The organism is Aeromicrobium sp. REDSEA-S38_B2, from assembly GCF_001628525.1.
GTDB classification, from domain to species: domain Bacteria; phylum Actinomycetota; class Actinomycetes; order Propionibacteriales; family Nocardioidaceae; genus Aeromicrobium; species Aeromicrobium erythreum.
Genome location: NZ_LUNH01000089.1, coordinates 1 through 55,621 on the forward strand (window position 1 = coordinate 1; position 55,621 = coordinate 55,621).

General features: G+C 70.7%; 50 protein-coding genes, 1 tRNA gene and 4 pseudogenes (1 of these 55 cut by a window edge). 28 read left to right on the plus strand and 27 right to left on the minus strand.

Going from position 1 to position 55,621, the window contains the following annotated elements; all coding sequences use genetic code 11:
* Both A6Q81_RS14795 and A6Q81_RS14800 read right to left on the minus strand, forming a co-directional pair.
* Positions 1-228 (minus strand): annotated as a pseudogene (locus tag A6Q81_RS14795) (HNH endonuclease signature motif containing protein); the annotation flags it as partial.
* Between the two features lie 58 nt (positions 229-286).
* Positions 287-871, minus strand: a complete 585-nt coding sequence (locus A6Q81_RS14800) for a hypothetical protein (protein WP_286690932.1) — start codon at positions 869-871, stop codon at positions 287-289.
* A 152-nt stretch (positions 872-1,023) separates the two neighbouring features.
* Between A6Q81_RS14800 and A6Q81_RS14805 the strand changes: the two genes are divergently transcribed.
* From A6Q81_RS14805 to A6Q81_RS14825, 5 genes are read left to right on the plus strand one after another with little or no spacing between them, the layout of a single operon-like run.
* Positions 1,024-2,019: an ABC transporter substrate-binding protein gene (locus tag A6Q81_RS14805; protein WP_286690933.1), complete on the plus strand. Its 996-nt coding sequence runs from the start codon at positions 1,024-1,026 to the stop codon at positions 2,017-2,019.
* Complete coding sequence (locus tag A6Q81_RS14810; RefSeq protein ID WP_286690934.1) at positions 2,016-3,071, plus strand: FecCD family ABC transporter permease; 1,056 nt, start codon at positions 2,016-2,018, stop codon at positions 3,069-3,071. Before A6Q81_RS14805 ends, A6Q81_RS14810 begins: the two co-directional genes overlap by 4 nt.
* Positions 3,068-4,111: a FecCD family ABC transporter permease gene (locus A6Q81_RS14815; RefSeq protein WP_286690935.1), complete on the plus strand. Its 1,044-nt coding sequence runs from the start codon at positions 3,068-3,070 to the stop codon at positions 4,109-4,111. Before A6Q81_RS14810 ends, A6Q81_RS14815 begins: the two co-directional genes overlap by 4 nt.
* Positions 4,108-4,965 (plus strand): ABC transporter ATP-binding protein, encoded by an 858-nt coding sequence (locus A6Q81_RS14820; protein WP_286690936.1) that lies wholly within the window; start codon positions 4,108-4,110, stop codon positions 4,963-4,965. The genes A6Q81_RS14815 and A6Q81_RS14820 overlap by 4 nt, the downstream gene beginning before the upstream one ends.
* Before the next feature lie 52 nt (positions 4,966-5,017).
* Positions 5,018-5,686, plus strand: a complete 669-nt coding sequence (locus tag A6Q81_RS14825; protein WP_067860923.1) for a class I SAM-dependent methyltransferase — start codon at positions 5,018-5,020, stop codon at positions 5,684-5,686.
* On the opposite strand, the gene A6Q81_RS14830 is transcribed toward A6Q81_RS14825, so the two are convergent.
* From A6Q81_RS14830 to A6Q81_RS14840, 3 genes are all read right to left on the minus strand, one after another.
* Entirely contained in the window at positions 5,683-7,155 is a 1,473-nt protein-coding gene (locus tag A6Q81_RS14830; RefSeq protein WP_286690937.1) for an amino acid permease, read from the minus strand. The two genes, A6Q81_RS14825 and A6Q81_RS14830, sit on opposite strands and share 4 nt — an antisense overlap.
* A 71-nt stretch (positions 7,156-7,226) precedes the next feature.
* Complete coding sequence (locus A6Q81_RS14835; RefSeq protein ID WP_067860919.1) at positions 7,227-8,735, minus strand: SDR family oxidoreductase; 1,509 nt, start codon at positions 8,733-8,735, stop codon at positions 7,227-7,229.
* 53 nt (positions 8,736-8,788) lie between these two features.
* Positions 8,789-9,112 (minus strand): 4-fold beta flower protein, encoded by a 324-nt coding sequence (locus tag A6Q81_RS14840; protein WP_067860917.1) that lies wholly within the window; start codon positions 9,110-9,112, stop codon positions 8,789-8,791.
* Between the two features lie 121 nt (positions 9,113-9,233).
* On the opposite strand from A6Q81_RS14840, the gene A6Q81_RS14845 reads away from it, so the two are divergent.
* Positions 9,234-9,647 carry an OsmC family protein gene (locus A6Q81_RS14845; RefSeq protein WP_067860915.1) on the plus strand — a complete coding sequence of 138 codons (414 nt, stop codon included), beginning with the start codon at positions 9,234-9,236 and terminating at the stop codon, positions 9,645-9,647.
* A 12-nt stretch (positions 9,648-9,659) separates the two neighbouring features.
* Here the strand turns inward: A6Q81_RS14845 and A6Q81_RS14850 are convergent, their stop codons facing one another.
* Positions 9,660-10,508: a serine/threonine-protein kinase gene (locus tag A6Q81_RS14850; RefSeq protein ID WP_286690938.1), complete on the minus strand. Its 849-nt coding sequence runs from the start codon at positions 10,506-10,508 to the stop codon at positions 9,660-9,662.
* A gap of 21 nt (positions 10,509-10,529) precedes the next feature.
* On the opposite strand from A6Q81_RS14850, the gene A6Q81_RS14855 reads away from it, so the two are divergent.
* The 3 genes from A6Q81_RS14855 (at position 10,530) to A6Q81_RS14865 (ending at position 13,069) form a co-directional block, all read left to right on the plus strand.
* Positions 10,530-11,099, plus strand: a complete 570-nt coding sequence (locus A6Q81_RS14855) for an RNA polymerase sigma factor (RefSeq protein ID WP_286690939.1) — start codon at positions 10,530-10,532, stop codon at positions 11,097-11,099.
* Positions 11,100-11,135: 36 nt separating this feature from the next.
* The gene (locus tag A6Q81_RS14860; RefSeq protein WP_286690940.1) at positions 11,136-11,738 is read left to right on the plus strand and encodes a hypothetical protein; all 603 of its coding nucleotides are present in this window, start codon (positions 11,136-11,138) and stop codon (positions 11,736-11,738) included.
* A gap of 566 nt (positions 11,739-12,304) precedes the next feature.
* Entirely contained in the window at positions 12,305-13,069 is a 765-nt protein-coding gene (locus tag A6Q81_RS14865; protein WP_286690941.1) for an EAL domain-containing protein, read from the plus strand.
* 7 nt (positions 13,070-13,076) lie between these two features.
* Here the strand turns inward: A6Q81_RS14865 and A6Q81_RS14870 are convergent, their stop codons facing one another.
* Both A6Q81_RS14870 and A6Q81_RS14875 read right to left on the minus strand, forming a co-directional pair.
* A complete protein-coding gene (locus tag A6Q81_RS14870; protein WP_286690942.1) occupies positions 13,077-13,292 on the minus strand; it encodes a hypothetical protein in 216 nt (71 codons plus the stop codon).
* A gap of 38 nt (positions 13,293-13,330) precedes the next feature.
* Positions 13,331-14,185, minus strand: coding sequence for an SDR family oxidoreductase (locus tag A6Q81_RS14875; RefSeq protein WP_286690943.1), 855 nt, complete (start codon positions 14,183-14,185; stop codon positions 13,331-13,333).
* Between the two features lie 219 nt (positions 14,186-14,404).
* Between A6Q81_RS14875 and A6Q81_RS14880 the strand changes: the two genes are divergently transcribed.
* Together A6Q81_RS14880 and A6Q81_RS14885 are read left to right on the plus strand one after the other, a co-directional pair.
* A complete protein-coding gene (locus A6Q81_RS14880; RefSeq protein WP_286690944.1) occupies positions 14,405-15,187 on the plus strand; it encodes an enoyl-CoA hydratase-related protein in 783 nt (260 codons plus the stop codon).
* A complete protein-coding gene (locus tag A6Q81_RS14885) occupies positions 15,184-15,849 on the plus strand; it encodes a nitroreductase (RefSeq protein ID WP_286690945.1) in 666 nt (221 codons plus the stop codon). Before A6Q81_RS14880 ends, A6Q81_RS14885 begins: the two co-directional genes overlap by 4 nt.
* Before the next feature lie 4 nt (positions 15,850-15,853).
* On the opposite strand, the gene A6Q81_RS14890 is transcribed toward A6Q81_RS14885, so the two are convergent.
* A complete protein-coding gene (locus A6Q81_RS14890; protein ID WP_286690946.1) occupies positions 15,854-17,299 on the minus strand; it encodes a hypothetical protein in 1,446 nt (481 codons plus the stop codon).
* A gap of 149 nt (positions 17,300-17,448) precedes the next feature.
* On the opposite strand from A6Q81_RS14890, the gene A6Q81_RS14895 reads away from it, so the two are divergent.
* The 5 genes and pseudogenes from A6Q81_RS14895 to A6Q81_RS14915 all read left to right on the plus strand — a co-directional run.
* Entirely contained in the window at positions 17,449-19,020 is a 1,572-nt protein-coding gene (locus A6Q81_RS14895; protein WP_286690947.1) for a molybdopterin-dependent oxidoreductase, read from the plus strand.
* 32 nt (positions 19,021-19,052) lie between these two features.
* Positions 19,053-19,712, plus strand: coding sequence for a fasciclin domain-containing protein (locus A6Q81_RS14900; protein WP_067860897.1), 660 nt, complete (start codon positions 19,053-19,055; stop codon positions 19,710-19,712).
* A gap of 105 nt (positions 19,713-19,817) precedes the next feature.
* On the plus strand, positions 19,818-20,552 hold the full coding sequence (locus A6Q81_RS14905; protein WP_286690948.1) for a methyltransferase domain-containing protein: 735 nt from the start codon (positions 19,818-19,820) through the stop codon (positions 20,550-20,552).
* Between the two features lie 3 nt (positions 20,553-20,555).
* Positions 20,556-22,136, plus strand: a complete 1,581-nt coding sequence (locus tag A6Q81_RS14910; RefSeq protein ID WP_286690949.1) for an FAD-dependent oxidoreductase — start codon at positions 20,556-20,558, stop codon at positions 22,134-22,136.
* Between the two features lie 722 nt (positions 22,137-22,858).
* A pseudogene (locus tag A6Q81_RS14915) lies at positions 22,859-23,233 on the plus strand (cytochrome P450); the annotation flags it as partial.
* 71 nt (positions 23,234-23,304) lie between these two features.
* Here A6Q81_RS14915 and A6Q81_RS14920 read toward each other — a convergent pair.
* Complete coding sequence (locus A6Q81_RS14920) at positions 23,305-24,261, minus strand: phytoene/squalene synthase family protein (RefSeq protein ID WP_067860891.1); 957 nt, start codon at positions 24,259-24,261, stop codon at positions 23,305-23,307.
* Positions 24,262-24,323: 62 nt separating this feature from the next.
* On the opposite strand from A6Q81_RS14920, the gene A6Q81_RS14925 reads away from it, so the two are divergent.
* Positions 24,324-25,430 (plus strand): lycopene cyclase family protein, encoded by a 1,107-nt coding sequence (locus A6Q81_RS14925; RefSeq protein WP_286690950.1) that lies wholly within the window; start codon positions 24,324-24,326, stop codon positions 25,428-25,430.
* A 111-nt stretch (positions 25,431-25,541) separates the two neighbouring features.
* On the opposite strand, the gene crtI is transcribed toward A6Q81_RS14925, so the two are convergent.
* The 3 genes and pseudogenes from crtI to idi all read right to left on the minus strand — a co-directional run.
* On the minus strand, positions 25,542-27,026 hold the full coding sequence (gene crtI, locus A6Q81_RS14930; RefSeq protein WP_286690951.1) for a phytoene desaturase family protein: 1,485 nt from the start codon (positions 27,024-27,026) through the stop codon (positions 25,542-25,544).
* Positions 27,023-28,027 carry a polyprenyl synthetase family protein gene (locus A6Q81_RS14935; RefSeq protein WP_286690971.1) on the minus strand — a complete coding sequence of 335 codons (1,005 nt, stop codon included), beginning with the start codon at positions 28,025-28,027 and terminating at the stop codon, positions 27,023-27,025. The genes crtI and A6Q81_RS14935 overlap by 4 nt, the downstream gene beginning before the upstream one ends.
* A gap of 120 nt (positions 28,028-28,147) precedes the next feature.
* A pseudogene (gene idi / locus A6Q81_RS14940) lies at positions 28,148-28,678 on the minus strand (isopentenyl-diphosphate Delta-isomerase); the annotation flags it as partial.
* 99 nt (positions 28,679-28,777) lie between these two features.
* Here idi and A6Q81_RS14945 point away from each other — a divergent pair.
* The gene (locus A6Q81_RS14945; protein WP_286690952.1) at positions 28,778-29,410 is read left to right on the plus strand and encodes a histidine phosphatase family protein; all 633 of its coding nucleotides are present in this window, start codon (positions 28,778-28,780) and stop codon (positions 29,408-29,410) included.
* A gap of 3 nt (positions 29,411-29,413) precedes the next feature.
* Here A6Q81_RS14945 and A6Q81_RS14950 read toward each other — a convergent pair whose 3' ends face one another.
* On the minus strand, positions 29,414-29,869 hold the full coding sequence (locus A6Q81_RS14950; RefSeq protein WP_067860881.1) for a cell division protein CrgA: 456 nt from the start codon (positions 29,867-29,869) through the stop codon (positions 29,414-29,416).
* A 103-nt stretch (positions 29,870-29,972) separates the two neighbouring features.
* On the opposite strand from A6Q81_RS14950, the gene A6Q81_RS14955 reads away from it, so the two are divergent.
* Positions 29,973-30,716, plus strand: coding sequence for a DUF881 domain-containing protein (locus tag A6Q81_RS14955; RefSeq protein ID WP_067860879.1), 744 nt, complete (start codon positions 29,973-29,975; stop codon positions 30,714-30,716).
* Positions 30,717-30,746: 30 nt separating this feature from the next.
* Here A6Q81_RS14955 and pknB read toward each other — a convergent pair whose 3' ends face one another.
* Genes pknB through A6Q81_RS14985 form a run of 6 tightly spaced genes read right to left on the minus strand, consistent with a single transcriptional unit; the run spans position 30,747 to position 37,915 of the window.
* The gene (pknB, locus tag A6Q81_RS14960; protein ID WP_286690953.1) at positions 30,747-32,522 is read right to left on the minus strand and encodes a Stk1 family PASTA domain-containing Ser/Thr kinase; all 1,776 of its coding nucleotides are present in this window, start codon (positions 32,520-32,522) and stop codon (positions 30,747-30,749) included.
* Between the two features lie 28 nt (positions 32,523-32,550).
* The gene (locus A6Q81_RS14965; RefSeq protein WP_067860878.1) at positions 32,551-34,020 is read right to left on the minus strand and encodes a peptidoglycan D,D-transpeptidase FtsI family protein; all 1,470 of its coding nucleotides are present in this window, start codon (positions 34,018-34,020) and stop codon (positions 32,551-32,553) included.
* Positions 34,017-35,393 (minus strand): FtsW/RodA/SpoVE family cell cycle protein, encoded by a 1,377-nt coding sequence (locus A6Q81_RS14970; RefSeq protein ID WP_067860876.1) that lies wholly within the window; start codon positions 35,391-35,393, stop codon positions 34,017-34,019. Before A6Q81_RS14970 ends, A6Q81_RS14965 begins: the two co-directional genes overlap by 4 nt.
* Positions 35,390-36,703 carry a PP2C family protein-serine/threonine phosphatase gene (locus A6Q81_RS14975; protein WP_067860874.1) on the minus strand — a complete coding sequence of 438 codons (1,314 nt, stop codon included), beginning with the start codon at positions 36,701-36,703 and terminating at the stop codon, positions 35,390-35,392. The genes A6Q81_RS14970 and A6Q81_RS14975 overlap by 4 nt, the downstream gene beginning before the upstream one ends.
* Positions 36,704-36,707: 4 nt before the next feature.
* On the minus strand, positions 36,708-37,193 hold the full coding sequence (locus A6Q81_RS14980; RefSeq protein WP_286690954.1) for an FHA domain-containing protein FhaB/FipA: 486 nt from the start codon (positions 37,191-37,193) through the stop codon (positions 36,708-36,710).
* A complete protein-coding gene (locus tag A6Q81_RS14985; protein WP_067860870.1) occupies positions 37,190-37,915 on the minus strand; it encodes an FHA domain-containing protein in 726 nt (241 codons plus the stop codon). Before A6Q81_RS14985 ends, A6Q81_RS14980 begins: the two co-directional genes overlap by 4 nt.
* A gap of 283 nt (positions 37,916-38,198) precedes the next feature.
* Between A6Q81_RS14985 and A6Q81_RS14990 the strand changes: the two genes are divergently transcribed.
* Positions 38,199-38,284 (plus strand) — tRNA-Leu (locus A6Q81_RS14990).
* A gap of 211 nt (positions 38,285-38,495) precedes the next feature.
* Here A6Q81_RS14990 and bcmE read toward each other — a convergent pair.
* Positions 38,496-39,734 (minus strand): thiamine pyridinylase, encoded by a 1,239-nt coding sequence (gene bcmE, locus A6Q81_RS14995; protein WP_286690955.1) that lies wholly within the window; start codon positions 39,732-39,734, stop codon positions 38,496-38,498.
* 574 nt (positions 39,735-40,308) lie between these two features.
* Here bcmE and A6Q81_RS15000 point away from each other — a divergent pair.
* The 3 genes from A6Q81_RS15000 to A6Q81_RS15010 all read left to right on the plus strand — a co-directional run bounded on the left by A6Q81_RS15000 (position 40,309) and on the right by A6Q81_RS15010 (position 43,876).
* A complete protein-coding gene (locus A6Q81_RS15000) occupies positions 40,309-41,004 on the plus strand; it encodes a trypsin-like serine peptidase (protein ID WP_067860866.1) in 696 nt (231 codons plus the stop codon).
* A 138-nt stretch (positions 41,005-41,142) separates the two neighbouring features.
* Positions 41,143-42,447: a hypothetical protein gene (locus A6Q81_RS15005; RefSeq protein WP_067860864.1), complete on the plus strand. Its 1,305-nt coding sequence runs from the start codon at positions 41,143-41,145 to the stop codon at positions 42,445-42,447.
* Positions 42,448-42,460: 13 nt separating this feature from the next.
* Positions 42,461-43,876, plus strand: a complete 1,416-nt coding sequence (locus A6Q81_RS15010) for a hypothetical protein (RefSeq protein WP_144433835.1) — start codon at positions 42,461-42,463, stop codon at positions 43,874-43,876.
* A gap of 1,165 nt (positions 43,877-45,041) precedes the next feature.
* Here A6Q81_RS15010 and A6Q81_RS15015 read toward each other — a convergent pair.
* Positions 45,042-46,262, minus strand: a pseudogene (locus A6Q81_RS15015) (IS3 family transposase).
* Positions 46,263-46,774: 512 nt separating this feature from the next.
* On the opposite strand from A6Q81_RS15015, the gene A6Q81_RS15020 reads away from it, so the two are divergent.
* Genes A6Q81_RS15020 through A6Q81_RS17315 form a run of 3 tightly spaced genes read left to right on the plus strand, consistent with a single transcriptional unit; the run spans position 46,775 to position 50,938 of the window.
* Positions 46,775-49,165 (plus strand): SIR2 family NAD-dependent protein deacylase, encoded by a 2,391-nt coding sequence (locus A6Q81_RS15020; protein WP_286690956.1) that lies wholly within the window; start codon positions 46,775-46,777, stop codon positions 49,163-49,165.
* Positions 49,158-50,360: a glycosyltransferase gene (locus A6Q81_RS15025; RefSeq protein WP_144433834.1), complete on the plus strand. Its 1,203-nt coding sequence runs from the start codon at positions 49,158-49,160 to the stop codon at positions 50,358-50,360. Before A6Q81_RS15020 ends, A6Q81_RS15025 begins: the two co-directional genes overlap by 8 nt.
* Positions 50,357-50,938, plus strand: a complete 582-nt coding sequence (locus tag A6Q81_RS17315; RefSeq protein WP_083516520.1) for a histidine phosphatase family protein — start codon at positions 50,357-50,359, stop codon at positions 50,936-50,938. Before A6Q81_RS15025 ends, A6Q81_RS17315 begins: the two co-directional genes overlap by 4 nt.
* 257 nt (positions 50,939-51,195) lie before the next feature.
* Here the strand turns inward: A6Q81_RS17315 and A6Q81_RS15030 are convergent, their stop codons facing one another.
* The gene (locus A6Q81_RS15030; protein ID WP_286690957.1) at positions 51,196-51,951 is read right to left on the minus strand and encodes an alpha/beta fold hydrolase; all 756 of its coding nucleotides are present in this window, start codon (positions 51,949-51,951) and stop codon (positions 51,196-51,198) included.
* A gap of 16 nt (positions 51,952-51,967) precedes the next feature.
* Positions 51,968-52,945 carry an SDR family oxidoreductase gene (locus A6Q81_RS15035; protein ID WP_202967688.1) on the minus strand — a complete coding sequence of 326 codons (978 nt, stop codon included), beginning with the start codon at positions 52,943-52,945 and terminating at the stop codon, positions 51,968-51,970.
* Between the two features lie 112 nt (positions 52,946-53,057).
* On the opposite strand from A6Q81_RS15035, the gene A6Q81_RS15040 reads away from it, so the two are divergent.
* Together A6Q81_RS15040 and A6Q81_RS15045 are read left to right on the plus strand one after the other, a co-directional pair.
* Positions 53,058-53,978: an oxidoreductase gene (locus A6Q81_RS15040; protein ID WP_286690958.1), complete on the plus strand. Its 921-nt coding sequence runs from the start codon at positions 53,058-53,060 to the stop codon at positions 53,976-53,978.
* 41 nt (positions 53,979-54,019) lie between these two features.
* The gene (locus A6Q81_RS15045) at positions 54,020-54,775 is read left to right on the plus strand and encodes a TetR/AcrR family transcriptional regulator (RefSeq protein ID WP_067860850.1); all 756 of its coding nucleotides are present in this window, start codon (positions 54,020-54,022) and stop codon (positions 54,773-54,775) included.
* A gap of 12 nt (positions 54,776-54,787) precedes the next feature.
* Here the strand turns inward: A6Q81_RS15045 and A6Q81_RS15050 are convergent, their stop codons facing one another.
* From A6Q81_RS15050 to A6Q81_RS15060, 3 genes are all read right to left on the minus strand, one after another.
* Positions 54,788-54,958, minus strand: coding sequence for a hypothetical protein (locus A6Q81_RS15050; RefSeq protein WP_202967686.1), 171 nt, complete (start codon positions 54,956-54,958; stop codon positions 54,788-54,790).
* 155 nt (positions 54,959-55,113) lie between these two features.
* Positions 55,114-55,500, minus strand: coding sequence for a universal stress protein (locus A6Q81_RS15055; RefSeq protein WP_067860848.1), 387 nt, complete (start codon positions 55,498-55,500; stop codon positions 55,114-55,116).
* Positions 55,501-55,534: 34 nt separating this feature from the next.
* On the minus strand, positions 55,535-55,621 hold the end of the coding sequence (locus A6Q81_RS15060) for a DoxX family protein (protein WP_286690959.1). 351 nt of this gene lie beyond the right edge of the window; only the last 87 of its 438 coding nucleotides appear in the window; its start codon lies off the right edge, out of view; it ends in the stop codon at positions 55,535-55,537.

Consider the following 55,621-nt stretch of genomic DNA (forward strand, 5'->3'; position numbering starts at 1 on the left):
GCGGTTGGTCACCTGCCCCTCGGACAGGCCCATCGCCTGGCCGATCTCGAGCGCGATCGCCGACCGCTCGACGAGCCGCACCATCGGCGACTCGATGCCGGCGGTGCGCACCAGCTCGGCGTCGCGGAACCGCAGCATCGCGACCAGCTCGGCCGCCTCGGCCTGCGCGCGCTCACGGCCGAGGGAGGTGAGTCTCTCGAGCACGCCCGCGTTGCCGTTCCCGTCCATGTCTCCAACCTAGGGACACCCTCCGACACCCCCCTTCGGCCCGGATCCGCCCTGTGGATCAGCCGTAGAGCGGGGGCCGGGACCCGCGAGACGCCCGGACGGTCGTGAGCCCCTCAGCGTCGAGCAGGCGGGTGATCGCCTCCTCCGACGCACCGACGCCGGCGAAGTGCGCGTCGACGTCGAAGGCGACGCACCACGTGCGGTCGGCGGGCCACGCGAACGCGGGCGGGAAGGCCCGACCGTGCGGCTCGACAGCGTCCGCCTCCCACCGAGCCCAGTCGCCGACCGTGCCCCGGGCGAGCACGTACTGGCGCAGCCCGACGAGGTCGAACCGTGGCGTCGCCGGCAGCGCGGGCCGGTAGGGGTACCCGCCCCAGAGCAGGAAGCGGAGGTCGTCCGACGACGAGCCGAGCACGTCGACGATGCCCGTGACGAGCTCGACGTCGCTCGGTGCCCCGTCGAGCACCTCGTCGGCCAGCTCGGCCTCGGGCTGCCGGTCGTACGCGGGGTCGGGCAGCTGGAGCACGCGGGCGTAGGCCTCGAACCCCGTCGGGCCCAACCACAGGGTCGCGTCGGTGTCGGCGGTCCCGGCAGGCACGAGCCAGGCAGCCTCGCGCACCTCTTCGATGAGCTCCAGTGTCACGTCGCTCCTCCTTCGCTCGTCGCACCACGGGTCAGTCGGGAAGGGTAGGCGACCGGTCGGGGAACGAAGCACGCGTGACCCCGGTCACCGCCCCTTGCGTAGTTGAGGCTCACCTAAGTTAGTGTGTCCTACGGCCTACGAGAGGACGTCCCATGACCCTGCGCCCCCGCTTCACCCTGCTGGCCGCCGCGGCAGCACTCCTGCTGGCCGGCTGTGGCCTCGGCACCGAGAGCGGAGAGGCGTCGGGCGAGAACGCCTGGACGTACACCTCCGGCGACGGCAAGACGTACACGGCCGAGGAGGTGCCGACGCGGATCATCGCGCAGGGCGAGTCCGCCGCGGCGCTCATCGCGCACGGCATCCGGCCCGTCGGCATCTTCCTCAGCCAGCCCCTGGAGGACACCAAGTCGCTGCAGGGCCTCGACCTCGACGGCATCGAGATCATCGGCGAGACGTGGGGCAAGATCGACGCCGAGAAGGCCGCGTCCCTCGAGCCCGACCTCATCGTCGGCGGCTACTGGACCACCGAGAAGGCGTACGGCGGCCTCGAGAACGGTGTCGAGGAGTCGAGCAAGAAGGTCGCGAAGCTCGCGCCCGTGGTCGGCCCGGTCGCAGACCAGTCCGTCGAGAAGATGCTCGACGGCTTCGAGGAGCTCTCCGGGTCCCTCGGCGCCGACCTCGACTCCGCGGAGATCGTGTCCGACAAGGAGGCCTTCGAGCAGGCGCGCGAACGGTTCAAGACGACGGTCGCCGAGGCCGACGGCCTCACCGCGATGGGCGTCTCCCCGGCCGACGACATCCTGTACGTGGCCGTGCCGAAGCACTCGGCCGAGCTGGCCGACTTCGCCCGCTACGGTCTCGACATCGTCGTGCCCGACTCCCCGGACCCCGACTTCTCCTACTGGGAGAACCTCTCGTGGGAGAACGCCGACAAGTACCAGCCCGACCTGGTCCTCATGGACGACCGCACGCTCGAGCAGAGCACCAAGACCGCCGAGAAGCAGCCGACGTGGCGCAAGATCAAGGCCGTCGAGGCCGGCGCGGTCACCCCGTGGCCCGCCTACTGGATCAGCACCTACCGCGACTACGCCGAGCAGCTCGACCAGCTCAGCGACGCCGTCGAGAAGGCCGACCCGGACCTCACGTGACCGCCACCGTCCAGCGCCCGCAGCCCGTCGAGGCGCCCGCCCCGCGGCACCGCTCCACCGTGGGGCTGGGGCTCGGCGCCCTCCTGCTCCTCGGCGCGCTCGCCGTCGTGATGTTCGTCAGCATCACGATCGGCGCGCGCGGCGTCGGGCTGCACACGATCTGGACCGCGTTCACCGACTACGACCCGTCGTCCGCGGAGCAGACGGTCATCCGCGAGCTGCGCGTGCCCCGGACGCTGCTGGGCCTGCTGGTCGGCGCCGGCCTCGGGCTCGCTGGAGCACTCCTGCAGGGCGTCACCCGCAACCCGCTCGCCGATCCCGGGATCATGGGCATCAACATGGGTGCCGCAGCCGGCATCGTCGTCGCGGTCATGCTGTTCGACGGGCTCAGCCAGTCGACGTCGGTGTGGGTCGGGTTCGCCGGGGCGGGCATCGCGACCGTCGTGGTCTATGGCGTGGCCTCGTTCGGACGCGAGGGGGCGACGCCGGTCAAGCTGGCCCTCGCCGGTGCCGCGGTCAGTGCGTCGCTGTACTCCGTCACCACGGGCGTCACCATGACCGACCTGCAGGCGCTGAACGAGCTGCGCTTCTGGCAGGTCGGCTCGCTCAGCGGACGCTACCTGCCGGTGCTGTCGCAGACGTGGCCGTTCCTGGTCGCCGGCATCGCCGTGGCCCTGCTGCTGGGTCGTTCGCTCAACGGGCTCGCGCTCGGCGACGACCTCGCCGTCGCCCTCGGCCAGCGGGTGCGCCTGACCCGCGTGGTCGTGTTCGTGACCGTCGCCCTGCTCGGGGGCGCCGCGACCGCCGCCTGCGGTCCGATCGTGTTCGTCGGCCTCGTCGTCCCGCACATCGCACGCGCCCTCTGCGGACCCGACTACCGCTGGATCCTCCCGTACACGTTCCTGCTGAGCCCGATCATCCTGCTCTGCGCCGACGTGCTCGGTCGGGTGCTCGACAGCCCCAGCGAGCTGCAGGTGGGCGTGGTGCTCGGCGTGGTCGGTGCGCCGGCCTTCATCCTGCTGGTCCGACGCAAGGACCTGGCGCAGCTGTGAGCACCCTCGAGACGCCCCTGCGTCGTGCCGTCCGCGCGCAGCGCCGCGCCCACCGCGCCCGCACCACGACCATCACGCTGGTGCTCGCCGCGGTCACCTTCGCCCTCTTCGTGGTCACGATGATGATCGGCAGCTTCGTCCTGTCGCCCTGGGAGGTCGTCGGTAGCGCGTTCCGGCTCACCGACGACCCGAGCGTCGACTTCATCGTCCTCGACCTGCGCCTGCCCACCGCGGCGACGGCCCTGGGCTCGGGCCTCGCGCTCGGCGTGGCGGGCCTGGTGTTCCAGCGTCTGCTCGCCAACCCGCTCGCCTCGCCCGACTTCGTCGGCATCTCCGGTGGTGCGAGCCTGTTCGCCGTCTCGGCGATCCTGTTCACCGGCTGGGGCGCCGTCGCGACGTCGGCCATGGCCCTGGTGGGCGCCCTGCTCGCCTCGATCGCCATCTACCTGCTCGCGTGGCGCGGCGGCATCACCGGCTACCGCTTCATCCTCGTCGGCATCGGCCTCTCCCAGCTGTTCACCGCGCTCACCGGCTACGTCATCGCCCGCGCCGACCTCACCGACGCGCGCGAGGCCATGACGTGGCTGGTGGGGTCCGTCGGCTCGGCCGGCCCGTTCGAGCTGCGCACCCTGCTCGTCGCCGTGGCCGTGCTCCTGCCCGTCGCCTTCGTCCTCTCGCGACGCCTCGGCGCGCTCGAGCTGGGCGACGACGCCGCGTCGGCGCTCGGCGTCCGGGTCGAGCGCTCGCGGCTCGGCCTCCTGGCGCTCTCGGTCGTGCTCGTCGCCCTCGCGACGGCCGCGGCCGGGCCGCTCTCGTTCGTTGCGCTCATCGCGGGGCCCATCGCCGTCCGGCTGGTCGGCAACGCCGCGAGCCTGCCGGCGGCCGCGTTCGTCGGCGCGATCATCGTGCTCACCGCCGACCTCGTCGCCCAACACGCCCTGCCCGTCTCGCTGCCGACGGGCGTCGTCACCGGTGCCGTCGGGGCGCCGTACCTCATCTGGCTCCTCGCCACCGTCAACCGGGAAGGACGCGGAGGATGACCGATCCCCGAACCGACGACCCCAGGATCCATGACCTCAGGGCTGAGGACCTCACCCTCGGCTACGCCGACACCGACGTCGTGTCGCACCTCGACGTCCAGGTGCCGCCCGGCCAGGTCACGGTGATCGTGGGCGCCAACGCCTGCGGCAAGTCGACGCTGCTGCGGGGGCTCGCGCGTCTGCTCAGGCCCCGCACCGGCACGGTCCTGCTCGACGGCACGTCGGTGCACGACCAGCGTCCGACCGACGTGGCGCGGGTCGTGGGCCTGCTGCCGCAGACCCCGGTCGCCCCCGACGGCATCACGGTGGCCGACCTGGTCGGTCGTGGACGCTACCCGCACCAGGGCTGGTTCCGGCGGTGGAGCCCGGAGGACGACGCGGCGGTGGCGCAGGCCCTGGAGGCCACCGGCACGGCCGACCTCGCCGACCGGCAGATCACGGCGCTGTCGGGCGGGCAGCGCCAGCGCGTCTGGGTGGCCATGGCGCTCGCGCAGGACACCGACCTGCTGCTGCTCGACGAGCCGACCACCTACCTCGACATCAACCACCAGGTGGAGCTGCTCGACCTGCTCACCGACCTGAACCGCGAGCACGGCAAGACCATCGCGATGGTCCTGCACGACCTCAACCTCGCCTTCCGCTACGCCGACCACATCATCGCCATGAAGCACGGCGCGATCGTCACGCAGGGACGTCCGGCCGACGTCATCGACGCCGACGTCGTCGAGGACGTGTTCGGGCTGGCCTGCCAGGTCGTCCCCGACCCGGTCAGCGGGACGCCGCTCGTGGTGCCGCGCAGCCGCCACCACGTGCGTGCGCTGACGTCGGAGGCGGAGTCGCCGGCGGCCGTCTGACGTTCGCCTGCACTCCACCCGATCGTCATGCGACGGGCCTAGCGTCGCGCGCATGCCCGGACTCCGTGAACGTCTCGCGCGGCGGATCTGGACTCCGCCGCCCCCGCCGCGCGACCCGGAGCTGGTCGAGCTCGACCGGCTGCGCGACGAGTGGACGCACGGGCCCGTGCGCGACGAGCGCATCAACGAGCACCTCGCGCTCGTCCTCGCGAAGTCCGGCGTCACGGGGGGTCGGGTCCTGGAGATCGGCGGCCGCGCTCACCCCCGCGACCGCGTGTTCGACGCCGAGCGCTTCGAGTACCTCAACCTCGACCTCGCCGAGACGGGCCCCGGCGTCATCCTCGGCGACATCACGCACTGCCCCGAGATCGAGGACGCCTCGTTCGACGTCGTGCTCAGCGTCGACGTGTTCGAGCACATCGACCGCCCCTGGCTCGCGGGCGAGGAGATCGTGCGGATCCTGCGGCCCGGCGGGCTCGTGTACACCTCGACCCTGTTCAGCTGGCGCTACCACCCGTGCCCGATCGACTACTGGCGCTACACGCCCGAGGCGCTGGAGTCGCTCATGCGGGGCACCGACACCCTCGACCTCGGCTTCGACACCACCGAGCGGCGGCGCGACGTGCGCAAGAAGGCCGCGGAGGACCCGATGCCGTACGACGCGCTGGGCGGCTGGCGCGAGAACGTCCGCGTCTTCCACGCGGGCGTCAAGCGCGGCTAGGCCTTGCCGGCCGCCTGGTCGATCCCCAGCCGGGAGTGACGGCGTCCGTACACGAAGTACAGGACGATGCCGAGCACCATCCACACCAGGAACCGCAGCCACGTCTCGACCGACAGGTTGACCATCAGCCACAGGCAGGCCGCGATGGACAGGACGGGGATCAGCGGCACGAGCGGCACGCGGAAGGCGCGGTCGAGCTCGGGTCGGGTGCGACGCAGGACGATGACGCCGGCCGAGACGACCACGAAGGCGAACAGGGTGCCGATCGAGACCAGCTTGCTGAGCTCGTCGAGCGGGACGAAGCCGGCGAGCACGGCCACGAACGCACCCGTGATGATCGTGATCTTGTAGGGCGTCCCGAAGCGGGGGTGCACCTTCGCGAGGCCCTGCGGCAGCAGGCCGTCGCGCGCCATCGCGAACAGCACGCGCGCCTGGCCGAGCATGAGCACGAGCACGACGGTGGTCAGGCCGGCGACGGCGCCGACGGAGATGATCTTGCTGGCCCACTCCAGGCCGTTGGCCGAGAAGGCGGCGGCGAGCGGCGCGCCCGTGTTCATGCGGTCGTCGCTGTACTTGAGCATGCCGGTGACGACGAACGCCACCGCGGCGTAGAGGACGGTGACGATCGCGAGGGACCCGATGATGCCGCGGGGCATGTCGCGCTGCGGGTTCTTGGTCTCCTCGGCCGACGTGGCGACGATGTCGAAGCCGATGAAGGCGAAGAACACGACCGACGCGGCGGCGATGATCCCGTAGATGCCGAAGACCGTCGGCTCGACGCCGAAGATCGACTGCAGCAGCGTCGAGTCGAGGCCGGAGCCGACGTTCTTCGGGTCGGCAGGCTGCGACGCGGGCACGAAGGGCGTGAGGTTCGCGGCCTTCACGAAGAACAGGCCGGCCACGATCACGAACAGCACGACGGCGACCTTGACCACCACGAGCACGCCGGTGAAGCGTCCCGACAGCTTGGTGCCGAAGACGGCGAGGGTCGTGAGTCCGACGACGATCGCGATGGCGGCGATGTCGGGCAGGGCGTCGCCGCCGGCGAGCCATGTCGGCAGGTCGAACAGCTCCTGCAGGTAGGCCGACCAGCCGCGCGACACGACGGCCGCCCCGAGGGCGAGCTCGAGCACGAGGTCCCACCCGATGATCCAGGCGATGAACTCGCCCAGGGTCGCGTAGGAGAACGTGTACGCGCTGCCCGCGACCGGGACGGTCGACGCGAACTCGGCGTAGCAGAGCGCCGCCAGGCCGCACACGACGCCGGCGATCACGAACGACAGCACGATGGCCGGACCGGCGTTGAGGTGCGCCTCCTGGCCGGTGAGCACGAAGATGCCCGTGCCGATCATGACGCCCACGCCGAAGACCGTGAGGTCCCAGGCCGAGAGGTCCTTCTTCAGGCGGTGGTCGGGCTCGTCGGTCTCGGCGATCGACCGTTCGACGGTCTTCGTGCGGAAGAGGCTCACCGAAGGATCGTGCACCCGCCCGGGGTGTGACGCAAATTTCCCGGTCCCGCGTCCCGCCCGTGTCGGCTCGCCTACGGGCGACGTCTGATGCCCTGGTGGGCCTTCGGCTCCTCGCCGCGCTCGAGCCGCTCCGCCGCCTGGGCGATGTTGCGCTGCATGGAGCCGAAGACGATGCCGTGGAACGGCCAGACGGCCCACCAGTACGCGTGGCCCAGCAGACCGCGCGGGTGGAAGAGCGCACGGTGGTGGAACGTGGTCGTGCCGCCCTCGGTGGAGCCGACCTGCAGCTCCAGCCAGGCCAGGCCCGGTACCCGCATCTCCGCCCGCAGCCGCAGGAACGTGCTGTCGTCGGTGGCCTCGACGCGCCAGAAGTCGAGCGCGTCGCCGACCACGAGGTCCTTCTGGTTGCGCCGACCGCGCCGCAGCCCCGGTCCGCCGACGAGCCGGTCCATGAGACCACGGATCCACCAGGCGAGCGGCCAGGAGTACCAGCCGTTGCGTCCGCCGATGCCCTCGATGATCGTCCAGAGCGATTCCGGCGACGCGTCGACCTCACGCGTCCGCTCGTCCTTGTACAGCGACCCGCCCGCCCAGTCGGGGTCCGACGGCAGAGGCTCCGACGGTGCGCCGGCGGTCGCGGCCGACGACCACCGGGTGGGTACGTCGAGCGTCTGGATCTTGGTGAGCGCCAGCTCGCAGGCCCGCTGGAAGCCGATCAGCCCCTCGGGTGGGTCGGGCACGTACTGCCTGATGTCGTCCTCGGCCGCGACGACGGTGTTCTTCAACGAGTCCACCAGCGGGCGGGCGATGCTCGCCGGGACGGGGGTCACGATGCCGACCCAGTGGCTCGACAGGCCCGGCGTCAGCACGGGCACGGGCACCACGCGACGTCGGGTCAGGCCCGCGACCTGCGCGTAGCCCTGCATCATCTCCAGGTAGGTGAGGACGTCGGGGCCGCCGATGTCGAAGGTCCGGTTCACCTCGGACGGCATCGACGCGCTCCCCACGAGGTAGCGCAGCACGTCGCGGACGGCGATGGGCTGGATGCGGGTGTGCACCCACGTCGGGGTGACCATCACCGGCAGCCGCTCGGTGAGGTAGCGGAGCATCTCGAACGACGCCGAGCCCGACCCGATCACCACGCCGGCCTGCAGCACCGTCGTCGGGACGCCCGACGCGAGCAGCACCTCGCCGACCTGCTTGCGCGAGCGCAGGTGCTCCGAGAGCTCCTCGCCCTCGGGGTCCATGCCGCCGAGGTACACGATCCGCTGCACGCCGGCCGACGCGGCGGCGTCGGCGAACGTCTGCGCCATGCGACGCTCGGTCTCGACCCAGTCGCGGCCCGCGCCGATCGAGTGCAGCAGGTAGTAGAGGACGTCGACGCCCTCCATCGCCCGCCGGACGTCGTCGTCGGAGGTGGCGTCGCCAGGCACGATCTCGACGCGGTCGGCCCACTCGTGCGCCTCGGCCTTCTCGGGGCTGCGGACGAGGACGCGGACGTCGTGGTCCGCGTCGAGCAGCTGGGGCACGAGGCGGCCGCCGACGTAGCCGGTCGAACCGGTGACGAGCGAGAGGGTCATGCCTCCATCGTCGGGGTGGCGGGAGCTCGGGGCATCCCGAGTCGCCGGGCCGGTCAGCCTGCGCGGTGCAGCTGCTCCACGTCGTCGTAGGCGAACCGGTTGGGGAACTCGAGCGGACGGGTCGGCCGGCCCGACGGCTCCGCGCGGTCGGGGTGCTCGACGGCCTGGGCGCAGCGCCGGTTGCCGCAGTCGTTGCGGCGCACGAGCCGGTCGCCGACGATCGAGGCGAGGTAGTGGCCGCGCTCGTCGACGACGTCGTTGCCGTCCCACGGGATCCACCCGATCCAGCGACCGGACGTGTCGAAGACGTGCTCGTCGTCCCAGGACCGTCGGAAGGCGATCACGTCGCCGTCAAGGTCGTAGAGGTAGTCACTCATGGGTTCAGCTCCCGAGATCCAGCTGTTGCCGTCGTGATGAAGACGGTAGAACGGCCAGGTCATGACGCGGGGCGAACCCGCCGAAGATGATCCGGTCGGACTAGTTCGGCAGGATGGGGGCATGAGCGACACGCATCGTCAGGTCGGCCTCGAGCGGCTCGGCCGGGGCCGGTACCGGGTCACGAACGCGCGCGGCGGGGAGATGGTGATCGGCGACGGCTCCAGCGACGACTTCACGCCCGTCGAGCTGCTGCTGGCCGCCGTCGCCGGCTGCACGGCGATCGACGTCGACCTCCTCACCACCAAGCGCACCGAGCCCGAGCGGTTCTCGGTGACCTCGGCGGGGGAGAAGGTGCGCGACGACGACGGCAACCGCATGGAGGGGCTGACGGTCCGCTTCGACGTCGCGTTCGGAGACGACGAGGCCGGTCGCGCCGCGACGGAGCGCCTGCCCGACGCGATCCGCCGCTCCCACGACCGCCTGTGCACGGTGAGCCGCACGGTCGAGCTGGGCACGCCGGTCGACACGCAGTAGGCGCGGCGCCTCTCAGGTCAGGAGGTAGTAGGCCCCGGTGGCCGACCCGGCGTAGGCGCCGACGGCCGCCGCCGCGACCCACCGCGTCGGCCAGCGACGACCCTCGCCTGCCGCCTCGCCGGTGAGGACGGCGTCGAGGTCCGCGCCCAGGTCGGCCGCTGTGGCATGACGTCGGGCCGGGTCGCTGGAGAGCGCACGCTGCAGCACCGCGGCGGTCCGCGGATCGGTGCGGGCCAGCGGACGGGACGGGTCCGACGGGAACGCGCCGGTGAGCAGGACGCAGGTGAGCACCGCGAGCGCGTACACGTCGGTGCGGACGCTGATCCCCTCGCCGCGGGCCTGCTCCGGGGCCATGTAGGCGGGCGTGCCGGTCGTGACCGTGTAGCCCGACGCCTCGGCGACCCGCTTGGCGCTGCCGAGGTCGGCCGCGAGCACGCGGCCGTCGTCGGCGAGGAGCAGGTTCGCGGGCTTCACGTCGCGGTGCACCACCCCGGCGTCGTGCAGCACCTGCACGGCCCGGCACGCCTCGACCGCGAGGCCAAGGGCGACGTCGGGCTCGAGGGACCCGTCGGCCACCGCGTCGAGCGACCCGCCTCCCGCGAAGTCCATGACGAAGTACGGCCGGTCGTCCTCGTCGGTGCCGACGTCGTGGACGCGCACGACCCGCGGGCTCTCGATGCGGCGCAGCAGGCGTGCTTCCTCGAGGAAGCGCTCGCGGACGTCGGCGTGGTGCGACCAGTTGTCGGCGAGCACCTTGACGGCCACGCGCACGTCGAGCGCCGTGTCGTGCCCGCGCCACACGGTCGCGAACGAGCCCGACCCGTGGACGGCGTCGAGCCGGTAGCGTCCGATCTGTCTCATCACGCGACAGTATGGGGTGTCATGGACGACCAGGAGCTGCTTCCGCTCGTGGAGCGTGCTCGGGCCGGGGATCCGGACGCCCTCGACGACCTGCTGCGCCGGCTGCGCCCGCACGTCGTGCGCCGGTGCGCCGCGTTCCTGCCGTACGCGCACGACGCGGAGGAGGCGGCGCAGGAGGCGCTCCTGCTGGTGGCGCAGAAGCTCGACACGTACAGCGGTCGGGGCTCGTTCGGTGGATGGGTCACCGTCGTCACCTCCAACACCGCCCGTCAGGTCTACCGCTCGTTGCGGCGACGCTTCGACGAGCAGTCGCGGGACGTGCTGCCGGACGCCGTCGACCCCCGCACGACGAGCGTCATCGCAGGCACGCGCCTCGACCTGCTCGAGGCGCTCGAGCAGCTGGAGTGCACGCACCCGGCGGCGGTGGAGGCGTTCGTGCTGCGTGACCTGGGCGCGCTGCCCTACGAGGAGGTCGCGGCGCTCACGGGCGCGCCGCTCGGCACCGTGAAGGCACGGATCCACGCCGCGCGGCGCGAGGTGCGCGAGAAGCTGCGCGACGTCGACAACTTTTCGGGCCCGGCCGGCATCTGAAGGGGTGACACCACCTTCAGGAAGAGGAACACCATGATGAGGACCAGGATCGCCGCCGCCGTGCTCGGGATCGCCGTCGTGCTCGGCGTCGCCACCGCGTGGGTCGCTGCAGCCCCCGAGCGTGGCTCGCGGGGCGGCGAGCAGGGCGCGCCGTCGGCCGGCCCAGGGTTGCTGGCACCGGACCAGCTCGTCGTCGCGACGGGTGCCGTCGGTCCCGTGCGGGTGGGCATGACTCGTCAGCAGGCGCTCGCGACCGGCTACTTCGTCGCCGACGTCGCCGACCCCACCGACGGGTGCCCCGTCCGTCCGCTCGCGTGGCGCGACGAGTACGTGAACGCCGTCGACGTGCAGACCTCGCGAGCCGGCGAGGTGCGCTCGATCGGCGTGCGTGGTGAGGGCGTGGACACCGAGGCGGGCTTCGGCGTCGGCACCACCTACGGGGAGCTGAAGGGTTCGACGTCGGAGCCCGAGTCGGTCGGCTTCGGGCAGACCGGCGTGTTCGTCGAGGACAGCGCGGCGGGCACCTGGATCGGGTTCCTGTTCGACGAGTCGCCGGACCGGCTGACGGACGCGTCGCGCGTCTCGTTCGTCGAGGTGACGAAGGGCGCGCGGCCCGAGCTCGTCCGCGACGGCTGCTGAGGCCGGCGTGAGGACCAGGCTCGCGGTCGCCGCCCTGTGCGTCGCGCTCGCGCTCGGCGGCGCCACCGGCGTGCTCGTGTCGGTCGTCGCCGACGAACCGCCTCGGCCGATGGCGACGGCCGCCGTCTCGGCCGAGCGCACCGGGCCGCCGGCCGCGCTGGCGACGTTCACCTACGACCCCCACGAGTTCTTCAGGCTGCCCCTGCTGAGCGGCACTCTCTCTACACGGAACGGGTGCGTCGTGATCGGGACAGGGACGGAGGTCGTGGTCCCTGCCTTCGCTCAGACGCTGGTCTCGTGGGGACGGGACCACGCTCGTCCGGCGTCGGGCGGACGGGACCCGGGAGGCCGAGCGTCTCGGGGACGAGATCGAGGTGGGCGGCGTCGTCAGGTCGCTCGCGAGCGGCGCGTCCGAGGAGTCGGTGACGCTCCCGCCGGCCTGTGCCGCCCTGCGCGGGGCGCAGTTCGTCAAGGTCGTGCCGTGAGGCGTCTGCGGCACGGCCGAAAACCTGAGACAATGCTCAGACTCGCGTCCTGCCCGGACCGGGACACCAGGGAGTGTGCTCGTGCCGTGTGCAGGATGTCGCGACGACGTCGAGTCGCTGGACTTCACGATGGCCTTCCAGCCGATCTTCGACGCCGAGCACGGGCGCGTGTGGGGACACGAGGCGCTCGTCCGCGGCCCCGGCGGTGAGTCGGCGATGTCGGTGCTCGGCCAGGTCAACGACCGCAACCGCTACCGGTTCGACCAGGACTGCCGGGTCCGGGCGATCGAGCTGGCCGCACGTCTGTTCCCGGCCGAGGACGACCTGAGGCTCTCCATCAACTTCATGCCGAACGCGGTCTACGAGCCGGTGGCCTGCCTGCGCGCGACCCTGGCCGCGGCCGCTCGTGTCGGCTTCCCGCTCGCCTCCCTCGTCTTCGAGCTCACCGAGGACGAGCGGGTCGACGAGCCTGAGCACCTCGTGGCGATCGTCGACGAGTACCGCCGCCAGGGGTTCACGATGGCCGTCGACGACTTCGGCGCCGGTCACGCCGGGCTCTCCCGCCTCGTCGACCTGCGCCCGGACCTGGTGAAGATCGACATGCACCTCGTACGCGGGATCGACACCGACGCTTCCCGCCAGGCCGTGGTCCAGGCCGTCGTCGTCATGGCATCCACGCTCGACGTCGTCGTCCTGGCCGAAGGGGTGGAGACCGAGGCCGAGTACGCGACCCTCCTGGACCTCGGCGTACCCCTCTTCCAGGGGTACTGGTTCGGTCGCCCCACGCTCGAGGCGCTCTCGCCCGTCCACCCGCGGGCGCAGGTCGTGGCCGCCGCCGCGAGCTGACGTCCCGTCAGTCGCGGCTGGCGCGCACCCCGAGCTCGACCGCACGAGCCACGAGGCCGAACCCCAGCCAGACGAGCCCCGCCACGGCGACGACGCCCGCCCCGTAGAGGACCGGCCAGGTCTGCGTCGCGATGGCGACGGCCCCCGCGACGAGGGCGACGACCAGCAGGACGGCACCGCCGACGACGGCACGCGCGATGGAGCGGCGGGGCTCAGTGCTCATGCGCCGACCGTCGCACGACCGGCGCACCAAGGCACTTCCTACAGGCGCTTGCTCGCGTCGTGCGGACCCTTCGGGTCGACCCAGAAGTCCAGCGCGAGGTCCTCCTCGCGGCCTCCGTTCAGGTAGACCGAGAAGTCGGTGACGCCCTCGGCCTCCAGCACGTCGTCGTCGATGAAGAAGTGGCCCGTGCAGTCGCGGCTGGGGCGGGTGAGGATCGCGTACGCGGCGTCGGCCATGATCGCCGGCGTCCGCGAGCTCGACTCCAGCCCCGGGCCGACGACGTTGCGCACCGCGGCGGTGTCGATGGCCGTGCGGGGCCAGAGCGAGTTGCAGGCGATGCCGTCGGCGCGCAGCTCCTCGGCCAGCCCGAGCGTCACGAGGCTCATCGCGTACTTCGCGATCGCGTAGGCCGTGAACGTGCCGAACCAGCGGGGGTCGGTGCTGATGGGCGGGCTGAGGGTGAGGACGTGCGGGTTGGCCGACGCGCGCAGGTGCGGGATGCACAGCTTCGAGAGCAGGAAGGTCCCACGGGCGTTGATCTGCGTCATGAGGTCGTACTTCTTCATCGAGATGTCCTCGGTGCGGGACAGGTCGATCGCGCTGGCGTTGTTCACGACGACGTCGATGCCACCGAACGTCTCCACGGCTCGGGCGACCGCGTCCTCCACGAACGCGTCGTCGCGGACGTCGCCGACGAGCGGCAGGGCGCGACCGCCCGCCGCCTCGATGGCCGCGGCCGCCGTGTGGATCGTGCCGGGCAGCCGCGGGTGCGGCTCGGAGGTCTTTGCGAGCAGCACGACGTTGGCGCCGTCGCGAGCCGCGCGGACGGCGATCGCCTCGCCGATGCCGCGGCTCCCGCCGGACATGATCATCGTGGTTCCGGCCAGGGTCATGGGTGCCTCCGAGGTGGTCCGCTGTCATCGGTAGCCTGCTGGCGGGATCAGGAACAGTCAAGGCTGATGGTTTCTCTGGAGGCGACGTGGATCGACCCGCGTGGTTCGACGACGCACTCGCCTGCGCGCCGGAGTCCCCGTCCGTCGAGGTCGACGGCGCCACGTGATGCCCGACCGATCCCTCGTCCTCGCCGCCGTCGTGCAGGCGATCATCGGAGAATGGAGACGACCGTGACCGACCCCGAGTCGAGCCCCGACACCGCGTCCGAGCTGCTGCTCCACGACGCCGAGGGCGTCCTCACGATCACCATCAACCGGCCGCAGGTCATGAACGCCGTCGACGGCGCCATGCTCGCGCGGGCCGCCGAGGCCGTGGAGACCACCGACGCCCGCGTCGTCGTGGTCACCGGCGCCGGCGCCGCGTTCAGCGCGGGCGCCGACCTGCGTCGCCTCGAGCGCGGCGGCACGCACGAGAACGGCAACCGGCTCGTCCGGGCGATCGTGGCCACCGAGCGTCCGGTCGTCGCGGCCGTCAACGGGCCCGCCGCCGGCATCGCGATGTCGGTGGCGCTCGCTGCCGACGTCACCGTCGCGCACGAGTCGGCGTACTTCCTCCAGGCGTTCGTCAACATCGGCCTGATGCCCGACGGCGGCGCCACCGAGCTGCTGGCGGCGTCGGTGGGTCGGGCCCGGGCGGCTCGGCTGTCGCTGCTCGGCGAACGTCTCCCCGCGGCGCGGGCGGCGGAGATGGGACTCATCGACCGGTGCTGCGGCGACGACTACGCCGACCAGGTGGCCGGGCTCGTCGCGAAGCTGGCCGGCGGGCCGACGCGTGCCTACGCCGCCACCAAGCAGGCCATGAACGCCACCACGCTGCGCAGCCTCGACGAGACGCTCGAGCGTGAGCTGCGCCTGCAGCGCGAGCTGGCCGACACCGCCGACTCGCAGGAGGGCATCCAGGCCTTCCTCGACAAGCGGCCCGCCCGCTTCGAGGGCCGATGAGCGCGCCGATCGACGTCCTGGAGGGTCTGCTCGCGGACCGCTGGAGCTGTCGCGGCTACACCGACGAGCAGGTCGACACCGCCACCATCGAGAGGCTGCTCGCCGCCGCGCAGCGCACGCCGTCGTGGTGCAACACGCAGCCGTGGCACGTGGTCGTCACGGCCGGCGGCGAGACCGAGCGGCTCAAGCAGGCGATGGCCGACGACGAGCGGTTCGGTCCCGACCTGGAGTTCCCGCCCTCCTACGAGGGCGTGTACGCGGAGCGTCGCCGTGAGTCGGGCTGGCAGCTCTACGAGGCGGTCGGCGTCGTGAAGGGTGACCGGGCGGGCTCGGCCGCCCAGACGATGCGCAACTTCGAGTTCTTCGGCGCACCGCACGTCGCGATCGTGACGACCGCGAAGTCGCTCGGTGTGTACGGCGCGGTCGACTGCGGGCTCTACGTGCAGTCGTTCCTGCTCGCCGCGCAGGCGCTCGGCCTCGGCGCGTGCGCGCAGGCGGCGCTCGCCATGCGATCGGAGCTGTTGCGGGAGTGGTTCGAGCTCGACGACGACCGCCAGGTGGTCTGCGGCATCTCCTTCGGCCACCCCGACCCCGACCACCCCACCGCCTCCTACCGCACCACCCGCGCCCCCCTCGACCAGGCCGCCGACCTCCGCCTCTGACGACTCAGCTGCGGAGGGCGCCGACGCCGAGCACGGCGGCGAGGCCGAGGGCTGACCGGGGGTGGTAGGCGGCGGTCCAGAGCCCGCCGTGCGCAGCTCCGCGCGCCTCGTCCCTCCACGGCTCGGTCTCCGGCTGCAGGCCGGCCCGCAGGTCGTGCACGAGCAGCGCCGCCATGAGCGTGTTCGACGTCGCCGGGTCGAAGATCTCGACGCCGAAGCGGTGCGCGCCCGCGTACGCGGCGGCCAGCGCCTTGTTCTTCACCACCGACCGCGTGCGGGTGGCGGGCGCGACGTTGAGCGACACCGTGGTGCCTGCGGCTCGGGCGTCGGTGGCGCGCCACCGCTGGACGCGCTTGGCCAGGGCGTAGTTCGGGCCCTGCTGAGGCACGAGCGCGTCGCAGAGGCCCGGGTCGGCGCCCGGCGGGTAGTTGCGCTGCAGCAGCCGGCCGCCGCTCACCACCCGCGTCGCGTGCCGGGCCACCCGCCCCACCCGACCCTTGCGGTACGCCTCCTGCGACCGGGCCACCTCCTCGGCGGGCACGGCGAACACGTCGGTCGGGGTGGCGAGGAACGCCAGCGCCGTCCGCGGGTGCTCCGCGACCAGGTGCGCGGCCAGCGCGTCGGCCGCCATCGACACGCGCACGTGCATGGCGCCGTCGGCGTAGCAGTAGTTGCCGAGCACGAGTCGCGACGCCCCGGCGAACGACCCCAGCCAGTGCGCGACGGCCGGCAGCTCGCGGACGAGGTCGGCGCCGACGTCGCAGCCGCCGTCGCCGCGCCCGCTCGTGACGATCCGCGTGGGCACGTGCACCCGACCCGCACCGTCGGTGGCCACCCGGGCGATGCGCTCCTGCACGTCGGCGCGGGGCAGGTCGAGCGCGACGACCTCGGCACCCCAGCGCTGCAGCGCGCGGTACGGACCCATCTCCGCCCCCGCGCCGAGCACCGCCACGACGTCGCCCTCGAGCCGCAGCCAGTCGGGGTTCTCGTGCACACGCCGCACGGCCTCGGCGCACGAGGCCGTCACCACGCCTCGCTCGACCCACGCGTCGAGCTGGCGCAGCAGGGCGTCGCCCCGGAGCCGCTCGCCGCGGTAGGGCAGCGTCAGCTCCGTCTCCGGCTCGGCGCCTCCCTCGAGGGTCGTCGTGTGCAGCACCTGGTCGAGCGGAGCGCCCGCGACGGCGACGTCGAGGTCGACGTCGCCGAACCGCATAGCCGCGTGCGCGCTGCGCAGCCCGGCGGAGGCGATGGCCTGCGCGGCCGCCGCGTCGCCGATCCCCGCCTCGACGGCTCGCCGGAAGTGCTCGAGGTACTGCCGACGCCAGGCGGTCTCCCGCTCGACCGCGCGCGAGCCGACCGGGTCGGCCGCCCGCAGGGCGTCGGCCAGCACCTCCCGGGCGGTCGCCGACGTGCTCTCGGAACGGAACGCGACTCCCTCGTGCGTGCTCATGGGACCACCCTAGGAACCCTGCAAGGGCAGGGCAGAACGGGCATCGAAGGTAACTGGGAGTGACGTACCAGGTTGCTCATCCGCGGACCCCCTGAACAATTTTTTCCGTGAGCACCCATCCAGACGGCGACGGGCCCCGAATCAGGGGCATGAGCGAGACGACCACCGCAGCACCTGCCACCCGGGCCACCGCCCCGTGGTGGACCGGCGCGCTGTCGGGTCTGCTCGCCGCGGTCGCGGGCGTCGCCCTCGGATCGGGTGTCGCGACGCTGCTCGGCGTGCCCACCCCGATCGAGTCGGTCGGCAACCGGGTGATCGACCTCGTCCCGAGGCCGCTCAAGGAGTTCGCCATCGAGCAGTTCGGGACGAACGACAAGCCCGTGCTCATCGGCAGCGTCGCCGCGACCCTCCTGGTCGCCGCGGCCGTCGCCGGTTGGTTGGGCCTGCGACGGCCGCGGCTCGCCCTCGGCATCACCGCCCTGCTGGGCCTGGCCGCCCTCGTGACCGCCGCACTCGACCGCACGTCGACCGCGAACGTCGTCGTCACCGTCATCCCCTCGCTCGTCACGCTGGCCGTGAGCCTGCTGCTGCTGGTCCGTCTGCTCAAGGCCCTCGAGCTGTCCCGCAAGGTCGGCGACGAGACCCCCGCCGGCTTCGACCGCCGCGCGTTCCTGCAGGCCGTGCTCATCGCCAGCGCCGCCATGGCCATCGGTGGCGGCGTCACCCGCTTCCTCGGCTCGTCCGCGGCGAAGGACTCGCGTGCCGACGTGATGCTGCCCCAGCCCGCGACCCCGGCCCCGGCAGTCCCGGCGGGCGCGCAGGCCGACGTGAAGGGCATCAGCCCCTACATCACGCCCAACCGCGATTTCTACCGCATCGACACCGCCCTGCGCGTCCCGCAGGTCCCGGCGGACACCTTCAACCTTCGCATCCACGGCATGGTCGAGAAGGAGCTCAACCTCTCCTTCGAGGACCTGCTCAAGGAGCGTCTCGTCGAGAGCCGCATCACCCTGACCTGCGTCTCGAACGAGGTCGGCGGGCCCTACGTCGGCAACGCCGCCTGGCTCGGCGTCCCCGTGGCCGAGCTGCTCGCCCGGGCCGGCGTGAAGGACGGTGCCGACGCGGTCAAGACCACCAGCGCCGACGACATGACCATCGGCACGCCCCTGGAGGCGCTCACCGACACCGAGCGCGGTGCGCTCATCGCCGTCGGGATGAACGGTGAGCCGCTCCCGCTGGAGCACGGCTTCCCGGTGCGCATGGTCGTCCCCGGCCTCTACGGCTACGTCTCCGCCACCAAGTGGCTGGTCGACATCGAGGTCACGAAGTTCTCGGACTTCAAGGCCTACTGGACGACGCGCGGCTACGACGCCGAGGCGCCCATCAAGCTCTCCTCCCGCATCGACGTCCCCAAGGCGTTCGAGGCCCTCCCGCGCGACAACGTCCGCATCGGCGGCGTCGCCTGGGCCCAGTCCGTCGGCATCGAGCGCGTCGAGGTGAAGATCGACGACGGTGACTGGCAGGACGTCGACCTCGCCGCCCAGGACAACGTCAACACGTGGCGTCAGTGGTCCTGGACCTGGGAGGACGCCACCGAGGGCACCCACCAGGTGACCGTGCGGGCGACCGACGCCGACGGCACCACACAGACCTCCGACCGTGTGCCCATCGCACCGGACGGGTCGACCGGCTGGCACAACGTCAGATTCCGTGTCGAGTAGCAGGACGAAACACCCAACCAAGGAGAAGAAACATGCGCACGACCACCAAGAGCAAGAGCCTCGCGATCGCAGCCGTGGCCTCGCTGTCCCTGTTCACCGCGGCCTGCGGCTCGTCCAGCGACGACAGCGCCTCGTCCGACAGCGAGTCCTCCTCGACCCCGTCCTCGGAGGCCGCGTCCGACGCCGGTTCCGACCTCGTCGGCCCGGGCTGCGCCGACTACGCCAAGGCCGTCCCGGACGGCGCCGGCTCGGTCGAGGGCATGGCCCAGGACCCGGTCGCCACGGCCGCCAGCAACAACCCGCTGCTGAAGACGCTCGTCCAGGCCGTCTCGGGCAAGCTCAACCCCGACGTGAACCTCGTCGACACCCTCAACGGTGGCGAGTTCACGGTGTTCGCGCCGGTCGACGACGCGTTCGCCAAGCTGCCCGCCGACACGGTGAAGACGCTCGGTACCCCCGAGGGCGCCAAGACCCTCGAGTCGGTCCTGACCTACCACGTCATCCCCGGCCAGATCGCGCCCGACGAGATCGACGGCACGCACAAGACGGTCAACGGCGCCGACCTCGAGGTCACCGGCTCCGGCGACGACATCAAGGTGAACGGCAACGCCGCCGTCATCTGCGGTGGCGTCAAGACCGCCAACGCCACGGTGTACCTGATCGACTCGGTGCTCATGCCGCCGGCCAGCTGATCACGGCATCCCTCCGGTCACGGGGCCCGGCTCTCCTCGGGGGAGTCGGGCCCCGTCCCGTTGCCAGGCCCGGCGGCCCGGCTGGTTCGCCCGTAGGCTGCTGACGTGCCGACACCTGGGACCCGGCTCGCGGACGAGTTCGACCGCGCAGCCCCACGCTACGACCTGCTCACCGCCCTGAACCCGGGCTACCACGGCGCCCTGCGGGACGCGGCGCGCCAGCTCGTGGCCCGGCTGCCCCGCCGCGAGACGTGGCCGACCCTGTGGGACCTGGGCTGCGGCTCCGGGCTCTCCACGCAGGCCCTCGTCGAGGCTGCCGGCCGCGAGGCGCGCATCGTCGGGCTCGACGCCTCCGCCGGCATGCTCGCCGAGGCGCAGGAGAAGACCTGGCCCGACGGCGTCAGCTTCGTCCAGGCCCTCGCGCAGGACCTGCCCGACGTCGCGCGCCTGCACCTCGACGGCCCCGCCGACGGCGCGTTCGGCGCCTACCTGCTGCGCAACGTGCCGGTCGACCAGCGTGACGCGACGGTCGCGGCGATCGCCGACCAGGTCCGTCCGGGCGGCTGGATCGCGCTGCAGGACTACCACGTGAAGGGCTCCCCGGCGGCGCAGGCGGTGTGGAGCGCGGTCTGCTGGGGCGTGGTCACGCCGCTGTCCGTCGCGGTGCGCGGCAACCCCTCCATCTACCGCTACCTCTGGCGCAGCGTGCTCGAGAACGACTCCACCGCCGAGCTGCAGGCCAGGCTCGAGCGGGCCGGGCTGACCGACGTCACGTGGTCGACCGCCGGCGGGTGGCAGCACGGCATCCTGCACACCGTCCTCGCGCGCAAGCCCCTCTGACGCATGGTCCGACGCATCCCGCCGGGGCGTGACCGCCACGCCGTCCTGCACGCCGCCGCGCCGGGGACCGCCAAGCTGCAGGAGCCGCGACACGTCGTCGTGGTCGGTGGCGGCATCGCCGGCCTCGGAGCCGCGGTCGTGCTGGCCGAACGCGGGGTGCGGGTGACGCTGCTGGAGGCCTGCGAGCAGCTCGGCGGGCGCGTGCGGTCGTGGCCCGTCGGCGACGCCGAGGCGGGTGGAGCCGGGCGCACGATGAGCCGCGGCTTCCACGCGTTCTTCCGGCAGTACTACACGCTGCGCTCGCTGCTGCGCCGCGTCGACCCGACGCTCGCGCACCTCGTGCCGGTGCCCGACTACCCGTTGCGTCGCGGCGACGGCCTCACCGACTCCTTCGCCGCCCTGCCGACCACACCACCGTTCAACCTGCTCGCGTTCGTGCTGCGCAGCCCGACGTTCCCGGTCTCGGCGCTGCCGTCGGTGCACGTGCCGAGCGCGCTCGAGCTCGTCGCCACCGACTACCCGGCCAGCCACGAGCGCTACGACGGCGAGTCGGCGCAGGCCTTCCTCGACCGGTTGAACTTCCCCGAGGGTGCCCGCCACCTCGCGCTCGAGGTGTTCGCGCGGTCGTTCTTCGCGCACCCGAGCGAGTTCGGCGCCGGCGAGCTGGTGGGCATGTTCCACGCCTACTTCACGGGCAGCTCCGAGGGGCTGATGTTCGACGTCCCCGACGACGACTACGACACCGTCCTGTGGGCGCCGCTCGGCCGCTACCTGGAGGGGCTCGGTGCCGACGTGCGGCTCGGGACCGCCGTGGCGGGCGTGCGGCCCGAGGGCGACGGCTGGCGGGTCGACGTCGCGGACGGGTCGGTCACGGCCGACGCGGTCGTCGTCGCCACCGACCCGCGCGCCACCCGTGCGCTCGTCGGGGCACTGCCGGCGGACGACGACGAGCGCGTCGCGTGGCAGCGCAGGGTCGCGGGGGGTCGCAACGCGCCGCCCTTCGGTGTGCTGCGCGTGTGGCTCGACGGGCGCGTGGCGCCCGAGCGGGAGGCGTTCCTCGGCACGAGCGGCTACGACCTGCTCGACAACGTCACCGTGCTCGAGCGCTTCGAGGCAGGCGCGGCGCGGTGGACGGCGGAGCACGGCGGATCGGTCGTCGAGCTGCACGCCTACGCAGCCGACCCGTCCCGCGACCCCGACCTGGCGGGCGACGGACCACACGGGATCGACGTCGAGCGGCTGCGCAGCCGTCTGCTCGCCGGTCTGCACGACGTGTACCCGGAGACGCGCGACCTGGTCGTGAGGCACGAGGAGCTCCTGGTCGAGGACGACTGCGGTCTCGTCGGCACGGGACCCTGGCGCGACCGGCTCACCGTCCAGACCCCGTACCCCGGGCTGGTCCTGGCCGGTGACGGACTGCGCGTCGACTGGCCGATCGCCCTCATGGAGCGCGCCGCGACCACGGGCGTCCTGGCGGCGAACCGGCTGCTCGAGGGCTGGGGCGTGCGCGGCGAGGACGTCTGGACGGTACCCCTGCAGGGTCTGGTGCACCGGCTCCCCGGTCGCGGTCGGCGACCGTCGTGAGCCGGCGTCGCGCCGTGGTGGCGGACGAGCCCGACGCACCCCGCGTCGAGCGCGTCGACGCCGCGGGCAGGCCCGGTGTGAGCACCGTGTGGCGGCTGCGCTCGCTCGAGGCCGCGCGTCAGGTGCTGCGCGCGCGGCACGCCACCACGCAGGCCGGGTTCACCGCCGAGGCCATCCCGCAGGGCTACCTCGAGCACCACCCGATCCTCGTGTCCGACGGTCCGCAGCACGACGAGCAGCGACGCAAGGTCGCGCGCTTCCTCGCGCCCACCGTCGTCGCGGACCGCTACACCGACCTCATGCACGACACCGCCGACCGGCTGCTCGCCCAGGCGGTCGCCGACGGCGGCTGCACGCTCGACGAGCTGGCCCTGCTCTACACCGTCGAGGTCACGGCCGAGGTGGTCGGCCTCACGGAGTCGTCGGTGCCGCGCATGGCGCGTCGGCTCGAGGCCATGTTCAGCCAGCCGCCGTTCGACGTCACCCGCCGCGACCTCGGCCGCACCCGACGCCAGTGGATGCAGGCCGCCGTCAACGGGCTCGTCCCCGTGGGGCGGCTCTTCCTGGCCGACGTCCGTCCGGCGGTCCGGGCGCGTCGGCGGGAGCCGCGCGACGACATCGTCAGCCACCTGCTCGCCGAGGGGTACTCGACGGCCAGCATCCTCGTCGAGTGCGTCACCTACGGCACCGCGGGGATGGTGACGACGCGCGAGTTCGTGGTCATGGCGGCGTTGCACCTGCTCGACGACGACGCGCTGCGTGCGCGGTACCTCGTCGCGGCAGAGCCCGAGCGGCTGGCGATCCTCGGCGAGGTCATCCGTCTGGAGCCGGTCGTCGGGCACCTCTACCGGCGGGCTCAGCAGCCCATCGACGTCAGCGACGGCGGACAGTCCTGGACGATCCAGCCGGGCGACCTGGTCGACGTGTGCGTGCGCTCCACCAACGCCGACCCCGAGGCCGTCGGCGCCGCGCCGCTCGACCTCTGCCCCGGACGCTCGCTGCCCGCCGGCGTGGGCGAGCCGGTGCTGGCGTTCGGCGACGGCGAGCACAAGTGCCCCGGCCAGCCCCTCGCCCTGCTCGAGACCGACGCGCTGCTCGTCCGGCTGCTCGCGCTCGAGCCGCGTCTGGTGGCCGAGCCCGAGCTGGGGTGGGACCACCTCGTCGCGGGCTACTGGCTGCGCGGGGCCAGGCTCGCCCTCGGCGACGGCGGACCCGACGGCGGCAGCCCGCGGCGGGGACCCCGCACGAGCACGTCGGCCAGGATCGCGACCTTCGTGCGCGGCCTCACCCGGTGGCGGCCCGAGAAGACGTCGTAGTCGGCAGCCTCGACGAGGTCGAGGATGCGCGCGTACATGCGCAGGGCGGTAGCGACGCAGCGGGCGCCCGGGGGCGGCAGCATCGCGACGCCGGGCGCCGCCTGGCGGTAGAGGGCGCGGTTGCGCTCGACCTGCTCGGCCATCATCGAGCGCCACGCCGGCGTCACGCGTCGTTCGGCCGGGTCGACGCCGTAGCGGGCGAGGTCCTCCTGCGGCAGGTACACGCGCCCGCGGTCGAGGTCCTCGCCGACGTCGCGCAGGAAGTTCGTCAGCTGGAACGCGTGCCCGAGCGCGCGTGCCGGCTCCTTCGCCGCCGGCGTGAGCGGCTGCAGCACGGGCAGCATCATCTCCCCGATCACGGCGGCGGAGCCCTCCATGTAGCCGTCGCGCAGCTCCTCCCAGGTGGCCCAGGTGGTGCGGGTCAGGTCGAGCTCCATCGCCCGGAAGAACCGGTCGAAGCACTCGGGGTCGGTGCCCCGGCGCTGCAGGCTGTCGACGACGGCCGCCATGACCGGCTCGTCGGCGCCGCCCGCCGCGACGCTGTCCCAGAAGTGCTGCTCGAAGCGTCGCAGCCGCGCGGCCGGGTCGGTCTCGTCGTGCCCGGGCACCGCGGGGTCGACGCGCTCGGGCTCGTCGACGATGTCGTCGGCCAGCCGACAGAGGGCGTAGACGGTGTACACGTCGATCCGCTGCTCGCGCGGCAGCAGCCGGGCGCCCCAGTAGTAGGTGGTGCCGTGCGCCCGCGTCAGCTCGGCGCACCGGGCGTAGCCGGCCGCGAGCCGCGGGTCGGGGTGCAGGGGACGGGCCATGGTGACACCCAGCCTAGGACGTGCGGCCGTGCCACGATGGGTGCCGTGGAGCGCGGGCGGACGTGAGCGGCGGACGGGTCGACGTGGCGGTGGTCGGCCTCGGGCCGGCAGGTCGCTCGCTGGCGTCGGCGTGCGCGGCGCGGGGTCTGCGCGTCGTCGCCGTCGACCCGCGTCCCGACGCGGTCTGGACGCCCACGTACGGGGTCTGGGAGGACGAGCTCGCCGGGCTGCCCGCGACGGTGGTCCGGTCCCGGCTGGCGGCGCCGGAGGTCCGGGCCCACGAGGCGCACCAGCTGTCGCGTCCGTACGTCGTGATCGACAACGTCGCGCTGCAGGCCGCCCTGGCCCTCGACGACGTCGACGTGCGCCGCGGCCGGCTCGACGACGCCGAGGTCGCGGCGCTGTCGTCGTCGGCGCGCGTGGTGGTCGACGCGCGCGGCGCCCGGCCGCAGGGCCTGTGTGCCGACGATCCCGCCCCCGCGCAGACCGCGTTCGGGGTGGTCGTGCCCGACGACGTCGCGGCCCCGGCGCTGCAGGGCGCGGAGGGGCTGCTGATGGACTGGCGGACGGACTGGCGGGGGGATGGGGGCGGCGGGACCGCGGGTCTGCGACCGTCGTTCCTCTACGCGATCCCGCTCGGCGACGGGACCGTGCTTTTGGAGGAGACCTGCCTGGCCGCCTCGCCGCCCCTGCCCGTGGCGGAGCTGAAGGCGCGGTTGCTGCGTCGGCTCGCGGCGCGCGGCGTCGCCCCGTCGGCCGTCGACGCCCCGCTGCACCGCGAGGTCGTGCACCCGGTGCCGGGCACACTCGCGCACGGCGTGGCCGGCCGGGGTGGCCACGTGGTGACGGGTTACTCGGTGGCGCACGCGCTGCGTCGCTCGCGCGCGCTGGCGGACGAGCTGGCCACCGGTCAGGTGCCGCGTCGGGTCGATGCGGTGGCACCGGCCGACGCGCTGCGCGAGGCGGGTCTGCGGGCGGTGCTGCGGCTCGACGTCGACGGCACGCTCGCCCTCTTCGACGGCTTCGGCCACCTCCCCGCCCACCTGCAGCGCGCCTACATGGCGCGCGACGGCGACCTCACCGACGTCGCGGCGGCCATGTGGTCGATGTTCCGCCGGATGCCCTGGTCGGGCCGCCGCGAGCTCGCCCGCGCCACCCTCCTCCCCTAGCCCCTCCCCACCCACCCCCCACCGACTTTTGGACAGTTGCGGGGCGTCCGGGGCACCGGAAGTGCCCCGGACGTGTCCAAAAGTCGGGTGGGGTGGGGTGGGGGGGGGTGCTCAGCGGACGAGCTGGTTGACGCGCTCGGCCGCCAGGCGGCCCGACGGGAGGACCATGGGGACGCCGACGCCGGGGACGGTGCCCGAGCCGGCGAAGACGAGGCCGGGGACCCGCTTGTCGACGTTGGCGGGACGGAACGGGCCCGTCTGGGCGAACGTGTGCGCCAGCGCGAACGGGGTGCCCGCGGCCATGCCCTGCTCCTGCCACTCCAGCGGGGTCACGAGCTCGTCGACGACCACGTCGGTCGGGTAGCCCGACCGCTCCAGGAACGCCAGCAGCCGCTCGCGCATCGGCTCGCGCTCGGCCTTCCAGTCCAGCCGTCCGACGTCGAGGTTGGGCGTCGGCTCCAGCACGTAGAGGGTGCTGAGACCCTCGGGCGCGGCCTCGTCGTCGTCGAGCGAGTGCACCGTCACCAGCCGCGACGGGTCGCGCATGAGCGTGCCGCGCTTCATGAGGTCCTCGAAGGCCTCGTTCCACTGCTGGCCGAAGTGGATGTTGTGGTGCGCCTTGCCCTCCGGCACGCCCTTGACGCCCACGTGCCAGACGACGCACGACGGCGAGTAGTCGCCGCCCAGGCGTCCGCCGACGCCCCGCACCGCACGCGGCGGGCGCAGGTCGGGCAGCAGCCACGTGTACGCGGTCGGCAGGTCGATGGTGCACACGACGGCGTCGGCGGCGACCGTGCCCTCCCCCGTCGCGACCCCACGCACCCGACCCCCGGAGTCGCGCACGAGCGCCGTCACCGTCGTGCCGTAGCGGATCTCCGCGCCGGCGTCGGTGGCCGCGTCGGCGAGCGCCCGCGGCACGGCACGCATGCCGCCCTTCGGGAAGTAGACGCCCTCGATCGAGTCCATGTAGGTGATCACGGCGTAGAGGGCGAGCGCGTCGTCCGGGGCGAGCCCCGCGTACATCGCCTGGAAGGAGAACAGGCGGTGCAGGCGCTCGTCGGCGAACCGACGCCGGATCATCGGCCCCAGCCGCCCGAAGCCGCCCATCGCGAGCAGCCGCGCCGCCGCGGCCGGACGCGACAGCAGGTCGGTCGGCCGGTCGAAGTTGCGGTCGATGAAGTGCGGCATCTCCGTGAGGTACAGCCGCCGCAGCCAGGTGACGAACTCATCGAACGCGGCGGCGTCGACGCTGCCGCACTCGCGGTGGATCTCGGCGCGCATGGCCTCGTGGCCGTGCCGCACCTCCAGGGTCGACCCGTCGGCGTAGAACGCGCGGTAGGCGGGGTCGAGCAGCGTCAGCTCGAGCCGCTCGGCCAGGCTCGACCCTGCCGCGCGCAGCGGCCGGTCGATCAGGTCGGGCATCGTCAGCACGGTCGGTCCGGTGTCGAACGTGAACCCGTCGCGCTGCAGGATGCCGGCCCGACCGCCGGGCACGTCCTCGCGCTCCAGCACCGTCACGCGGTGGCCGTCGCCCACCAGGTGGCAGGCGGCGGCCAGGCCGGCGAGCCCTGCTCCGACGACGACGACGTGACTCATGCGGACCTCCAGGAGACGGTGCGGGCGACCGCGCGCAGTCCGGCGACGCCGGCCGCGGTCAGGGGGGAGCCGACGAGGGCCTGCTCGGCACGCTCGGTCTCGTCGACGATGCGCTGCTCGACGTCCTGGCGGACGCCGGACTCCTCGAGCGCGCGCTGCAGCAGGGCGACGTCGCCGGGACGTGCCTCGGCCGTGCCGACCCGCGTCATCGCGGCGGCGGCCTCGCCCGTGAGCCGCTCGGCACCGAGCGCCCAGATCATGGTGGTCTTGCCCTCGCGCAGGTCGTCGCCCGACGGCTTGCCGGTGACGTCGGGGTCGCCCCAGACGCCCAGCACGTCGTCGCGCCAGGCGAACGCGCGGCCGAGGTGCAGCCCGAAGCGGTCGAGCACCTCGCGCTGCGCCGCGGTGGCACCGGCGGCGATCGCGCCGAGCTGCAGCGGTCGGGCCACGGTGTACGCGCCGGACTTGAGCACCGCGACCGCCTCGACGTGCGCGAGGTCGGTCCGACGGCTGGCCGCCCCGGTGAGGTCGGCCCGCTGGCCGGCGATCAGCTCGAGGGTCAGCTGGTACCAGGACTCGCGCAGGACCGCGGGCAGCGTGTGCACGAGCCGGTCGGCCTCGTGGTGGGCCAGGTCGCCGAGCAGGATGGCGACGTTCTCGCCGAAGCGGGCGGCGTCGCCGTGCGCCCGTGCTGCGCGGTGCTGGGCCGCGGCGACGACGTGCGCGGCCGCAGCGCCGCGTCGCTCGCCCGACTGGTCCATCACGTCGTCGTGCACCAGCGCGAAGAGGTGCAGGGTCTCCAGCGCGGCAGCCACGCGGACGACGTCGTCGTGGGCGGGTGTCGCGAGCGTCCCGCCGGCGGCGACGAAGCCCCAGTGGCACATCTGCGGACGCAGCCGCTTGCCCCGACCCTGCAGCAGCGTGTGCAGCCATCCGGGCAGGTCGTCGGCGAGGGGTCCGGGGGTGCCCGCCGGCGCGAGGCCTTCCCAGACGGTGCCCATCCAGGCGAGCTCGGCCGACAGCAGGTCGCTGACGGCGTCGAGCGTGACGCGCACCGGCGCGTCGGCGTCCGACGACTCGAGCCGGCCCGCGGGCGGCGGGCCGAGGGGGAGCCGGGCACGCTCGGCGTCGAGCTGCGGCACCTGAAGCACCGACCACGGGCTGTAGACGGCCGGCGTGGCACGCGCGGCGGCCACGAGGTCGGACCAGGCGACCCAGGCGTGCTCGCCGACCTCGTCCGGGTCGGGCGAGAGGGGCCCGTCCGCGCGGGCGACGAAGACGGGGCAGACCTCGTTCTCGACCACACCGCTGGCGTCGACGGCGCGGTAACGGAAGTCGGGCAGCAGCAGACGCAGGTCGCGCACCTCCACTCCGAGCTCCTCGCGGACGCGCCGACGCACGGCGTCCTCGACCGCCTCGCCGGGCCGGGGGTGCCCGCAGCACGAGTTGGTCCAGACGCCGGGCCAGGTCCGCTTCGAGAGCGCCCGGCGGGTCAGGAGCACCCGGCCGGCGTCGTCGAACAGGTGCACCGAGAACGCCTGGTGCAGCGGCGTGTCGGCGCCGTGCACGTCGAGGCGCGGCGCCGTGCCGGTGGGTGTGCCGTCGTCGTCCAGCAGGACGACCAGGTCCTGCTCGCTCTCGATCGCGGTCATCGCGGTGCCGCCTCCGTCCCCTGGGTCCCCTCCATCCTCTCGGACACGCCGCCGGTCCGCCCGGCGACGGGCCCGCCCGACACCCGCTAGCCTGCGACCGTGGGCGCCATCCATCTGATCCGGCACGGCCAGGCCTCGTTCGGCAGCGACGACTACGACCAGCTCTCCGCCCTCGGCACCCGTCAGGGGAGCTGCCTCGGGCTCGCCTGGGAGGCGGCCGACTTCCGGCCGCACTGGTCGGTGGCCGGCTCGCTGCGACGGCACGCCCAGACCGCCGTCGCGGTGCTCGACGCGGTCGACGGCGACCTCTACGACGTCGACGCCGGGTGGGACGAGTACGACCACCTCGCGCTGGCCGGCGAGACGGTCACGCCGACGACGGACCCTCGCGAGTTCCAGGCGCACCTCGACGCCGCGCTCGGCGCGTGGGTCAGCGGGGCGCCGTCACCGGTCGAGTCGTTCGCGGAGTTCTCCGCCCGGGTGCTGCGCGCACTCGACGAGGCCGTCGCGCAGGCCGGGTCGGGCCGACGCGTCGCGGTGTTCACGTCGGGCGGGCCGATCGCGTTGGTCGCGTCGCACCTGCTGGCGGGTGACGCGTCGCTGTTCATCCCGCTCAACCGGGTGGTGGTGAACGCGTCGGTGACCACGCTCATCGTCGGGCGCGGCGGCACGCGGCTGCTCACCTACAACGAGCACGGCCACGTGCCCGCCGACCAGGTCACCTTCCGGTAGGGCTCACTCCCACTTCATCGCGAAGCCGAACGCGGCCACGATGAAGCCCATGCCGATGACGATGTTCCAGTCGCCGAGGTCGGAGTAGACCGGGATGGTGATGTCGGTGCCGGAGATGACGTAGAAGACCACGATCCACAGCAGGCCGACGACGGCCGACGCGATCATCAGCGGCGCGGCGAACCGGCTGCCGGTGGGCGTGCCGGGCTCGGGCTCGGGGCGGGTGCGCGAGGCGACCGACGAGGCGGCGAACGCGATGACCGCGGCGATCGCGAAGTTCCAGGCGCCGAGGTCGAACAGGCCCGGGATCGCGCCGATCTTCGGGAACGAGCGGTCGGAGACCGTGAAGAAGGCGCCGACCGCCCAGGCGACGGCCACCACCAGCAGCAGCAAGGCGAGCGGGTGCGCCCAGCCGCCTCGGCGCGTGCGGACCGTGCTCGGGGTGCTGTTCTTGGCCACGGGGATCTCTTTCGGTGCCGTCTGCAGGTTCTGGGCCGTCTGCAGGTTCTGGGCTAGCGTAGTCGGCGTCGCGGACGGTGTCGGAGTGGGGAGAGGTGCTCGCATGTCGGGGACGCGTGCACGCTCGCGGACGAGGTCGTCGCGCGGCTGGTCCGTCGCGGTGCTCGGGGTCTGCCTGGTGGCCGGCCTCACCGCCGCGGCCGCGCACCGCACGTCCGACGGCCAGGACCTGCGACCGGCCGGTGGCGACGTCGCGTCGCTGGTCGGCGAGCGGGAGCGTCGGGTCGAGCAGCGACAGGCCGACGTGGTCGACCTGCAGCGCGAGATCGACGCCGCGACCGCCGCTGCCGACGACGCCAGCGGGGTCGAGGCGATCGTGCGACGGCTGCGCACCCTGCGCGACCTGGCCGGGCTCAGCACGGTGCGCGGGCCGGGCATGCGGGTCACGCTGACCGACGCCCCGCGCGACGCCGACTCCGCCGGGATCGACCCGAACTACCTCGTCGTGCACCAGCAGGACCTGCAGGCGTTCGTCAACGCCCTGTGGGCCGGGGGCGCCGAGGCCGTGAGCCTGCAGGGCCAGCGGCTCGTGTCGACGACCGCGATCGTGTGCGTCGGCTCCAACGTCATCATCGACGGGCGGCCGTTCTCGCCGCCGTACGTCATCGAGGCGGTGGGCGACGTGCCCGGCATGACCTACTCGCTCGGCTCGTCCCCCGAGGTGGCGAACTTCGAGCGCTACGTGACGAAGTTCCGGCTCGGCCTGAAGGTCACCACGGGCGACGACCTGGTGGTCGCGCCCTACGGTGGCGCGACCGTCCTGCGGTACGCGTCGGCGCTCTCCTGACCGGCGTGGCCGCCGGTCAGGAGAGTCCGGCTACTGCCCGGGGGTGAGGTCGAGGTCGGCGGCGCCGTCGCCGTTGCCGTCCGGGGCGTCACCGTTGCCGTCGGCCTGGTCGCCGCCCTGGTCGTCGCCCTCGTTGCTCGACACCGTGATCTCGATGGTGGTGCCCGGCGGCACCGACGTGCCCGCCGGCGTGCCCTGGTTGGTGACCTGGCCCTTCGGTGCGGTGGCGGTCGGGTCCTCGGTGACCGAGACCTCGAGGTCGGCCTCCTGCAGGGTCTTCTCCGCCTCCTCCTGCGTCATGCCGACCAGGTTGGGCACCTGTACCTCGCCCTGCGACACGATGACGGTGACCGTCGTGCCGGCGTCGACGCTGACCCCGGCCGCGGGGTTGGTGTTGATGACGGAGTTGCGGCTCTGGTCGGACGCGCGTTCCTCGCGCTTCACCTTGAGCCCCTGCCCCTCGAGCGCGGCCTTCGCCTCGTCGAAGGTGTAGCCGACGACGTTGGGCACCTGGACCTGCGCCGGTCCGGTGGAGACGACCAGCGTCACCTCGGTCCCCTTGTCGACCTCGGTGCCGCCTTCGGGGTCCTGGGAGACGACGTTGCCCTCCTCGACGTCGCCGTCGGCGCGCTCCTGCGTCTGCACGGTGAAGCCGTCGCGCTCGAGCGTCCGCTGCGCCGCGACGGCGTCCTGGCCGGTGACGTCGGGGACCTCGACCTGGGCGGGCGCCGGCGGGGGCTGGTTGGCCTGGTTGTAGGCGTAGAGGCCGATGCCGGCGAGCAGCAGGAGCAGCAGGATCGCGAGCGCCCAGTACAGCGGCTTGCGGTTCTTGCGCTCCTCCTCGTCCTCGACGGCGGGCTGCGTGCCGGTGGCCGCGGCGGCCGCCACGGCCGGGGCGACGGCGGTCGCGGCCGGCACGACCGAGGTGGCCGCGGTCGGGGCCTCGACCTGCTGGCCGGCGATGGCCCGCTCGAGGTCCTTGCGCATGTCGGCGGCCGACTGGTAGCGGTCGTCGGTGCGCTTCGCGAGCGACTTCGCGACGATGTGGTCGACGGCCTGCGTCACCTCGGGGTTCAGCTGCGACGGCGGTCGGGCGTCCTCGCGGCCGTGCTGGTAGGCGACCGACACGGGGCTGTCGCCGACGAACGGCGGACGTCCGGTGAGCAGCTCGTACAGCAGGCAGCCGGTGGAGTAGATGTCGGAGCGGGCGTCGACGGTCTCGCCCCGGGCCTGCTCGGGTGACAGGTACTGGGCGGTGCCGATGACCGCGGCGGTCTGCGTCATCGCGCTGGAGGAGTCGGCGATCGCGCGGGCGATGCCGAAGTCCATGACCTTGACCTGGCCCGACGGCGTCAGCATGACGTTGGCGGGCTTGATGTCGCGGTGGATGATGCCGGAGCGGTGGGAGTAGTCGAGCGCGCTGAGCACGTCGGCCGTGATCGACAGGGCGCGCTCGGGCAGGATCTTGCGGTCGTCGCGCATGATCTCGCGCAGCGTCTGGCCCTCCACGTACTCCATGACGATGTACGGGATGTGGTTGCCGTGCTTGTCGGTCGACTCGCCCGTGTCGTAGACGGCGACGATCGCGGGGTGGTTCAGTGCGGCAGCCGACTGCGCCTCGCGGCGGAAGCGGGCCTGGAAGGTGTCGTCGGAGGACAGGTCGGCGCGCAGCTGCTTGATGGCCACGGTGCGGCCGAGGCGCAGGTCGCGCGCGACGCGGACGTCGGCCATGCCTCCGCGACCGAGCAGCCCGCCGAGCTCGTAGCGCTCGCCGAGCAGGATGGGCTCGTCGCCGGATCCGGTCATGGGGTCACTCTCCCTAGGGGGGTCGAAGTCACTCACCGAGCACCGCCTCGATGACGGAGCGTGCGATGGGGCCGGCGAGGCGTCCACCGGCGATCTCGTTGCGGGCCGTGCTCGAGGACTCCACGACCACGGCGACGGCGACCTTGGGGTCGTTCGCCGGGGCGAGGGCCACGAACCAGGCGTAGGGGGGGCGGTCGGGGGTCGACTGCGCGGTTCCCGTCTTGGCGCCCACCTGGACACCGGGGATCTGCGCCGACGTGGCGGTGCCCGACTGGACGGTCGCCACCATCATCGAGCGCAGGATCGCCGCGTTGTCGGCGCTCATGGCGCGGTCGAGCTCTTCCGGCTCCAGCGAGTCGAGCACGCGCAGGCTGGGCGAGCGGACCGACTTGACCACCTGCGGCTTCATGACGACGCCGTCGTTGGCGATGCCGGCGCCCACCATCGCCATCTGCAGAGGGGTGGCCGCGACCTCGAACTGACCGATGCCGCTCTGCGCGAGCTGCGGGGCCTCCAGGTCGGTGCCCTCGGCCGTGAACTGGCTGGCGTTGCTGGCCAGGCCCTCGAGCGGGTCGGTGCCGAAGCCGAACTTGCGGGCCTGCTCGTCGAGCTTGTCCTGGCCGATCTTGCCGGCCAGGTCGCCGAAGGAGACGTTGCAGGAGACCTGCAGGGCCTGCTCGAAGGTGATCGGGTCGCCGCCGCAGTTGCCGCCGTTCTCGTTGGGCAGCGTGTACTGGATGCCGGGGAAGGAGAGGCTGGCGCCACCCTTCACGCGGCTGTCGGCCTTGAGGTTGAGGTCCTCCAGCGCCGCGGCGGCCGTGACGAGCTTGAACGTCGAGCCGGGCGGCAGGATCTGCTGCGTCGCGCGGTTGGTCAGCGGGTCGTCCTCGTTGGCCTGCAGACGCTTCATCGCCTCGGTGACCTTCGAGAAGTCGTGGCTGGCGAGCACGTTCGGGTCGTAGGAGGGCTGGCTGACCATCGCGAGCACGGCGCCCGTCTTCGGGTCGAGCGCGGCGACCGCGCCCTTGGTGCCCTCGCCGAGCGCCTCCAGGCCGCTCGCGGCGACCTTCTGCGCGCGCGGGTTGATGGTCAGCTCGACGCTGCCGCCCTGGGGCTTCTTGTTGGCCAGCAGGTCGACGACACGGCTGACGAAGAGTCGGTTGTCGCTGCCGGACAGCACCTGGTTCTGCGAGCGCTCGAGGTTGGCGCTGCCGTAGATGTAGGAGAAGTAGCCGGTGAGCGGGGCGTACAGCGTCGACTGCGGGTACACCCGCTGGAACTTGTACTGGTCCTTGCTCGGCTTGCTCTCGGCGACGGGCTCGTCGCCCACGAGGATCGCGCCGCGGTCGCGGCTGAAGTCGGCGTCGATGACGCGCTTGTTGCCCTGGCGTGCGTTGAGGTCGCCGGCCTCGACGAACTGCACGTAGTTGACGTTGATCAGCAGCGCCGCGAACAGCACGAGGCAGGCGACGGCGAGGTTGCGGATGGGCTTGTTCACGACAGCTTCACCACCTGGGTCTCCTCGTCGTGGTCGAACTGCGACACCTCGGGCGCGGGGCGTCGGGTCTGGTCGCTGATGCGCAGGAGCAGCGCGATGATCGCCCAGTTCATGACCACGGACGAGCCGCCCTGCGCCATGAACGGCGTGGTCAGGCCGGTCAGCGGGATGAGGCGGGTGACGCCGCCGATGACCACGAAGATCTGCAGGGCCATCGAGACCGCGAGGCCGGCCGCGAGCAGCTTGCCGAACGCGTCACGGCAGGTGAGCGCGATGCGCATGCCGCGCTCGACGACCAGGCCGTAGATCACGAGGATCGCCATGAGTCCGGTGAGTCCGAGCTCCTCGCCCATCGCGGAGGCGATGAAGTCCGAGAACGCGAACGGGGTGAGCTGCGGACTGCCCTGCCCCCAGCCGGTGCCGAGCACGCCGCCGTAGGCCATGCCGAACAGGCCGTTGATGATCTGTCCGTTGCGGTCGGGGTCGGAGAACGGGTCGAGCCAGGCGTCGAAGCGCACGCGCACGTGCCCGAACGCGAGGTAGCCGAAGTAGGCGCCGGCCACGAACAGGCTGCCGCCGACGACGAGCCAGCCGGGCCGCTCGGTGGCGATGTAGAGCATGACGACGAACAGGCCGAAGAACAGCAGCGACGAGCCGAGGTCGCGCTGGAAGACGAGGATGGCGATGCTGATCAGCCACGCCGCGCCGATGGGGCCGAGGTCGCGACCGCGCGGCAGGTCGATGCCGGCGAAGCGTCGGCCGGCGAGCGCGAGGGCGTCGCGCTTCACGACGAGGTAGCCGGCGAAGAAGATGGCCAGGCAGATCTTGGCGGCCTCGCCGGGCTGGAAGCTGAACGGGCCGATGTTGATCCAGATGCGCGCGCCGCGGATGTTCTGGCCGATGACGGGCAGCAGCGGCAGCACCAGCAGCGCGAGGGCGACGAAGCCGAACGTGTAGGTGTAGGCCTGCAGGCGGCGGTGGTCGCGGATGACGAGCAGCACGACGGCGAACAGCGCGATGCCGATGCCCGACCACATCAGCTGGTTGGTGGCGAGCGGGCCGAACGCGTCGTTGCCCATCGCCTGGTAGCCGAGGTCGATGCGGTAGATCATCGCCAGTCCCAGCCCGTTGAGGCAGATGACCAGCGGCAGCAGGACGGGGTCGGCGTAGGGCGCGACCTTGCGGACGAGCAGGTGCGTGGCGACGGCGGCCGCGACCAGGAAGATCACGAGCCGCAGCGCGTCGGCCGGCACGCGACCCTCGGCGCCGAGGCCGACGGCGCAGTAGGCGCCGACGCCGATGAGCACGGCGAGCAGGGTCAGGGTGAGCTCGGCCCCGCGTCGCTTGCGCGGGACCAGGGTGGGTGTGCTCATGCGGACCGCTCCCGGTCGGCGGTGCGCGACGCGGAGGGGGACGGCGAGGGGGAGGGGCTCGGCGAGGGCGACGGCTCGGGCTCCTCGGCGAGGCCGCGCAGGTTCTCGACGATCTGCTCGGCGTCGGCGCGGCTGTCGGCCTCGATGCCGCCGCGCACCTGCTGCGCGCGGAAGGTGGGCAGGGTGTCGAGCTCGACGTCGGTGACCTCGTCGACGTGCTTGAGGGTGACGAGCGGCAGGTCGGCCTGGACGCCGCGGTAGATGACGACCTTGCCGTCGGCGGAGGCCACGTAGTACTGGTCCTGCGACCAGCGGTAGGCGTAGAACGCGCCGGCGGCGACGATGCCGACGACGACGGCGAGGGCGACGAGGCGGCGCACCCAGCGCCACTTGCTCGGCGGGCGCGGCGCGTAGCGCAGCTCCTCGGGGTCGACCTCCTTCTCGCGCCTGCGCTCCTTGCGCTCCTCGCGCGAGCGGGCCTTCCCGGAGCCACCGGAGGCGTTGCCGGTGCGGGGGCGGGGTCCCTCTGCGGCCGCGCCGACGAGCTGCGGGCGTCCGTCGGCCGACGAGAGCTCCTCTTCCGACACGGCACCGGAGGGCACGAGCTCGCCGATGACGACGGTGACGTTGTCGTAGCCGCCGTTCTCGAGCGCGGTGCGGACCAGGTCGGACGCGGCCTGGTCGATGGTCTCGGCGCTGAGCAGCTGCTGGATGGTGGCGTCGTCGACCATGTCGGACAGACCGTCGCTGCACAGCAGGAAGCGGTCGCCAACCTGCCCCTCGAACCACTCGAGGTCGGCGTCGTTGTCGTCGCGGCCGAGCATGACGCGCAGCAGGAGGGAGCGGTGCGGGTGCACGCGCGCCTCCTCGGGCGTCAGCTTCCCCTCCTCCACGAGGCTCTGCACGAACGTGTGGTCGGTGCTGATCTGGGTCAGCTCGCCGTCGCGCAGGAGGTACGCGCGCGAGTCGCCGATGTGGGCGGTGGCGAAGCGCTCGCCGTCCCACAGCATCGCCTCGAGCGTGGTGCCCATGCCCTCGACCGACGGGTCCTCGGCGACGAGCTCGCCGAGGCGCTGGTTGGCATGGGCGACGGCCTTCTGGAGCGCCTCGAGCGGGTCGATCTCGGGCAGCTCGCGGTCGAGCTGGCGGATGACGTTCATGGTCTCGGCCGAGGCGAGGTCGCCGGCGGCCGCGCCGCCCATGCCGTCGGCGACGGCGATCAGGCGGCTGCTCGCGTAGCCGGAGTCCTGGTTGCTGGAGCGGCGCAGGCCGACGTCGGTCAGCGCGACGTAGCGCAGGGTGAGGGACATCGTCCTACTTCCGCAGCTCGACGATGGTCTTGCCCAGCCGGACCTGGATGTTCAGGCCGATCGGGGTGGGGGACGTGATCCGCTGGCTGCCGAGGTAGGTGCCGTTGGTGGAGCCGAGGTCCTCGACGAACCACTGCTCGCCGTTGGTGGCGAAGCGGGCGTGGCGGGTGGAGACGTAGTCGTCGTCGAGGCGGATGGCCGCGTCGGTGCCGCGGCCGAGGAGGACGGGTCCGTCGCCGAGCGGCACGCTCTGGCCGGAGTTGGGGCCGGAGACGACCTGCAGCTTGGTGGGCGCGCCACGCGGGGTGCGCTGCTTGCGGCTCTTGGCGGGCTTCGCGGCGGCTGCGGCGCGGGGCTGCTTGGCGGGCTTCTGGTTCGGTGCCTTCGCGCCGAAGATGTCGGAGCGGATGACCGACACGGCAGACAGCACGAACAGCCACAGGACGGCGAGGAAGCCGATCTTGATGAGGGTGAGGGTCAGGTCCGTCATCGGTCCTCGCTCGTCGTGATGCGGATGGTGAGGACCGTGTTGCCGAGGCGGATCTCCGAGCCGTTGCCGACCGAGGCGGTCTGCACGCGGTGCCCGTTGAGGACGACGCCGTTGGTCGACTGCAGGTCGGTGATGGTGACGGTGGTGTTGCCGCCGGACTCGTGGACCTTGATGTCGGCGTGCCGGCGGGAGATGCCGGGGTCGTCGATGCGCAGGTCGGCCTCGCTGCCGCGTCCGACGACGACGCCGGGCGGGGTGAGGGGGTGCTTGAGGCCGTTGACCTCGAGCACGACCTGCGAGCTGCGCACGGCGGTCTCGGTCATGCGGGCGCCCTCGACGGGCCGGACGGCCGCGTTGGTGCGGCTGCGCACGCGGAAGCGTCCGGTGCCGAGGTCGGGCGCCTCGACGAGCTCGATGCGCAGGGGCCCGGCGAGGGTGTAGCGCTGCTCGGTGACGTGCTCCTGCACGAGCGTGGCGAGCTCGGTGGTGAGGGTGTCGCCGAAGGGGGCGAGCCGGCCGTGGTCGGTGGGCGAGAGCTCGACGGTGAAGTCGTTGGGGACGAGCATCCGCTGGCGCGAGAGCACGTGGGCGGAGTTGTCGACCTCGCGCTGGATCGCGGCGGCGATCTCCACCGGCTGCACGGCGCTGCGGAAGGCTCGGGCGAACGCGCCGGTGACTGCGCCCTCGAGCCGCTGCTCGAAGCGGCTGAGCACACCTGCCATCGGTTCTCGCCTCCTGCCGGGTCACGTGCGTGGGGTCGTCGGTGGTCCCGACGATGGTATCGGCAGGCACGACGCACGCGAATTGACGTGGGAACGCGTTCCATTCTTCCTGCCCCACCCCAGCCCCGCCGCCCTCTCCATCGGTGGCTCATCAACCCGCGCGCCGGCATCGGTGCCCCAGCACCCCCAGGAGCCCTGCTGCGGTTGCCCAGCCACCGACGGGCGGGTGCGGGCGCGTGGGAGCCGTGGTGTTAGACTCGGCGACTGTTCCTCAGGGAACGACGCGCGAGTGGCGGAACGGCAGACGCGCTGGCTTCAGGTGCCAGTGTCCGCAAGGGCGTGGGGGTTCAAATCCCCCCTCGCGCACCAGACGAGAAGCACGAGGAAGAACGAGAGAGCCGTGGGCGGCAACGCCGGCGGCTTTTTTCGTGCATCGATGTCGGGCTGGACGAGCAGGGACAGGCCCCCGTCGTGCCCGTCTCCGATTGTTGCGCAGGCGCGTTCGAGGACGCCCTGGCGCACCGATCCGTCGTCGTCGACGCAACGTGCAGGACCCGGGTCTCGGAGTCTGCCGCGGTGTTCACCTCTTGCGTGCCAGATTCACTGGCAGGTGCGCGAGCGAGGGGTGGATGGGGTGGTCGTCGACGACGATGGTGTCGTTCTCGGGCACGGTGTTCTCGAGGAGCTGGTCGCGGATGACCGCGCCTTGCGCGGTGAGCCAGTCGCGCACGCTCGCGTCGACGGTGAAGGCGTGGCGGGGGGAGCCCAAGACGATGGTGCGGATGGTGCTGTAGAGGGGGTACTGGTTGGCGAGGTCGTCGAGAACGGACTGGCGCGCCGGGATGAGGTACTGGGGGTTCTCGTCTGCGGCGCGGGCTCTGCAGCCCTGCCCGAGCACCTGCAGGGACGTCATTACCTGCGCCAACGCCTGTGCTGATGCGGTGTCGGGTGTCCGAGGGTTGATGCCGACTCCGTCGACGAAGAAGCAGTTCTCGCCCTGGGCGCTCGCGGGGGCGAGTGGTTTGGCTCGGACGGTGTAGTTCTGGATCTGATCGACGGGGAACGTCGCGAGGCTCTCGGTGACGCCGGCGAGGGCGCGCCCTGATCCGGTCGTGAACCACTGCAGCCGTTGGGAGGCGGGATCCTCGTATCCAGCCTGCGCGCGGCCTGCGGCCTTGGTGTAGTTCAGCAGGGAGGCGATGGCGTTCTCATCGACCGTCGGTGGCGGCTGGAACGGCACGTCGTAGCCGTGGTCCTGCTGCTGGAGTGCTTGTGCGTACTCGCAGGCGTCGGTGGTGCGGCCCGTGTAGTCCAGGAGCAGGCCCGAGTCGGTCGGCGGTTGGGGTGTGGTGGGGTCCGTGGCGACGCCGAGGACGTCGAGGATGCCGTCGCTGCCGACAGCGTCGAGCAGGTCGACGTCGAGGCTGCGGACGATCAGGGAGCTGAGGCAGCCGAGCTGGGGGTAGGCGACGACCTGCCCTTCGACGGTGACCGCTCGCTGGGCGAAGTCCATGAAGTCGCCGTCGAGGGGCTCGCTGATCGGCAGGAGGTAGCCGGCTGTCTGGAAGTGGTTGATGAAGATCGCGTCGAAGGTGAACACGTCGAGCGTGCTCGGTGGATCGGCGGAGTAGCAGTCGTAGTCGACGAAGTTGAGCTCTGGGCCGTCGGGTCGTACCGCTTGCCACTGGGCTCGGATCGCGTCCTCGAACTGGAGGGGGCGGGGCAGGTAGGGGTAGATGGCGACGTTGAGGACGGGTTCGGTCGTCGTCGACGGCCGAGGAAGTCTGAGTGGTCGAAGAAGCGGGGTGTCCTTGGGCATGAGCGGTCCAGATCGTGAGAGGGATGTCGGACGCTAACCCGCTTGCCACGAAAGCGAAGGCGAATGCCCTCATCTCGCCGAGTCATGAGGTGATCAACCTTCACGACCTGGGGCGTCGGCAACGCGGAGGAGGCGGGTTCAGGCGTGGACTCCGACGCTGACGGAGGTCGTCGAGCTCCTGGGCTCTGAACGAGTCACGCTGCCCCGCGTCATCACGTTCCTGTCCTGCAACGTCTAGCCGGCCGAAGCGTGACGCCGTAGTTCGCAGGAACTATCGAGAGCCCCTTTTTCGCGTCTCGATCGGGTTCGGCGGGTTGTACGTCCCATTTATCGCCCCGTCCATTGACGAGGTGGCAGTGCATCCCGATTCTGAACTTCCTCGCCACGAGTTCAGCGATGGCCCCTCCGGCAGCGTAGGGATCTTGGGGATTTCGAGTCTTCGCTGGGATGGGTTGCACGGTTTTATCTATCAGTTTTCATGATCGATCAGTCAGGGGTGTTTCGCATGGAAGATCAGTCTCGGACAGGTGCGCCTATCCTCAACAGTGTCTTTCCCCCAGACGGACGTGTCCGGGTGGATCCGACCACCGTCACGCCGTTCTCGTGGGTCGGCCAGCTCGCCATCACCTTTCCCGACGGGAGCCGCGGCACCGGAACCGGCACGCTCATCGACCGAGACCGGGTGCTCACCTGCGGTCACAACCTTTATCAAGACAGGCGCGGGGGGAGGGCGAGCTCGGTCATTTTCTCGCTCGCGCAGAACGGCACGGACCGGCCGTACCCTCCGGTCGGCTTCAGGGATGCTCACGTGAGTGAGGAGTACAGGACGCTGTCGCCCGCGGACCCCGCCGCGACCGGCGGAGTGGTTCGTGATTACTCCCGGTACCTCTACGACTTTGGCGTGGTGTCCCTGCAGACAGGACTCGACCCCGCGGAAGGTGCCTTCCCCTTCCTGTACGACGCCAGCGACGAGACTCTCGTGGATCGAACCGCTGATATCGCTGGGTACCCGGGCGACAAGACGGCCGGCACCATGTGGAACGCGGCTGGCCCCTTGACGCCGCCGCCCGCTGCTGAGTTCCTGTGGTACCGCATCAGCACGTTCAACGGTCAGAGTGGCGCGGCTGTGAGGTGCACCTTCGAAGAGGACGAGGAAGGCGACGTTCCTCGGATCGTAGGCATCCACGTGGCCGGCAGCAGCGAGCTGCAGTCCAACTTTGCCGTCAGATTGACCAGCGACGTCATCAGGACCATCGAGACGTGGCTCTAGGAACCTGCCGTGCTTCCCAACGACGAGTCGCGCGAGGATCCGTGCTCGCGTTCGTGATCTCAGTTTTCTACAGCTTGACCCTGCCGCGAACGAGGGAATCAGTTCGCATGATCGATCAACGATAAAGGCGATGGAACCATGACTGACTACAATGCCACCCTCTACGAGAAGCTGTACTCCAAGCTTGCGATCGCGGTCGGTGCCGGTTCGAAGGAGAATCCGGGAACCATCGGAGAGTCTCTCCTCTCCATCTACAACCCGGGTCAGTACCTGCCCGTCAACCTCGACCCGGTCAACAACGCGGACGACGACCAGGAGATCTCGCAGCTGTTCGACACGGCGCCCATGTTCAACTTCACCTACACGCCCGGTGCTCTGCGCGTCTCCGATGCGTACAAGAGCATTCTCGACCTCAAGACCTACCCCATCGCCGATCTGAGCGAGAAGGAGAAGGCGAAGCTCGCAGCGGCTGAGAAAGACTACGAGGAGCGTCAAGAGAAGTGCGACGCCGCCGAGACCGCGTACTGGGCCGTGGTGTCTGAGTACGACGCCGCGCAGGCCAACTACGAGAACAAGACCGGGCCGGCACCGTCGGCGGCCCTCAAGGCCAAGGTCAAGTCGGCCATGGACAAGTGGGTCGCGGCTGGCAAGATCAAGCAGCAGACCAATCTCGCCATCATGAAGCAGCTCCAGGGCCGAGACGGGTCGGCGTTCTGGGACAAGCTCGACCAGCGGTTCGCCGAGAACGAGCGCGAGCTGCCGAGTGGTCTGCGCTTTCCCCCCGCCACTCTCGCGCCCCGGTACGCAAGCTGGTTCAAGGACGAAGGATGGACGAAGTTCGAGTTCGTCGAGAAAGACCTCAACAACCAGTCGACGTCGACCAACATCGGTGTCGCCGGCAACCTCGATGGCAAGTTCGGCATCGTCACTATCTCTGGCTCCGGCAGCTATCAGGAGGACAAGGAGTACATCAAGGTCGAGGAGACCAGTCTCTCCTTCAAGTGCGAGCTGATGAGGGTCACCATCAGTCGCAACTGGATGAACCCATTGGTCTTCAACAGTCGGGCGTGGAAGTTCGAGCCCACGGCACCCGCTGCGGAGCTGTCGTCTGGCGGGAGCCTGAAGGACAAGATCGTCCCGACGGGCGCCTTCGTCGCCATCCCGACGACCGTCATCCTGGCGCGCAACGTCGAGATCCTCGGCAAGTTCCAGAACACCGTCGAGGAACGCATGAAGCGCGAGATCGAGGCTGAGGCCAGTCTCGGCATCGGACCGTTCTCGATCGCTGGCTCGGTGCAGTACAAGGACCGCCGCGAAAGCATCAAGGGGACGTTCGCTGAGAACAAAATCTCGATCAACAACACGCAGATCATCGCCGCGATCAGCCAGGTTCTTCCTCAGGTGCCGAACCCCGACCCGAACCTCCCGTGGGCTCCCGCGTGATGGGTGCTGGGGCGTGGCAGAGCGCTTCTCAGCCATGGGAGAGGGCGACGCCGGCATGAGCCGAACCGATTCAGCCGAGTTCGTCCAGCTGTACAGCAAGATTGCCCAGGCGTTGGCGGTCTCCGGGGTGGTCGGGCAGAGTCCCGATGCGCTCCTCAGCATCCAGTGGCCGGGAATCGTCGTCACGCCGCACCTCGACCCTGACGACCCCGAGACCAAGTACATGGTCAGCAATTTGCTCAACGCGGCACTGGAGTGCAACTACGTCGTGACACCGAAGGCCGGCCTGGTCTCCGACATCTATCAGCTGATCCTCAACGGCAAGGAGACTCCCGAGATCGGACTCTCGCCGGAGCAGAAGGCTGAGTTGGCGAAAGCTGAGGGTTACCTCGAGGTGGACGGTGAGCCGAGCCCGCAGCTGCGTGACTACGTCGAGTACGAGGCGGTCTTCTACGCGGCGCAGGATCTGCTCTTCGAGGCTCGCGCGACTGAACAGAACGGCGGACCTCTCGTCCCGCCAGAGGTGATCGCTCGCTACCGCGAGGCTCGTCAGGCCTGGGACGAGCATGGTCACAGAGAAGAGGTCGAGACCGCTCTGGCAACCGTGAAGCAGCTGCAGGCCCGTGAACCCTACGTGTACTGGCAGCAGCTGGCAGACCGATTCGACACAGGCACCGAACGGCTCGCGAATGGGAGTGCGTTCCAGGTCGTGGACAGCGTGCCGCGCTACAAGGACTGGTTTCGCGATGAACAGTGGACTCCGTTCCGCTTCGACCCGGACGACTTCGCCAACCAACCCCGCTCAGGTGGGACAGGGATGCGAGGGTGCGACGGCAGATGTTGCTGCAGCGTCCGCTCAGGAGACGAAGTATCTCCAGGGCGAATGCCTGCGTGGAACCGGCAGTCCTCCATCCTTGCCGCTCGACACGTCGAGAGCGGGATGGACGAAGCAGGCCCAGCGGCGAGCGGCGCGGAGAGTCCGTTCTTCCTGTCATGCTCGATGAAACGGATCTCGATCGTCCGACCGTGGATGGACTCCTCTGTCTTCTCGAGCCGATTATGGAAGTGGTCAGCGCAGAGCATCGGACGCGGCACCGTCATCTCAACCGGCGGATCAGTCGTGGGCAATGAACCCGCCACCGGAGTTCTTCCCATCCTGCCGACCACGGCTCTCCTGGTCAAAGATGTCGAGCTCATCCTCTCCTCGCGCGAAGCGTATGACTGGATACTCGACAAGATCGAAGCAGGGCGGGAAGTGCGCTACGGCCCATTCAGTCTCAACGCTTACAGCGAACCGTCAACGCGTCACCTGCGCATGGTGCCGGGTGCCTCTGGCGTCGTCAGTGGTAGCCCGCAGATCCTCGGGTTCATCTCTACGTTGATCGGACGGTGCCCCCATCCGGATATGACCCTCCCCTGGCCAAGCTGATCGCACGCAGCAGAGTGGATGGTCGAGGGGCGCTCCCGCTCGATCCAGGGCGTCGTGCTCGGGGTGGCCGTCTGGGGTGTGCACCTGTCGCGATGGGGGATCCTCCGGACCGGGGCTTCGTCGAGACGAGCGTGCCTGTCGACGCGGTTCTCATCGTGCCTAGAGGGATCGCCCACGGTGCGAGGGCCCGCGCCGCCGGATCGGTGCACTGATTAGACGTGCGGCAACTCGTCCGGGTGCGCTCGCACGCCGGAAGTGTGCGGGACTGACGGCGTGCAGTCGCTTGAAGGCTGCGCTGAAGGCGAACGCGTCGCCGTAGCCGACTCGGCGGCGTGCCGTACTGGAAGGTCTCTAGCGGAGCCAGTGGCACAGTAAGATTCCCACCAGTGACAAACCTCCATCCGCGTGTTCTCGCGATGTTCGTGAGGAGTGTCGCTCTGCTGGCAATGCCGGCAAGCGCTAGATCGCTTGGCTCGAGTCGCTGGGCCTGGGTGCTCCTCCATACGCCGATGAGCTCGCGCTCGAGAGCGGCGTGCTCTTGCTGCCGCAGTTCGAACGAGCCGGCTGGGTCGCGACTGACCGCTCGCCATGCTGCCGAAGCACTGGATGCTGTGCTCGGAGAGTGGAGCGGTTCGGTTCATGAGGACTTCTGGCACCTCGACTCCGTGCCTGACTCCCCGGAGTGGGCGCGTCTGCGGGACCTGGCTTTTCAGGCACTGATCAAGTTCTAGCCTCGGCCCGCCGTATTCGTGGTACCTGCGCACCCAGGAGAGCGAGTCTCCAGAGACTTGATGCCCCGCCTCGACCGGGAGGTCAGGGGAAACGAAGGCCAGTCTCGGATGCAGATCCATAGGGCGAGGAAGAGAGAAGCTCTGCGACCTGACTTCAATGTCTCGCTCGGTCTGACCGGAAAAAGTGTGGAATCGGCCAGCGGGCGCGAGTTGATGGGCTCACTGACGCAGAGGGCGAGATCTTGGCAGCGGGACTCCACGAGTTGTTTATGGATCACCTCTCCCACACAGGTCGGTTGGAGTAGGCCAACTGCTCCGGGCGAGCGCGCGTGCGGGATCTACAGCTAGATCTCCAACGGACGAGAGTGGACCGGTCCCTCTCCAGACGCAGCTATGGCCTTGGGGACTGCTGCACCGATGGGTGACAGGTGGGGTTAGGCCGCCAGGGCGACGGTCTGGTTCATGATGGTCTCCCACTCGATGGGGGTCAATCGGCCGAGGACGGCTTGTCTGCGTCGGCGGTGGTAGGTCCGTTCGATCCAGGTCACGATCGCGATCCGCAGCTCTTCGCGGGTGGTCCAGTGACGGGTGTTGAGGACGTTCTTCTGCAGTAAGGCGAAGAAGGACTCCATGGCGGCGTTGTCTCCTGCTGCGCCGACTCGTCCCATCGATCCGACCATGTCGTGGCGGGCGAGTGCGGCGATGAAGCGGCGGCTTCGGAATTGGCTGCCGCGGTCTGAGTGCACGATGCAGCCGGCTACGTCGCCGCGGCGGGCGACAGCGTTCTCCAAGGCTCGGACGGCGAGGTGGGAGGTCATGCGGTCGCTGATGGAGTAGCCCACGATCCGGTTGGACCAGTGGCCTTGATCGCGCAGAGGTAGACCTTTCCCTCATGGGTGGGGTGTTCGGTGGGGGCACCTCCCTGCACGGAGTGCTCGGGGGAATGTCGGTCAGCCAGATCTGGTTCGCCCTCCCGGCCTGGAAGACCCGGTTGAGCAGGTCGTCGTGGGCCGGCGGGCCGGGCTTCTTGCCGTTCCTGCCGCGCTTCTTTCCGAAGGAGGACCACCACTGGTTGTCTGAGCAGATCCGCCAAACGGTCCGCTCGGCCGGTCCGAACCCGGCCTCGCGGACCTCATCGACCATGAACCGATACCCGAACTGGGGGTCCTGGTCGTGAGCGTCGAAGACGGCGTTGGCCAGGTGGGCGTTGTCCCACTCTGAGGTCGTGACCGGGGCAGCGAGCCAGCGGTAGTACTGCTGGCGACACAGCCCGAGCACGCGGCAGCTGAGCGAGACTCCGATCCCGTCAGCCGCGAGCTCCCTCACGAGTGGGAAGAGCCTTTTCCCGGCAGATTCGCCTGAGACAGGTAGGCCGCCGCGCGGCGCAGGACCTCGTTCGCCCCCGCGAGCGGGAGGTGCCCCCACTGCTCGAGCAGGCGGATCCGCTTCTTCGCCTCGCGCAGTTCGGCGTTCTCTGCCGCGGTGGTTCCGGGCTTGAGGCCGTCCTCGACGTTCGCAGTCTTCATCCAGTTGGCCAGGCACGACTCGCTGATCCCGAAGTCAGCGGCGATGTCCTTCAACAGGACTCCTGGCTCGCGGCTCCTGGCGACCCGCACGACGTCCTCGCGGAAATCACGGGGATAGGGCTTGGGCATGGTGCACATCCTTCCAGCGGCACCTCACGGCACCACAGATCAGATGTCACCTATCGGTGCAGCAGTCCCTTGGTCTGTCGCGAGCAGCGCGGTGGCTGCATGAGGCGCACGTTGGCTCATCCATATCTTAGATGGCGCATCGTCACATTGTGGTCGGTCCCGGTGTGCCAGGCCGAGGTGGGGTGGCCATACCGACCAACACGACCGAGACCGACGGCATGCCGTTTCAGTCGGTGCCGGTGAAAAAGCCTTAAGCTATCGAAGTCTGCCCAGCATCGCTTCGAACCGGACAGAGACCGACGCGGATCCGCCTCCACGCTCGAACGGCCGATCGGGGGCTAGTGTCTCCAGTGCTTTCTCGATGCTCGATGTGGCTACGTGGGGTAGTGAACGCGCGGCTTAGACGGCGACCTGGTCTCAGTGCATGCGTCACAAGGGCGTTCATCGTTGTTCGAACGACTATTTCTGTCATTCTTCGTTTCCCGGCCTTCCGGCAGAGCCAGGATCAGCACATGACAACGCCACAAGACGATCTCCTCGACGGGGAGCTGATCGCGTCAATCGCGGACGGGACCTGCGTTCTGTTCCTGGGTGCGGGATTCACGAGCGCATTCAGCAGCGTCGGCGGCGAGAACGTGAAGACAGCCTCAGAACTCGGCGAGTCGATTGTGAAGTCGCTGATCGAACGACTCGACGGGAGCTCCCACGTCCCTGCGCGCGTCATCGCCGCGACCACGAGCCTGACCGAGGACGGCAGGCGGACCTATCAATTGCGACTCGCGTCCCAATTCTTCATCTCTGAACTCGTGCGGTACGGAAACATCGATCCTGAGGTGGCGCGAGAGGACCTGGTCGAGCTACTTGTCGAGGAGACCGGCCAGTCGTTCAGCCTGGAGACGGTCACGGCGGCGGCACCGCTGCTGTCCCTGCCATGGTCATCCATCTACACGACGAACTACGACTCGCTCGTCGAGTCCACGCTGGCGGCGATCGGCGTCCCGTATCAGGTCACGAGCAGGCCCAGCGACCTAGTTGAACGGGCTGGCGACCGTCTCGAGATCGTGAAGATTCACGGCAGCATCGACGAAGTACACCTAGATCGCGAGCTTCCCCTTGTCGTGACTTCCGACGACTACGCGAGTTTTGGATGGACACGCGGGCTTCTCCTGGACGAACTCAGAGTCAACCTCGCTCAACGCGACGTCCTCTTTCTTGGATACGGGCTGCAAGACGAGAACCTCGACACGGTCATCCGGGAGGTCTCGCGGGCGATATCCCATACGCCGCGTTCCTTGTACGTGCAGACGCGAGGGACGGCTGAAGAGCCGTGGTGGAACTACCTGCGACTCCGGAACTTCAAGGTGAGAAGGTCGCAAGACTTGGTCCGCCTCGCGGGCAGGCTCAACGAAGCACTCACCGACTTCAGGACCAGTCACGATGCCGGTTACGTCGACTACGCCGTCACCAGTCGCAACGGAAACGACGATAAGTACGACACGGCCGAACTGATGAGTATCAAGACTGCCGTGGCGCGCGAGACATGGCGATCGTCACGAACATTCGCTTCAACGGTTGACCTTTCCTCCTGCGGCAGTGACCCAGTAGCCGCCCTCTACTTCTTCATGAGGGCCAAGCGAGTCGAATCTACGGATCCCGGCGCGCAGCAGATGCTTGTCGCCCGCAAGACCGCGATACGCGAGTGGTTGAAGAGCCACACACTCCACGTAACTCCGACGCGACCGAACTGGCACCGTACCCTCGAATGTCTCGGACTCTCGGCACCGGAACTCGACGACGACCATGTGAGACGCGTAGTGGAGCTCGTGCGAAAGAACTCACAAGTGCACTCGGACTCGCTCTCCAAGTGGTTGACTCTCCAACTCGTCCGGGATCTCCAGATGAAAACCGACCCGGACGAACTGACAGCACTCAACGGATTCGTGATCGGTGAAGCACGTTCCTGGCGGGCAGAGCCGAACTCCCGAGCTGGGTCGCAATGCCGGCCCGTGGTCCCCCGCCTGGCGTGGATCCTTTGCCGAGTCGGGGGCTACGAGGACTTTCTTCGTCCGGCCGACCAACAGACCTGGGGAGATCTCTTGCTCTCCTGGGAACTCAGCAAAGTCAGCGGACGACCCGTGCGGCTCTCGGACGAACCCGAGCAGGTGAGACGTCTGTCAGACGGTGTAAGGGTAGACAGCCGATGGATTCGCAGACTTACCGGACCCTCCGCAGAATCCTGGAGTTCGCTCGCAACGGCCCCGCTCAGCCGCCGTGCATCTTTGCGAGCGGAACTGGATCGAGCGCGTTCGGCTGGACCCGCAGCGGTAGTGACTCTGCTCGAAGGAATCGACCTCGAGCTCCGAGGCAGCGACCGACATTCGGACGTCGTCGAACCCTTCTTCGCGTCCTTCGTCCTGCTGGAACATCTTTCAGCGCTTCTCAAAGACCCCAATTGCGACGACGCGACGCTGTCCACCGCGCACCGGCAGCTAATGAGTGCAGCCAACGATGCGATCGACGACCTCGAGGCCGACCCGGACGGCTCCAGTGTGCAGTCCAGCCGTGCGAGCCATTTCGCCACAGCTATGTGCCGGGATCTGCTGTACGGGACACGCACGTTGGAGCAACGACAGATGATGTCGGGTGTCGAAGCCGACCGCTTCGTCCATCTGACTAAACGACTTGCAAGGCTCAGTGGGTCCCATCAATGGATGGTCGAGAATCTTCTCAACGTGTCGGTCCACCTTTCCCGACTGCCCGAGTCGACTCCGCTCGTACAAGATGTCCTCGATGACATCCACGCTCAAGTGACTCGCGAACCGGTATGGGAGTCGCTCAGTCCCCTCCTTCGGTACTACGTGGCGAAATCGGAACAGGCGAAAGGATGGAACGTCCGTGGCTAAGCGAACTGTGGTGGCCGTCGATGCGCGCCGAGCAGGCGCGAGCGGCATCGGTCGATACACCCAGTGTCTGGTCGAGGCCTTCCGATTCTCCGAAGCACTCCGGCATCGCTTCGAGCTGGTCGAACTAGTAAACCCCTCGGCCCGCATGAGCCAGACCCAGTACCCTTGGGACGCGGCGCTTCTTTCCACGTGGGCGAGCAATGGTCTTTCGCAAGCACTGAAAGACGTCGGCGCCGGACTGTTCATCGCCCCGCAGTACTACGTGCCGCCGGTCGACGTGGTGCCACTGGTCAGAGTCCTCCACGACGCTCAGCCCTTCTGGGGTGACTTCCCGTCGCCATCCCGAGACGTCTTCGAGACTCTCTATGGCGCGGACGTCCTCCTGGGCCTCGCACGGGAACTAGGCGTCGAGTCGGCCTGGCTGGATAGAGACTCGCGTTCCGCTGTTGCGAACCTCATCCAGCGTATGTACGAGAAGGGATCCGAGAGCGCCGACGAGTTGATGACGGTATCCCACTTCAGCGCAACTGACCTCGTCAGATACCTTCCCCAGACCAAGGGACGGTGGCACGTTGCCTATCCGTTCGTCTCGTCTACCCTCGCGCCATCGAACGCACCGGTCCCGAGAGGCGACCCGATGATCATCGGGGTCAGCAAGATGGAGCCGCGCAAGAACCAGCTTGCACTGATCAATGCGGCGAATCGGCTTCGGTCCGAACATCCCCATCTCCGCCTGGTGCTGGTGGGTGGTGCGACAGCCAGTTTCCCCGCTTATGCAGACTCAGTCAGACAAGCCGCTAGACGAGCTGACTGGGTGACGTTGTTGGAAGACGCATCAGACGCGTTGCTGGCCGACCTCTACCGGTCGTGCGATCTCTTCGTGTCGGCATCCGTTTCCGAAGGCTTCGGGTTCCCCGGGTTGGAAGCCTTGGAGGCTGGGGCACGGGTCCTCGTCGGTTCCGAGACCTCGATGCGAGAGATCTACGGGTCCGCAGCCTCCTATTTCAACGAGTCAGGTCTCCGTGCCGAGGAAGGTTCACGTGCTTATCGCCGAGCGCTCGATCACCTGTACGGCGCGATGCGGCTGGCACTGAACCGCTCGATGCCGATCGATGGTGGCATATCCTCGCGAGTCCTCCCGACAGTGGAGACGTTCGGCGACGATCTGCTCGCTGTCATGGAGCGAGTTCTATGACCATCGTCTTCGTGCGGCACGCCGCCACGGACGCCAACGAAGTCGGACGAATGGCCGTCGGAGTGCCAGGACCACCGCTCTCAGCCGCCGGACGATCTGCCGCAACGGCGAAACGCGCCTACTGGCGGGCTCAACTGCCGCCGCACGAAGTATTCGTCAGCCCTGCTGCTCGGGCCATCCAGACCGCCGACATCCTTTTCCCGGAGTCTGAGAGCACGATCGTTTCTGGATTCGCGGAAGTCGACCCAGGGGACTGGGGCCGCGACGACTGTTCAGAAGGAACACATCAACACGCCAGCCTGCTCAGGGACTGGGAAGCCGGACGGAACTTGAATGCAGCACCTCCGAACGGCGAGTCCGGTGATGCCGTGCTTCGACGCCTAAGCGAAGCGGTAGCAACGCTGACTGCTTGCGAGGGGAAGCGGCGGATCATTCTCATCAGCCATTTTGCTGTGGCACGCATGCTGCTTGCGCACTTCCTGCCAGACTGTGAACCGCCGCGGCGAGGGTTCCCGGCGCTACTAGACGCGTTCAGGCTGGGGCGACTTGAGAATCCGACGGGTCTCGAGCCGCAGTAAGGTTGCGCAGGGACCCAGAGCTCGACCATGGACAGTCGATGCCTCGGGAACGGAAAGTCGTCCGGAGCATCGAGGCGGCGGCAGGACCAACTTCACGAATCGTGGGGGCCTTGGGAAAGCCGCCTCGCTCGCCGAGGGCGCGCCGCTGACGGCACGCTCGGTAGCGATGATCTGCCGTCAGCTTTCGTGGCAGGTGCCCGACTCCGTCGAGGGTGACGACGCGGACGTCGGGGACGGTGCGGGCGAAGCGCTCGACGTCACGGGCGGTGGAGAGGGGGTCCTGGGCGCCGCGGATGATCAGCGTCGGTGCGGACACGTGCTCGAGGCCGGCTGAGGGATCGCTCGTGAACGCCGACAGCAGCGTCGGCAGCGATCCGCGGGCGCCCAGCTCGCGCATCACGTCGCGGGCGACGTCGGGCGACAGGGTCCTCGGGGTGGGCGACGTAGCCGCGCATGAGGACGCGCCGCACGAACGCCGACTCCGCGACGACATCGGCCGCCGCCGACGGCAGCGGGAGCCCGATGGTCGCGAGCTGCTTGACGAGGGTGGTCACCGCGCGCGGCTCGCTGGTCAGGGTGCGCAGCGGGTGCCGGGGGAGGTCCGTCAGGGCGAGCACCGGACCCCCGGTGAGCACGAGGCGCCGGACCCGCCGCGGGTGGTCGACGGCGAGTCGCGTGCCGACGATCGACCCCATCGAGTGGCCCACGACGTCGACGGCGCCCAGCCCCAGCTGGTCCGCCAGCTCGTCGACCGCGGCGGCCATGGCGTCGAACGTCAGCCCGGCGGGCGGCATGGCCGAGCGCCCGAAGCCGGGAAGGTCGACGGCGAGCACGCGTGCCCGCTCGGACAAGGCCGGGATGACCGGCGTGAACCAGCGCCAGCTGGCCGCGATGCCGTGCAGCAGCACGACGACGCGCTCGGCGTCCGGGTCGCCGACGTCGACCAGCCGCAGGTCCGCGCCGCCCACCTGCACCGTGCGCTCGCTGCTCTCCCACTCGACCTCGCGACCCATCGCCCGGCCCCTTCCCTCAGACGCCGCGGCGCGCGGCCTCGCGACGCGCGAACTGCTCGTACGACGTCGGCGCCCGGTCGAGCAGGGTCGGCAGGTGCGAGAGGTCGCCGGCCGGCAGGCCGTGCTCGTCGTAGTGGCTCATCATCGTCCGGTACGTGTCGACGGCGTCCCTGCTCCAGGTGTTGATCCCCCGGACGTTCCGCGCACCGTCGAGCGCCTTGAGCAGACGCACCACCGACGTCGCCCGCGGCGAGGGGAGGGCCGCGACCAGCTGCGGGAGGACGTGCACCGACCGCAGCGGGTTCGTGATCGACGCCGGCGGGATCCGCACTGCCGTGACGCGATGCCCAACGACCTCCGACCAGGCGGTCGCCATCTCCTCGCGCGTCAGCTCTTGCGCCGACAGGTCGTACGTCTGCCCGACGTGACCTGACGGGTCGCGCAGCACCCGCACGGCCGCCTCGGCCACGTCCTCGACGTCGACCACGCCCATGACGCTCTGCGTGCTCACCGGGTAGGGCATGGATCCGACGCGGATGAAGTCCCACAGCTCGAGGTAGTTCTGCATGTAGTGCGACGGCCGCAGCACGGTGACCGGGATCCCGGACTCCTTCAACCGCTGCTCGGCGACGTCCTTCTGGTGATGGTGCGGGAGGACGTGCAGGTCGGGGTGGACCACCGAGTGGAACACGAGGTGCCGCAGGTCGCCGCTCGTCGCCGCGTCGATGAAGGCGTCGAGCAGCGGCTGCTCGTCGATGATCTGCGTCGGGGCCGCGTGGTACGCGCGACCAGCGCCGCGCAGCGCGTCAGTCAGGGCGGACGCGTCGCGCAGGTCGCCGACGACGACCTCGGCGGCGCCTGCCCGCCGCGCGACGCCCGCCTGTTGATCGTTCTTGACGAAGGCGCGGACGTGCTCGCCCGCGGCGGAGAGGCGCTCGACGAGCGGTCGACCGACCCCGCCCGCAGCGCTCGTCACGACGATCAGGTCCGACATGGGCGTCCACCCTTCACCTCTGGCGGCCTCGGCCGCGGGCTCCTTGATGCGAACTATGCACGACGCAAACGTCATTCGCAAAACTCACGGATCTGCTCTACCGTCTCGTCGTATGACCTGGACACCTCCGCCGGACGTGACCGGCACACGCGTCGTGCTGACCGGTGCCACCGGCGGCCTCGGCTTCCACGTGGCACGTTCGCTGGCGGACCGTGGGGCCGAGGTCTACATGACCGTGCGCGACCTCCGCCGCGGCGCCGGGCTCGTCGAGCGGCTGACCGAAGAAGCCCCGCAGGCGCGTATGCAGCTGCTCGAGGCGGACCTCGCCGACCTGGGGTCGCTGGAGCGCGCGGCGCGAGAGCTCCGGGAGCGGACGCCGTCGGTCGACGTCCTCGTCAACAACGCCGGCATCATGCTCGCGCCCGACGTCCGCACCGTCGACGGCCTCCCGCTGCAGATGGGGACGAACCACCTCGGCCACTTCGCCTGGACCGCGCACCTGTGGACCCACCTGGCGCCCGCCGGCCGCGTCGTCACGGTGAGCTCGGTCGCCGCCGCCAGCGCGCGACGCCTCGACCTCGACGCGTGGGCTGCGTCGTCGACGCGACGCCGTGACCGGCGGTGGCGCGCCTACGCGGAGTCCAAGCTCGCGAACCTGCTGTTCACGCGGGAGCTGGCCCGACGACTCTCGGCAGGCGCGAGCGCGCGGACGGCCGTGGCGGCGCATCCCGGCCTGGCCGCGACCGAGATCACGCAGACCGGCATGGCGATGGGCCACCCGGTGCTCGGGTGGCTCCTGACCCGCGCGATCCGACCCGGTCTGCAGAGCGCGCACGCCGGCGCCCAGCCGATCCTGCGAGCCGCCCTCGACCCCACGCTCTCGTCGGGCGACTGCGTCGGACCCTCGTGGCCGGGCCACACCCGGGGCCGCCCCGTCCTCGTGCGCATGCCGTCCCGCGCGCACGACGAGGAGCTCGCCGCGCGCCTCTGGTCGGCCTCCGAGCAGGCGGTGGGTCTCGCGTTCCCCGTCTGACGGCCGGCGGTCAGTGTCGTCGTCGTCCCTATGCTGAGCCCGTGAGCCGACCGTCCCGCTTCGACGTCGCGCGACGTCGCGCCGCGGTCGCCCGCGCCTTCGACGAGGGGGTGGGCCCCGAGCAGGTCGCGACCGAGCTCGACGTCCACCCCGCCACGATCTACCGGTGGGCGGGAGAGCTCACCGGGAGCCGCGCCGAGCAGCGTTCCGACGGGCACGAGGACGTGTCGAGCCGGCTGGTGCGCAGCGCCCAGCAGCTCCTGCGCGAGCACGAGTACGCGGCCGTCACCATGAAGATGCTGGCGGGCGGCGCCGGGGTCTCCGTGCGGTCCGCCTACCAGCGCTTCGACACCAAGCAGGACGTCTTCGGTGCCGCCGTCGACGCGGCCGCGACCGAGATCATCGAGCGGATCGCGCAGGAGACGCCTCGCCACCTCAGCCCGGAGCCCCTGGAGCAGCTGGAGGAGCTCCTGGTGGTCGCGGCGCGATGCGTCTACGCCGTCCAGGGCGCCCACGTGCTGTTCTGCGACGTCGGCCTCCCGCGCGAGGTCGTCGACACCGGCCGCTGGCACCAGCTGTTCGTCGACGTGGTCGCGCGGCTCCTGCACGAGGCGCAGCGGCTCGGCCAGCTCGGCCCGGACGACGACCCCGACCACCTCGCCGTCGGGATCGTCGCCGGGGTCCGCGGCGTGCACGCCGCCGTCCTCGGTGGATCGACCGACGCGACCACCGGCCAACGACTCGTCCGCGTCCTCGCTCAGGTCGGCTCGACGTCGCCCCGCGTGGTCGGCGGCTGAGAGTCCCGGCGCTCAGTCGTCGAGCGCGTCCAGCTCGTCGAGCGCCTCGCGGGCTCGGGCGAGGCGGGCGGCGGGCTCGTCGTCCCACCAGCGGGGTCCGCGCTCCCCGAGACCATGCTTCGCCAGGCCGACGCGGTGCCGGGCGGCCGCCACCGCGTCGTCGTCGCCCGCCTTCTTCGCCACGCGCACGCCGGAACGGCCGCGACCCAGGTGCGACGTCAGCCGCTCGACGACGTCGTCGGGCAGGGAGGGGTCGGTCCGGCGCCAGCGTCGGCCCTTGACGACGAAGTAGTGCTCGTCCTCGGCAGGGCCGTCCGAGGGGCCCGCGTCGCTCAGGGTCAGGCCTTGACGGCCACGACGGGCGCGTCGGCCTCGAGGAGGATGCGCTGCGAGGTGCTGCCAAGCACCAGCTTGCCCACCGGCGAGCGGCGTCGCTGGCCGATGACCACGAGCGACACGTCGTCGCCCTTCGCGTGGTCGAGGATCGAGTCGGCGGCACCGCCGGCGCCGCGGAAGTGCACGACGTCGCCCTCGACGCCGGCCTCCGCCAGCCGCGCCTGCAGCGCGTCGATCTGCTGCTCCTCCGAGATCGCCTCGGCCGTGTCGGCGCCCGGCGTCGCGACCACCGTGAGCCGCGCGGAGTCGCGCTGGGCCTGGGCGAGCGCCCACGCGAGCGCGGCCTCACCCTCGGGGGTCGGGACGTATCCGGCGACGATCGTGGTCATGCTTCCTCCTGGTCGGTCCCTCCCACCGTAGCCCTCAGCGGCGGCCACGCGCGGCGAGCGCGTCGACGCTCCAGCGGCCGGGTCCGACGAGCGCGAGCAGGAACGCCACGGCCGCGAGGAC

What these genes read in the sequence shown, in the direction of transcription:
- A6Q81_RS14805 (WP_286690933.1), top strand. Translation starts at nt 1,024, where the DNA reads ATGACCCTGCGCCCCCGCTTCACCCTGCTGGCCGCCGCGGCAGCACTC.
- A6Q81_RS14820 (WP_286690936.1), top strand. Translation starts at nt 4,108, where the DNA reads ATGACCGATCCCCGAACCGACGACCCCAGGATCCATGACCTCAGGGCT.
- A6Q81_RS14825 (WP_067860923.1), top strand. Translation starts at nt 5,018, where the DNA reads ATGCCCGGACTCCGTGAACGTCTCGCGCGGCGGATCTGGACTCCGCCG.
- A6Q81_RS14835 (WP_067860919.1), bottom strand. Translation starts at nt 8,735, where the DNA reads ATGACCCTCTCGCTCGTCACCGGTTCGACCGGCTACGTCGGCGGCCGC.
- A6Q81_RS14840 (WP_067860917.1), bottom strand. Translation starts at nt 9,112, where the DNA reads ATGAGTGACTACCTCTACGACCTTGACGGCGACGTGATCGCCTTCCGA.
- A6Q81_RS14845 (WP_067860915.1), top strand. Translation starts at nt 9,234, where the DNA reads ATGAGCGACACGCATCGTCAGGTCGGCCTCGAGCGGCTCGGCCGGGGC.
- A6Q81_RS14850 (WP_286690938.1), bottom strand. Translation starts at nt 10,508, where the DNA reads ATGAGACAGATCGGACGCTACCGGCTCGACGCCGTCCACGGGTCGGGC.
- A6Q81_RS14855 (WP_286690939.1), top strand. Translation starts at nt 10,530, where the DNA reads ATGGACGACCAGGAGCTGCTTCCGCTCGTGGAGCGTGCTCGGGCCGGG.
- A6Q81_RS14860 (WP_286690940.1), top strand. Translation starts at nt 11,136, where the DNA reads ATGAGGACCAGGATCGCCGCCGCCGTGCTCGGGATCGCCGTCGTGCTC.
- A6Q81_RS14870 (WP_286690942.1), bottom strand. Translation starts at nt 13,292, where the DNA reads ATGAGCACTGAGCCCCGCCGCTCCATCGCGCGTGCCGTCGTCGGCGGT.
- A6Q81_RS14875 (WP_286690943.1), bottom strand. Translation starts at nt 14,185, where the DNA reads ATGACCCTGGCCGGAACCACGATGATCATGTCCGGCGGGAGCCGCGGC.
- A6Q81_RS14880 (WP_286690944.1), top strand. Translation starts at nt 14,405, where the DNA reads ATGGAGACGACCGTGACCGACCCCGAGTCGAGCCCCGACACCGCGTCC.
- A6Q81_RS14885 (WP_286690945.1), top strand. Translation starts at nt 15,184, where the DNA reads ATGAGCGCGCCGATCGACGTCCTGGAGGGTCTGCTCGCGGACCGCTGG.
- A6Q81_RS14890 (WP_286690946.1), bottom strand. Translation starts at nt 17,299, where the DNA reads ATGAGCACGCACGAGGGAGTCGCGTTCCGTTCCGAGAGCACGTCGGCG.
- A6Q81_RS14895 (WP_286690947.1), top strand. Translation starts at nt 17,449, where the DNA reads ATGAGCGAGACGACCACCGCAGCACCTGCCACCCGGGCCACCGCCCCG.
- A6Q81_RS14900 (WP_067860897.1), top strand. Translation starts at nt 19,053, where the DNA reads ATGCGCACGACCACCAAGAGCAAGAGCCTCGCGATCGCAGCCGTGGCC.
- A6Q81_RS14910 (WP_286690949.1), top strand. Translation starts at nt 20,556, where the DNA reads ATGGTCCGACGCATCCCGCCGGGGCGTGACCGCCACGCCGTCCTGCAC.
- A6Q81_RS14920 (WP_067860891.1), bottom strand. Translation starts at nt 24,261, where the DNA reads ATGGCCCGTCCCCTGCACCCCGACCCGCGGCTCGCGGCCGGCTACGCC.
- crtI (WP_286690951.1), bottom strand. Translation starts at nt 27,026, where the DNA reads ATGAGTCACGTCGTCGTCGTCGGAGCAGGGCTCGCCGGCCTGGCCGCC.
- A6Q81_RS14935 (WP_286690971.1), bottom strand. Translation starts at nt 28,027, where the DNA reads ATGGGCACCGTCTGGGAAGGCCTCGCGCCGGCGGGCACCCCCGGACCC.
- A6Q81_RS14955 (WP_067860879.1), top strand. Translation starts at nt 29,973, where the DNA reads ATGTCGGGGACGCGTGCACGCTCGCGGACGAGGTCGTCGCGCGGCTGG.
- pknB (WP_286690953.1), bottom strand. Translation starts at nt 32,522, where the DNA reads ATGACCGGATCCGGCGACGAGCCCATCCTGCTCGGCGAGCGCTACGAG.
- A6Q81_RS14970 (WP_067860876.1), bottom strand. Translation starts at nt 35,393, where the DNA reads ATGAGCACACCCACCCTGGTCCCGCGCAAGCGACGCGGGGCCGAGCTC.
- A6Q81_RS14975 (WP_067860874.1), bottom strand. Translation starts at nt 36,703, where the DNA reads ATGTCCCTCACCCTGCGCTACGTCGCGCTGACCGACGTCGGCCTGCGC.
- A6Q81_RS14980 (WP_286690954.1), bottom strand. Translation starts at nt 37,193, where the DNA reads ATGACGGACCTGACCCTCACCCTCATCAAGATCGGCTTCCTCGCCGTC.
- A6Q81_RS14985 (WP_067860870.1), bottom strand. Translation starts at nt 37,915, where the DNA reads ATGGCAGGTGTGCTCAGCCGCTTCGAGCAGCGGCTCGAGGGCGCAGTC.
- bcmE (WP_286690955.1), bottom strand. Translation starts at nt 39,734, where the DNA reads ATGCCCAAGGACACCCCGCTTCTTCGACCACTCAGACTTCCTCGGCCG.
- A6Q81_RS15005 (WP_067860864.1), top strand. Translation starts at nt 41,143, where the DNA reads ATGACTGACTACAATGCCACCCTCTACGAGAAGCTGTACTCCAAGCTT.
- A6Q81_RS15020 (WP_286690956.1), top strand. Translation starts at nt 46,775, where the DNA reads ATGACAACGCCACAAGACGATCTCCTCGACGGGGAGCTGATCGCGTCA.
- A6Q81_RS17315 (WP_083516520.1), top strand. Translation starts at nt 50,357, where the DNA reads ATGACCATCGTCTTCGTGCGGCACGCCGCCACGGACGCCAACGAAGTC.
- A6Q81_RS15030 (WP_286690957.1), bottom strand. Translation starts at nt 51,951, where the DNA reads ATGGGTCGCGAGGTCGAGTGGGAGAGCAGCGAGCGCACGGTGCAGGTG.
- A6Q81_RS15035 (WP_202967688.1), bottom strand. Translation starts at nt 52,945, where the DNA reads ATGTCGGACCTGATCGTCGTGACGAGCGCTGCGGGCGGGGTCGGTCGA.
- A6Q81_RS15040 (WP_286690958.1), top strand. Translation starts at nt 53,058, where the DNA reads ATGACCTGGACACCTCCGCCGGACGTGACCGGCACACGCGTCGTGCTG.
- A6Q81_RS15055 (WP_067860848.1), bottom strand. Translation starts at nt 55,500, where the DNA reads ATGACCACGATCGTCGCCGGATACGTCCCGACCCCCGAGGGTGAGGCC.